Genomic DNA, 57671 nt, shown 5'->3' with positions numbered 1-57671 from the left:
TCGAGAACGTTGAACGCAACATCACGGTGCACAAGCTCTCGCCGAAAGAGGCCTCGAAACGGGCGATGGACGAAGTCGCCGGGCCAGTCGTGGCGATCGTGCTGGTGTTGTGCGCGGTGTTCGTGCCGGTCGCGTTTCTCGGCGGCATCACCGGCCAGATGTACAAGCAGTTCGCGATCACGATTGCGATTTCGGTGGTGCTGTCCGGCATCGTTGCACTGACCTTGTCACCGGCGCTCGCCGCGTTGCTGCTGAAAAGCGCGCACCACGAGAAGAAGGGCTTTTTCCGCTGGTTCGACAATCAGTTCGGCCGCATGACGTCGGGCTATACGCGCGCGGTCAAGCTCATCATCAAGCGCTTTGTCATGGGGCTCGTGTTCTTCGCGGCGATGATCGTGCTGGCGGTGCTGATGATGCGCTCGATTCCGTCGGCGTTCCTGCCGCCTGAAGACCAGGGTTATCTGCTCGGCGCGGTCATCATGCCGGACGCGGCTAGCCTCGACCGCACCGGCCAGGTGTCGCAAGTCATCACTGACTATTTCATGAAACAGGAGGCGGTCGGCAGCATCACCACGGTCGATGGTTTCAGCCTGCTCGACAGCCAGAACAAGAACAATGCCGGCACCTTCTTCGTCGGTCTGAAGAGCTTCGACGAACGCTATACGCGCGCCAACCGCGCGACGCAGAACGCGCGCCAGGTGCTGCTCGACGCGTATCGCCATTTCGCGAACGTCCAGGAGGGCATTATTGTGCCGGTCAACCCGCCGTCGATTCCGGGGCTCGGCACGACAGGCGGCACGGAGGTGTGGATTCAGAGCAAGGGGGACGCTTCCATCGCACAGCTCGCGGGCGTGGCCGACCAGTTCGTGCAGAAAGCGCGGGCGCGCAAGGAGCTGACCGGCGTCACGATGACCTTCAATGCGGCGTCGCGGCAACTGCTGGTCGACGTGGATCGCGACAAGTCGGAGACGCTCGGCGTGCCGGTCGAAGACGTCTATAGCTCGATGCAGACGATGTTCGGCTCGCTGTACGTATCGCAGTTCAACCGCTCGAGCCGGCTGTGGCAGGTGATCCTGCAGGCGGACCCGCGGTATCGCCTGAAGCCTACTGATCTCGATCAGATCTTCGTGCGCAGCACGAACGGCACGATGGTGCCAATCAAGTCGGTGGCAAGCTACCGCTTTACGACGGGCCCGGACCTCGTCACGCGATTCAATAATTTCCCGGCCATCAAGGTCACGGCGAATGCCGCGCCGGGCTACAGCTCCGGACAGGTGATCTCGACGCTGGAACAGATCGCCGCGCAGATGCCGGAAGGCTACGACGTGGCATGGAGTGGCGAGGCATTCGAGGAACGGCAGTCGGGCGGCACGTCCGGGCTCGTCTTCGTATTCGGTCTCGTGATGGTGTTCCTGATCCTCGCCGCGCAGTACGAGAAGTGGACGCTGCCGTTCGGCGTGCTGATGGCTGTGCCGTTCGCGCTGTTCGGCGCGTTGCTCGCGATCATGCTGCGCGGCCTGTCCAACGACGTCTACTTCCAGATCGGGCTGACGATGCTGGTCGCGCTCGCCGCGAAGAACGCGATCCTGATCTTCGAATTCGCGGTGCTCAATCGCGAGACCGGCGCCTCGGTGTTCGACGCGACGATGACCGCGGCGGAAGAACGGCTGCGCCCGATCGTGATGACCTCGCTCGCGTTCATTCTCGGCTGCGTGCCGCTCGCGATCGCGACGGGCGCGTCGGCCAACAGCCGTCATTCGATCGGCACCGGTGTGATCGGCGGCATGTTGGGCGCGACGGCGATCGCCGTATTCTTCATCCCGATGTTCTATTACCTGCTCGAAACCATGTCGTCGCGCTCGAAAGGAGGCAAAAAGCCGACGCCGGGCGTGGAGCCCAGCGGCGGCGCAGGACGCGAACCCTCGGCGGTGCCGGGGCCCGGTGCGTCGAGCGAGGCGCCGTCCGCGCCGCGGGCAGGTGAATGACATGCACGGCACGGCACCGGCGCGTTTGCTCGCATCCGTCATGCTGCTCGCGCTGAGCGGATGCCTGCTAGGCCCCAACTACGAGCGCCCGGCGGTCGACGTGCCGGCCACTTATCGTTTCGCCCAGGGCGAGGCCGCGGGCATCGCCAACGCCGTGTGGTGGGAGCAGTTTCAGGACCCGGTGCTCGATCAGCTGATCGCCGCCGCGCTGCAGGACAATCGCGACGTGAAGATCGCGGCCGCGCGGGTCGACGAGTTTCGCGGGCAGTTCGTGACCACGCGCTCCGGGCTGTTCCCGCAGCTTTCGGCAGGCGCCGACGCGTCGCGTCAACGGGTCTCGCAGGACCAAGGCGTGCCGGTGCCGAAGGGCGTGAGCCCCGTCTACAACCAGTTCGACGCGACGCTGGCGGTGTCCTGGGAACTCGATCTGTTCGGCAAGGTGCGCCGGGAAACCGAGGCGGCACGCGCGAATCTGCTCGCAAGCGAAGAGGGTCGCCACGCCACGATTCTGACGCTGGTGAGCTCGGTCGCGTCGGCCTACATCAATCTGCGCAGTCTGGACCGGCAGCTAGTGATCGCGAAGGAGACCGTGCAAAGCCGCGCGGAATCGGTGCGCGTATTCGAGGCGCGCTTCCGCTACGGCGAGGTCTCGCAGATGGAACTCGCGCAAAGCCAGTCGGAGTATCAAGCCGCGCAAGTCACGATTCCGCAGCTCGAAGCGCAGATCGCCCAGCAGGAAGACGCGTTGTCGGTGTTGATCGGCAGGAATCCCGGCGCGATACTGCGCGGCCGTGAGCTATCGCAGATGGGCACGCCGCCGATTCCCGAGGGGCTGCCGTCCGATCTGCTCGAACGCCGTCCCGACCTGCTGGAGGCCGAGCAGACGCTGGTCGCGCAAAACGCGCTGATCGGGGCGGCGCGCGCGCTGTACTTCCCGTCGATTTCGCTGACCGGGCTGTTCGGTTCGGTCAGCGCGCAGTTCTCGAATCTGTTCACCGGTCCGGCGCGCGTGTGGTCGTTTGCCGGCAGCGTCACGCAGCCGATCTTCACGGCGGGCAACATCACCGGCCAGGTGCACCAGGCCGAAGCGCGCCAGCAGGAATCGCTGTACTCGTACGAAAAGGCGATCCAGGTAGCGTTCCAGGAGGTCGAGGACGCGCTCATCTCCGTGCAGAAGACGCATCAGGCACTCGATGCGCAAAACCTCCAGGTCGAGGCGCTGCACACCTATGCGCACCTCGCGCGGCAGCGCTACGAAGGCGGCTATACGAGCTACATCGAAGTGCTCGATGCGGAGCGCAGCCTGTTCAACGCGCAACTGAGCTATGCGCAAACTCAAGGCGCGGTGCTGACCTCGTACGTCACGCTCTACAAGGCGACGGGCGGTGGCTGGGTGGCCGAGGCGGAAAAACTGACGGCGCCGCCGCCCGCGCCGCAAAACTCGCCGGCGATGGCGCCGGTCTCGCAGAACGCGCCGGCGCCGGCTGGAACGTCGGGTGCAGAGGAGGCGAGATGACGGGTAACGAGCTGATTGCGTGCGAAGAGTGCGACCTGCTTCAGCTCGGCGCGCCGCCCGCCGCCGGTAATGCGTTGCGCTGCCGGCGTTGCCGCGCGGAGCTCAGGCGCGGACGCTCGAACGGGCCGGAGTATGCGCTCGCATTCTCGTGCGCGTCCGCGGTGCTGCTCGTGATCTCGAACGTGTTTCCGATCGTCGGTCTGTCGCTGAACGGCCATGTCGTGCAGACGACGCTCGCGGGTTCGGTGCGCATGCTGTACAGCCACGGCTCGTGGCCGCTCGCCTTGCTGGTCGCCCTCACGACGATCGTCACGCCGGTGCTGCAAACCGCGGCGATGCTGTGGCTGCTGCTGCCGCTGCGCTTCGGGCGCGTGCCGTGGCGGCCGGCCGAGTGCTTTCGTCTGTTTCAGCTCGCGCGGCCGTGGGGCATGACCGAGGTGCTGATCCTCGGCTTGCTGGTCGCGCTGGTCAAGCTCGCGCACATCGCCAGGGTGGTGCCGGGCACTGCGCTGTGGTCGTTCATCGCGCTGATGCTGCTGCTCGCGGCCGCGGCGGCGACCTTCGATCCGCATGAGGTGTGGGCGCGCATCACGGCAGCGCGTGGCGCGCGGGCGTGGCAGTTGCCGCCGATCCGCGTGCGCGGCAACGCCATCACGGCGTCTGCCTACGGGCTCGTGCTGTGCGAAGAATGCGGCCTGCTGCTCAAGCAGCCCAGCGGCGCGCTCAAGCACGTCTGTCCGCGCTGCAAGGCGCCGGTGCACCAGCGCAAGCCCGCGAGCCTGTCGCGAACGTGGGCGTATCTGGTGGCCGCGATGGTGCTCTACATTCCGGCCAACGTGCTGCCCGTGATGGACACGAGTTCGCTGTTCGGCACGCAGAAGGACACGATCCTGAGCGGCGTGGTCTATCTGTGGGTATCGGGCTCGTGGCCGCTTGCGCTGCTCGTGTTCATCGCGAGCATCGTCGTGCCGATGCTGAAGATTCTCGGCATCGGGTATCTCGCGCTGTCGACGCAGCTTCGTTGGCAATGGCTGCCCGCGCAGCGCACGCGGATCTATCGCCTGATCGAGCTGATCGGTCGCTGGTCGATGCTCGACATCTACGTGATCACGATGCTGGTCGCGCTGGTGCAATTCCAGGCGCTGGCGACGATCAAGGCGGGGCCGGCGGCGATCGCGTTCGGCGCGGTCGTCGTGCTGACCTTGCTCGCCGCGATGGCGTTCGATCCACGCTTGATGTGGGACGCTTTGGAGACCGAACGTGTCCACTCCGACTGAAGAGCCCGAACTGCCCGCCGCTGAGCCGGTGCCGCGCTCGCGCTGGCGGATGCAACTGGTCTGGCTCGTGCCGATCGTGGCGATACTGATCGGCGGTTGGCTGGCGGTGAAGGCGGTGATGGAGCGCGGCGAGCAGATCAGCATCAGCTTCAAGACCGGCGATGGTCTCGAAGCGGGCAAGACGAAGCTCAAGTTCAAGGACGTCGATATCGGCGTGGTCGAAACGGTCTCGCTGACGCCGGACCACAAGCGCGTGGTGGCCAAGGCCGAGGTGACGCGCGACGTGTCGGACCTGCTCGTCGACAACACGCGCTTCTGGGTCGTGCGTCCGCGCATTTCGGGCGGTACGGTGTCGGGGCTCGGCACGCTGCTGTCGGGCTCGTATATCGACGTCGACGTCGGCAATTCGCCAAAAGCGCGCCGCAGTTTCGTCGGCCTCGAGGAGCCCCCCGTGTTCGCGAGCGACGTGCCGGGGCACGAGTATACGTTGCACGGCACGGAACTCGGCTCGCTCGACGTGGGTACGCCCGTGTTTTTCCGCAGAATTCAGGTGGGCCAGGTCGCGTCGTACCAGTTGGACCCAGACGGCCACGGCGTCACGGTGAAGGTCTTCGTCAACGCGCCGTATGACCGCTTCGTCAGAACCGACACGCGCTTCTGGCACGCCAGCGGCGTCGACATGTCGTTCGACAGCAGCGGCTTGCGCGTCGAAACGCAGTCGATCGTATCGATCATCATCGGCGGGATCGCGTTCGAATCGCCGCCCGATTCGCAGGTAGAGACGAGCGCCGATAGCGGCACCCGGTTCGACCTGTACACCACGCGCGCCGACGCGATGAAGATGCACGATCGCATCGTCGTCAAATACGTGGTGAACTTCACGGATTCGGTGCGCGGTCTGACAGTTGGCGCGCCGGTCGATTTCCGCGGCGTCGAAATCGGCGAAGTGACGGCGATCTACACGCGCTTCGATCCGGACACCCGCCGCTTCAGCAGTCCGGTCGAGATCAATCTCTATCCGGAGCGGTTCACGTCGCGCTATCAGAACGACGGCGCCGGCGGACGCCTCACCAACGACCCGCGCGGTCTCGCGAACTATCTGGTCGAGCACGGCTTCCGCTTCCAGTTGAGAACCGGCAATCTGCTGACCGGCCAGCAGTATCTCGCGCTCGACTATTTCCCCGACGCGCCGAAGGCGTCGATCGACTGGAGCAAGACGCCGCCCGAAATGCCCGCGATTGCGCGCACGCTGGAATCGCTGCAGGAATCGGTCACGCGACTGCTCGCCAAGATCAACAACATACCGTTCGACGATATCGGCAAGGACGCGCGCTCGACGCTGCGCACCACCAACGCGATGCTCGGGCAGCTCCACACGCAGGTCGTGCCGAAAGCGTTCGACACGCTGCTGTCCGCGCAATCCACGCTCGATTCCGCGAATGCCGCGCTGCAGCCGGACTCGTCGCTGCAGCAATCGACGGAGGACGCAATGCGTGAACTGACCCGCACCGCTGCCTCGCTGCGCACGCTGGCCGACTATCTGGCGCAGCATCCGGAATCGCTCGTGCGCGGCAAGTCCGAGGACAAGAAGCCATGACAGATGCGATGCGCCGCTTCGCGGCCGGCCTGATGCTCGCGCTCGCCGGCGCTCTGCTCGGCGCCTGCAAGTCGCCGGCGACGAACTTCTACACGCTGAGCCCCGACGAGTCGTTGAGCAGCAGCGGCGCGAGCCGGCCGATCGCGGCGGTGATCGGTCCGGTCACGATACCCGAGATCGTAGACCGGCCGCAGATCGTCACGAGGATCGCTAACAACGAGGTCGCGGTCAACGAATTCGACCGCTGGGCGCAGCCGCTCGGTGGCGACATCGGGCGCGTGATCGCGGCCGATCTCGGCGCGCTGCTGAACTCGCAGCAGATTTCGGTATTCGATGCGGTACGCGATCCGTCCGTCGTCTGGCGCGTGCGGATCGACGTGATGCGCTTCGAGTCCGTGCCGGGGCGCGACGTCACCGTCGATGTGCTGTGGGCCGTGCGGCCGCCCGGCAAGATCCGCGCCGTCACCGGCCGCTCGGTCGCGCGCGAGAGCGTGTCCGGTCCCGGATTCGAGCCGATCATCGCCGCCCACGATCGCGCGCTCGCCTCGGTGAGCCGCGATATCGCCGCGGCGGTGCAGGCAAATCCTGCTCAATGAGACGTCGCGCTGCGTCACGTCGACACGCGCCGCGCCCGAACCCGTGCGCTGCACCGGGTCGCGCGCATAATAAGACCTTGGTCCGATTGCTAGAGCTCTGGGCCAACTCCACGATTCAATCAATGCACGGCGCGTGCCTCGGCACCGATCGTGACACGCACCTTTCAGGAGTCTCCCGATGGACGCTGAAACGCTATTGTCACAAAGCCAGGACATTGCCTCGAAAATCACCCACGTGCTGCAGAAGCGCACGCAAATCGCCCAGCGGCATCTCAGTGAACGGGTCACCGAAACGCTAGGGCTCGATCACGATGGCGCCCCGACCGCAAGCGCGATGCCCGCGCCATTCGATCCGCTCAGTGCGTGGCAATACACGGTGGACGCCGCGCAGCGCTCGCTGCTGTTCTGGGACACGCTGTACCGGCGCGGCAACGAGTTCGTCGAACGCAGCGTCAGCGGTCCCACGCCGGTGCTGCATTTCGAGTACGACATGGTGCTGGACGGCCGCACGTTCGAACGGCCGGTCAACTATGCGCTGCTGCAACTTCGTCCGCTCGAAGGCGTGGGCGTGGACGTGCGCAAACGCCCGTATCTGATCATCGATCCGCGCGCGGGGCACGGCCCCGGCATTGGCGGCTTCAAGGACGATTCGCAGGCGGGCATCGCGCTGCGCGCGGCCTATCCCGTCTACTTCGTGGTGTTCTTTCGCGACCCCGAGCCCGGTCAGACCCTGCTCGACGTCTGCAACGCCGAGCAGCTATTCGTGCGCAAGGTGCGCGCGCTGCATCCCGACAGTCCGAAGCCCGCGATCATCGGCAATTGCCAGGGCGGCTGGGCGGCGATGATGCTCGCCAGCTCCGACCCCGAGGAGACCGGCCCGATCGTCATCAACGGTGCGCCGATGTCGTACTGGAGCGCGGCCTGGAGCGAAGGCGAGGGCGACAACCCGATGCGTTACGCGGGCGGCATGCTGGGCGGCGCGTGGCTCGCGTCGTACGCGGCGGATCTTGGCAACGGCAAGTTCGACGGCGCGTATCTGGTGGAGAACTTCGAGAACCTGAATCCCGCCAACACGTTCTGGGACAAGTACTACCACCTGTTCTCGAACGTCGATACCGAGCCGCCACGCTTTCTGGAATTCGAGCGCTGGTGGGGCAGCTACTACCTGATGAATCGCGAGGAGATCGAATGGATCACGCGCAACCTGTTCGTCGGCAACAAGCTGTGGTCGGGCGGAGTGACGAACAGCAGCGGCCAGGCTTTCGATCTGCGTGAAATCCGCTCGCCGATCATCCTGTTCGCGTCGATGGGGGACAACATCACGCCGCCTCAACAGGCGTTCAACTGGGTGGCGGACCTGTACGGCAGCACCGAGGAGATCAAGTCGCGCGGCCAGGTGATCGTCGGTCTGACGCACCAGAACATCGGGCATCTGGGCATTTTCGTGTCAGGGAAAGTCGCGAAGAAGGAGCACAAGCAGATCATGTCCGTGCTCGAGACCATCGAAACCTTCCCGCCGGGACTCTACGGCATGACCATCAACGAGACCAGCAACGCGGCCGGGGAGATCGAATACGAAGTCGAATTTCATGAGCGGCGGCTCGAGGAGATTTCCGCGCATCTCAACCGCTTCGGCCGCATCGACGAAAAGCCGTTCGAAGCAGTCGCCGCGGTGTCCAATCTGAATCAGCGCATGTATGAACTGCTCGCGCAGCCGTTCGTGCAGGCGATGTCGAACGAAACGAGCGCCCGCCTGCTGCGCCAGTTTCATCCGCTGCGCTGGCAGCGCTGGGCCGTGTCCGCGATGAACCCGTGGCTTGGCTGGCTGCCGGCGGCCGCGCAGTCGGTTCGTGAGAATCGCCAGCGGGCCGCCGCCGATAACCCGTGGAGCAAGCTCGAACACAACGGCTCGCAAATGATCAGCGCGTCGCTGGACTATTACCGCGCGATGCGCGACGCGGGGACCGAGGCCAGCTTCTTCAGCGTGTACGCGAATCTGTACGCGACGTATCTGAGCAAGCCGGCCGCCGATGGCGTGGCCGCGCAAGCCGGCGCGATCGATCCGCGCGAGCTGCCGTTCGTGCGCACGGCGTTGCAGGCGATCGGCGACGGCGGCTACACGGAGGCGCTCGCGCGCGCGGCCTATCTGTTGTCGCGCAAGGGCGGGTCGTTGCCGCTCGCGCGCCTGGAGATGCGCAAGGAGATCGCCGAGAGTTACGCGGAGTACCTGCCCGAAATCAGCCCCGATCACTGGCGGCGGATCCGGGGCGAGCAGGAAATCATCGTCAGCTTCGAACCGGACGAGGCGATAGCCACGCTGCCGAAGCTGCTTTCCCACAGCGAGGACCGCGAGCGCTTTCTACAACTGCTCGACAAGCTGGCGAGCGACGAGCGCGTGTTGAACACCGCGCCCGACGCCGCGCAAAAGGAGGCGTTCGAACGCATCCACGCGGTGCTGGGTTCGCGCGTGAGCCGCAAGCGCAACGCACGTTTGCCTGACTCCGCTCGCACGTGAGCAACCGGCGCGATGCACGGCAGGACGCAAGCGTGGCGGGACCGTGTGCAGGGCGCCCGTATGCACGGCGCTCGTCAGCATGGCGTGCCACGCGTCACGAATCCAACGCACCGTACACACGAGGAATACGCCGATGGAAAAGCACGCGAAGTATCAACGTCTGATCGATTTCTGCCGGACGCTGCCGGCGATGCCGACAGCGGTCGCGCATCCGTGCGACCAGAGTTCGCTGAATGGCGCGGTCGAAGCAGCCGGATTGGGACTGATCGCGCCGCTGCTGGTCGGGCCGCGCGCGCGCATCGAAGCGATTGCCGCCGAACACGGCATCGACATTTCGAACTTCACGATCGTCGATGCGCCGCATAGCCATGCCGCCGCGGCAGCAGCCGTGCAACTGGTGCGCGAAGGCAAGGCAGAGGCCCTGATGAAAGGCAGCCTGCATACGGACGAGCTGATGGCCGAGGTGATTCGCCGTGACACCGGCCTGCGCACCGAGCGGCGCATCAGCCATTGCTTCGTGATGGACGTGCCCGGGTACGAGAACGCGCTGATCATCACCGACGCCGCGATCAACATCTTGCCGACGCTCGAAGAGAAGGTCGACATCCTGCAGAACGCGATCGATCTCGGGCACGCGCTGAAACTTGACGAAGTCCGCGTGGCGATCCTGTCCGCGACCGAGAGCGTCAATCCGAAAATTCCATCGACGGTGGAAGCGGCGGCGCTGTGCAAGATGGTGGACCGCGGGCAGATCACCGGCGGGCTCGTCGACGGTCCGCTCGCACTCGACAACGCGATCAGCATTGAAGCCATGCGCATCAAGCAGATCGAGTCGCGGGTGGCCGGTCGCGCCAATGTATTGATGGTGCCGGACCTCGAAGCGGGCAACATGCTCGCGAAAAGCCTGTCGTTTCTCGCCGGCGCGGACGCGGCGGGCATCGTGCTCGGCGCGCGCGTGCCGATCATTCTGACGAGCCGCGCGGATTCGCTGTCGACGCGTCTCGCGTCGTGCGCGGTCGCCGCGTTGGTGGCCAAGGCACGGCGCGAGGCCGGCAAAGTGGTCGGGTGACGTCATGGCGGATGTGATTCTCGTATTGAACGCAGGTTCGTCGAGCCTCAAGTTCAGCGCCTTCGACGCGCAACAAGCGCAACTCGAACTCATTTTGCGCGGTCAGATCGAAGCGCTCTACACGAGCCCGCGTTTTCGCGTGACGGACCGCGACGGTAATGCCAGCTCGCACGAATGGGGCGATGGCCATCGGCTCGGCCATCAGGGCGCGATCGAATATCTGGGCGGTTTTTTGCACGACCACGGCGGCGGCAATCAACTGAAGGCGGTCGGACATCGCGTCGTGCACGGCGGGCAGCGCTTTGCCGGCCCCGTCCTCGCGACCTCCGAGGTGATCGACCAGCTGGACAGCCTGAGCCCGCTCGCGCCGCTGCATCAGCCGCATAACCTGACCCCGATCCGCATCCTCGCGCAGCTGCGTCCCGACCTTCCACAGGTCGCGTGCTTCGACACCACGTTTCATCGCACGCAGACCGAGACCGCGCAGGCCTATGCGCTGCCCCCCTCGATTACCGACCACGGCGTGCGGCGCTACGGTTTTCACGGGCTCTCGTACGAATACATCGCGAGCGTGCTGCCGGAGATCGCGCCGGCCGCGGCGGCGGGGCGCACCGTCGTCGCGCATCTGGGCAATGGCGCGAGCATGTGCGCGATGGTCGCGGGCAAGAGCGTGGCGAGCACGATGGGCTTCACGGCGGTGGAAGGCCTGCCGATGGGCACGCGTTGCGGCAGCCTCGACCCCGGCGTGATGCTCTATCTGCTCGACGAGCTGAAGATGGATACGCAGTCGATCGCGGACCTCATTTACAAGGGCTCGGGGCTGCTCGGCATGTCGGGCATCTCGGGCGACATGCGCGTGCTGCTCGACAGCGACGAGCCGCGTGCCCGCTTTGCCATCGACGTCTACGCCTACCGCATCGGGCGCGAACTCGGCAGTCTCGCCGCGGCGATGCAAGGTCTCGACGCACTGGTGCTGACGGCCGGCATCGGCGAGCACGCCGTCGCGATCCGCGAGCGCATCGTGCGCGATGCCGCGTGGCTCGGCGCCGAACTCGACGAAGCGGCCAATCGGGCGGGTGGCCCGCTGATCACCCGCGCCTCGAGCAGGCTACCGGTCTGGGTCGTGCCCACCAACGAGGAACTGATGATCGCCCGCCATACGCGCGCTATCGCCCCATAGAGGAGTTTCACCATGTCTGTCGCTGTCGAGCAACCGAGTTTGATTCTGCGAGGAGCGAAGGCCCTCGTGACCGGCGTCGCCAACGAGCATTCGATCGCGTACGGATGCGCGAAGGCGTTTCACGACCTCGGCGCGAGCGTTGCGCTCACCTATGCGAACGCCAAGGCGGCTCCTTATGTGGAACCGATCGCCAAAGCACTCGATGCCGAGATCTTCATGCCGCTCGACGTAACGGGCGAGGACGAAATGGAGGCCGTGTTCGACCGCATCGAGAAGACATGGGGAAGCCTCGATATTCTCGTTCACGCCGTTGCATGGGCGCCGAAAGCGGATCTGCAGGGCGGCTTGCTGCAATCGTCGCGCGAGGGCTTCCTGAGCGCGATGGACATCTCCTGCCATTCGTTCGTGCGGATGGCGCGCCTCGCCGCGCCGCTGATGAAAGACGGCGGCACCATGCTGACGATGAGCTACTACGGCGCGAACAAGGTCGTGCCGAACTACAACCTGATGGGCCCCGTCAAGGCGGCGCTCGAAGCCTGCGCGCGCTATCTGGCGTTCGAGCTGGGACCGAGGGGCATCCGCGTGCACGCGATTTCTCCCGGGCCGCTGCAGACCCGCGCCGCTTCGGGCCTGAAGGATTTCGAGCTGCTGCTCAACGAAGCGGTGCAGCGCGCGCCGCTCGGCGAACTCGTCGACATCATGGACGTCGGCTATACCTGTGCGTTTCTGGCCACGCCGTATGCGCGGCGGGTGTCCGGTTCTACGTTGTACATCGACGGCGGATTGAACATCGTGGCCTAGGGTCTGGAGGAGTAAGCATCATGGCTGAACTGTTTCTTGGAAACGTCGAGGAAAGCGTCTCCGACGAAGAGATCGGCGAGTTCCTGATTCGCTACGGGTTCCCGCGCTTCAGCTCGATCCAGCGGGTGCACGGCACGGGCTCGCGGCCAGGCGCGGTGGTCGTCTTCGACGACGTGCCCACGGACGGGCTGCGCATACTGCAAAACCGCGTCCATAACCTGTTCTGGAAGAACCACACGATCGTCGCGCAGCTGTTGCCGGAGCGCGACGAATCGTGACGGGCGACGGGAGCCGGACATGGGTCTGCTGTCGCGGTGGCTGAGCAGGCGCACCGCTTCCGAAGAGAGCGACGATCAGCAGACGAAGGAAATCGTCGAGCGGATCGTCAGGCTCTGTCCGTCGTTGCGGCTCGCGCGCAATTATGCGTCGCGCCTGCGGCCCGCCGTGCAACACACGACCGCCTATCTGCTCCGGCTCGCCGATGAAGTGCCGCCGGCGCGCGAAGCGAGCGCGGCGGCATGGGCGACGGACCCGTATATCCACGCCTTTTTCGCCACACCCGACGACGTCTGCCCGGTCTTCAACCGCTCACACGAGCTGAACACGTTCTTCAGCGACCATCCCGCTGCCGACCAGGTATTCGCGGTGCTCGGCATGGCCATGGATGAGCGGCGTATTTTCGGCGTCGGGCAATACGGCGAGACGACGCAAACCGATCTCGCGCAGACGACCATCAACTTCAGCGATCACCAGGTGCGCGTGTGCGGAGAATCCGAAGCCGCGTTGCGGCGCCAGATCATGTTGCGGATCGTCGATCAGCTCGTGCTCGAAGCCCTCGGCAAGATCGAGGCCGACACCTCGCGGCAGGACGAATTGCAACGCGAAAGGGCGCTGCTGAAAACGCGCCTGACGATTCTCGAACGGCAAGGGGCGGGCGTGCGCTCGCTGCTTGGTAGCGACGCGACGTCGAACTACGCGGAAGTGGCGAAGCTGCAGGCGCAGATCGAAGAGAACGATCAGGCTCTGGCGCAGTTGGGCCTGAAGACAGAGGCGCTGGAGCGGCATCTCGACGTGATGTGCGGTGTACTGGGGGCGCCGGATGCGCATTTCTACGTGCGCAGGAGCACGTACCGGCTCGACCGGATGAACGTCGTTCTGGAAGAGGGGGATACGCGGCCCGCGCACGAAATCGAGTTTCGCCTTGCGCGTCTGCCGGCGAGTCCCAATGCGATACGGGTTTTCTCGACGGTGCGTTTTCGACGCGCGGACTTTACGCCTCCCCTCAGCGGCCTCGCGCAAGCGCACCGCCTGATCTGACGCGAGCCGTGCTCGCTATTTGCCGGCGACCGGCTCCACGGAGATGGCCACGGCCTCGGTATAGACCGCTTGCATCTGGTCGCCTTTTTTGATCCGCTTGAGCTGTTCGGGATCCTGCACGATCAGATCCACCGTATTGCCTTGCGGGCCTTTAAGCGTGACCATGCCGCTCTGGTGATCGACCGCGATGACGTTAGCCATGATCGTGACTTCGCGCGAGGCCGAGCCGCCGGGTTTCGCGCCCGCCGGTGTGCGAGCGAGCGTTTGCGTTTCGTTGGCGGTCAACGGCGCGTTGCCTTTTTTCAGCATGATGGTCAGAGCCTGCGAATACTCGGCCTTGACCACGTCGCCGACCTTGATCTGATCGAAGTTGCGCGCTTCCTCTCCGACCACGACCTGCACGACCCTGCCCTTCGGGTCCTTGAGCAAGACGGTGCGCGTTGCCGGCTCGATGCCGACGACCGTCGCGGTCGTTTTGACCGTGCCCGACACGGTGACTTTGCCGGGCTCGCTCTTAACCGTGACTGGTGCCTCCGTCTGAGCGAACCCCGTATTCGCGAGACACACGAGCGCCGCCGCGATGATCAGTTTGCGGTTAATCATGCTGCTCTCCTTGCGCGATCAATTGACTGTGTAACCCCGCCCTGACATGCATGCGGCGAAAGCGCGATTGAACGTGTCCATCGAGCCCTGCGTTTGCGACTGCGATTGTGCCGCGGCAGCGCGCCGGTTCTGCCGCGCGCGCGACCCGCCTACCATCGTGCCGGTCGCCGCGCCGATCGCCGCGCCCTTGCCCGCGTCGCCCGCAATCGCGCCGATGACCGCGCCGCCGGCCGCGCCGCGCGCGGCGCCCTGCACGCGCTCGCCGCCGCCCACCGCGGGCCCGGAAGGTGGGGGCGGGGCATTGGCGACCATGGTCGGGTCGATGCCGGTATTGCTCTTCGCCCACGAATAGCAGGCGCCTTCGTCCTGCTGCTGTTGCTGCGGGCTTTGCCCTTTGGCCGGATAGGCAATCGGCCTCGATTGCGCCAGGCCTTCCAGCGATAGCGACGCGCTCAACGCGGCGATAACGGCATATTTCGTCGACTTATTCACGACAGCTCCTTGCGTGGGCACACGCGGGTGCGAGTCGCCGGCTGCCTGTTTGCTCAGGCGTGAGGGCGCAACCGGCACCCGTGAATGGGAATTCTGGGGGGACCGGTTGCCGCGCGGTGGATGCGCAGCAATGACAGGTTCGCTTTCATCATGGTCTCGCGGGCCTGTCGCGCGCAATCGGACCAAGGTCGTATTTGCAATATCGTCCATGGTTTCCAAACTGTATTCATGCAACAGGTGCAGGTCGTTTCCATTGCTTCGGACAACTGTCTGTCAAAGATCATGGCCATTCAGCCCGGGGCCGCTGACGAAGCGCAAGGGGAAGCATTGATGGACCGCGATTCGCGTGCTCGTACACGCATCATCCCGTTTGCAACGGCGCTCGACAGGCGCTGGCGCGTGCCGACGCTCGACGGCGAGGCGAAGCGCGCGCGACGCGTCAGCCATGTGCTGGGCGCCGCGCTTCTGGCGTGCTGCGGCGCGTTCTCCACTGCGGTGTCGCTGGCGCAGGCGCCGGCCGCGAACGCTCCGGCGAACTCGGCCCCGAACGCACCCGTTTCCGCGGCGACGCTTGACCAGCTCGTCGGACCGATCGCGCTATATCCGGACGACCTGATCGCGATCATTCTTCCTGCCTCCACCTATCCCGTCGAAATCGTGCAGGCCGATCGCTTTCTCGACCAGTACAAAAACAACAAGTCGCTCAAGCTCAACGACGCGTGGCACGATCCGGTGAAGGCGCTGCTGAATTACCCCAGCATCGTCAAGAACATGAGCACCGATCTCGACTGGACGATCAATCTCGGCGAGGCCGTCGTTGCCGATCAGGGCTCGGTGCTCGAAGCGATTCAGCGCTTCCGGCGGCAAACGCAGTCGGCGGGGCATCTGAAATCCGACGACAAGCAGGTCGTGGTCGTCGAGAAGGAAGTGATCAAGATCCAGCCGGCCGATCCGCAGGTGATCTACGTGCCGCAGTACAACCCGCAGACCATCGTGGTGGCCAGTGCGCCCGTGACCTACGCCTACGCGCCCACGCCATATCCAGCCTACTACTATCCGTACGCGCCCGGCGCCGCGCTCGCGACGGGGCTGATCTGGGGCGCGGCGATTACCGCCGCCTGGAACGGCGGGCACTATCAAACGCATTACGGCGGCGGCGGCAACAACAACATCAACATCAACCGCGAAAGAAACGTCGAGCGCGGCGATAGAACCGTCGAGCGCGGAGATAGGAACGTCGAGCGCGGCAATATCAACACGGACGACATCAACCGCGGCGGTGGTCGCGGGCAGGGAGGGGGCACCTCCGCGTGGACCTCGGACAAGAAGCCGGGCCAGGTCAGCGGTATCTCGGATCGCTCGGCGCGCACGCAACGGGTCGGCGATCCGCCGTCGCGCGGCGGCGGCGCGGGTGCAGGCGCGGGCGCGGGCGGTGGGTTGGCGGGCGGCAACCGGGGCGGCGCGGGCGGCGGCGCAAACTATGCAGGTGGCGGCGCGGGTGGCGGCGCCGGCGCAAACTTCGCAGGCGGCGGTGCTGGCGCGCAAGGGCGGCCGCAGCCGTCCCAGCGTCCGACGGCGTCGGCGGGCACACGCGACGTGAATCAGCGCGCGGCGCCTGCGGGCGGCGGCGATGCGTTCAGCGGCTACGGCTCGGCGCGCGACGCGCAAGCCAACAGCGCGCGCGGCGCGGCGAGCCGTCAATCGACGCGTGGCGGCGGAAATTCCGGTGGCGGTGGGTTCTCCGGCGGTGGCGGCCGTGGCGGTGGCGGTGGTGGATTCTCGCCGCGGCCCGGCGGTGGCGGTGGCGGTGGCGGTGGCGGCCGCGGCGGCGGACGGCGATAAGGAGCAGCCATGAGCGGTCAAAGCATCACCGGAAAGCGCGCACGCGACGATTCGCGGCGACGTGCGGCCACATCTCGCCGGCTGTGCGCGATGGTGCTCGCGCTGTCGGTTCCGTTCGCCGCGCTCGCCGCGGGGCAGCGCACTTTCGCCACCCCGGAAGACGCGGTCGCCGCGCTGTCCAGCGCACTGAAGACCGACGACGAAGCGTCGCTCGTCGCGATCTTCGGCGAAGCGCACAAGAGCCTCGTGGTATCGCCGGACCAGGCGGAGAACGAGGCGAACTGGGCCAAGGCGAGCAAGGAGCTCGACGCCTATCACGTGCTGGACGACAGGGGACCGAACCGGCGGATTCTGCTGGTCGGCGACGAGGCGTGGCCGATGCCGATACCGATCGTCAAAGAGGACGGCACCTGGCGCTTCGCCACCGCGCAGGGCGAAGAAGAACTGATCAATCGACGGATCGGCGCCAACGAACTCGAAGCGATCAAGGTGCTGCACGCTTATATCGACGCGCAGCGTCAATACGCGTCGCGCGACCGGAACCACGACGGCCTGCTCGAATACGCGCAGAAGCTGGCCAGCACACCCGGCAAGCAGGACGGTCTCTACTGGCGCTCCGACGAAAACAGCGACGAAGAAGAGAGTCCGTTCGGCCCGCTCGTCGCCGCGAGTTCCGAATATCTGAAAGGCCACGCGGCGGGCGATCCTTACCGGGGCTACCACTTCAACATCCTGACGCGGCAGGGCAAGAACGCGCCGGGCGGCGCGTTCAGCTACGTGATCAACGGCCACATGATCGCGGGTTTCGCGATGGTCGCTTATCCGGCGCAGTACGGCACGAGCGGCGTGATGACCTTCGTGGTCAGCAACAACGGCGTCATCTACCAGAAGGACCGTGGCGCGCACGCGCCGCCTGTGACCGAGTTCAATCCGGATCACACGTGGCAGCGCATCAAGGATTCGCTCTGAGCCGCTCCGGCTTGGCTGAGGCGATGGCCGTACAGTGCGCCCGTGCTTCCGTCAGGTCCGCTTCCGTACTCGAGGCGCTACGTTGAACCATCCACCCAGCGTCACCGACCGCGCGTCTTCCACGCCACCCGCGCGCGGGTGGCGCTCCGCGTTTCCTCCCGCGCAGTGGCTGCGAAGCTATCAGCCTCAATGGCTCGCGAAGGACGCGGTCGCCGGCGTGACGCTCGCGGCTTATGGCATTCCGGTATCGCTCGCCTATGCGTCGCTGGCCGGCTTGCCGCCGCAATACGGCATCTACGGCTATCTGGTCGGCGGCCTCTGTTATGCGCTGTTCGGCTCGTCGCGCCAGCTCGCGATCGGCCCGACCTCGGCGATCTCGATGCTCGTCGGCGTGACGCTCGTGCCGATGGCCGGGGGCGACCCGTCGCGCTGGGCTTCGATCGCGGCGCTCACGTCCGTGCTGATCGCGTGCATGTGCGTGATCGGCTGGCTGCTGCGCTTGAGTTCGCTCGTCAGCTTCATCAGCGAGACGATCCTGCTCGGCTTCAAGGCGGGCGCCGCGCTGACGATCGCGATGACCCAGCTGCCGAAGCTGTTCGGGGTGAAAGGCGGCGGCGAATTCTTCTTCGAACGGATCGCCGTGCTGTGGGGGCAGCTTCCGTTGACCAACCTCGGCGTGCTCGGTTTCGGCCTCGTTTGCATCGCGTTGCTGCTGCTCGGCGAAAAGTTTTTGCCGGGGCGTCCGGTGGCGCTCGCCGTCGTCGCTGCTTCGATTGTCGTGTTGTCGGTCACGCCGCTGGCCAGCCGCGGCTTCACGCTGGTGGGCGCGCTGCCGCAGGGCTTGCCTGAATTTCGTCTGCCAGGGCTGCGGCTGCGCGATGTCGACGGCATCGTTCCGCTGGCGTTCGCGTGCCTGTTGCTGGCATACGTCGAGAGCGTTTCGGCCGCGCGCGCGCTCGCGCAGGCACATGGTTACGAGATCGACGCCCGCCAGGAATTGCTGGGTCTCGGAGCGGCCAATCTGGCCGCGGGATTGTTCCAGGCCTTCCCGGTTGCGGGAGGGCTTTCGCAATCGTCGGTGAACGACAAGGCCGGCGCGAAAAGCGCGCTTGCGCTGGTATTCGCGTCGCTCGCGATCGGCTTCTGTCTGATGTTCCTCACCGGACTGCTCGCGAATCTGCCCAACGTCGTGCTGGCGGCGATCGTGCTCGTGGCCGTGAAGGGCCTCGTCGACGTCGGCGAACTGCGTCATGTATGGCGCGTGAGCCGCTTCGAATTCGCGATTTCGATGGTGGCGTTCGCGGCGGTGCTGTTGTTGGGCATCCTGAAGGGCGTCATCGTCGCGGTGCTCGTGTCGATGCTACTGATCATCCACCGCGCCGCGCATCCGCACATCGCGATGCTCGGGCGTATTCCCGGCACGCGCTATTTCTCGGATCTCGAACGTCATGCCGAAAACGAGACGATTGCGCATGTGCTGGCGGTGCGTGTCGAAGCGTCGTTGCTGTACTTCAACGTCGAGCACGTGCGCGAGACGATCTGGCGCATGATCCACGCCGCACCCGAACCGGTCCGGCTCGTGATTTGCGATCTGTCCGCATCGGCGGTCGTCGATCTGGCGGGCGCGCGCATGCTCGAAGCGATGCACGGCGCGCTGAAGGCCGCGGGCGCGGCGATGAGGGTCGTCGGCGCGCATGCGGACGTGCGCGACATGCTGCGCGCCGAGGGGCTCGAAGTTCGTGTCGGCCACATCGGCCGACGCGGCTCGGTGGCCGACGTCGTCGACGCATTCCAGCAAAACGGCGATTTCGCGGACGACGCGGATCGCGGATGAACTCGAGGAGAAACCCATGTCACGTCAATTTCGTCCTGGCGCGGGCGCGCCCGCACTCGACGCCGCGTACGCCCACACGATCACCCAGTGGCTTGCGGCAGCGGCGTTGCTCGCCAGCCCCATGTTGTGTTACGCAGCGAACCTGAACTTTCTGAAAGACACGCCCGTTACTTACATGCGCGAGGCCGACCGTAAAGCGCTCAACGACGCGGCGCAAAAGGCGCTCGATACAAAAAAGGATGGCGAATCGTACGAGTGGAGCAATGCGGGCACGGGCAATTCCGTGTCGATCAAGGGCACGGTGACGCCGCGAGACACGACGAAGGACGGCGATCGAACCTGCCGGACCGCGACGCTGACCGCGGTCGCGAAAGGACAGACCCAAACGTGGACGCCGATCGTCTGCAAAACCGGCAATGGGCCGTGGAAGATTCTGAAGCAATAAGCGCATGCGTGTCGCTTCGTACGCCTCTCGACATGGCGGCGCCGCCACGCCGTCCGAGTTGCGCGAGCACGTACCACTTGCCCTGTTGATGCATAATTTGTCCTGCGTTTCGCGGCTCATGCACAAGGCAAACACATGGAACACTCTTACGCTAACGACGATACCGGCAATCTGATCCTGCTCGAACACGTCAACCTGAAAACCCCCAACCAGATTCTCGCGACCGCCTTCTACGTCACCGGCCTTGGGCTCACGCGCGATCCGTTCGTGATGACCGGGGTCGAGAATATGTGGATCAACATCGGCCGGTCGCAGATTCACTTGCCGCACGGGGCGGCGCAACGTCTGCGCGGCAGTGTCGGTCTCGTGGTCGGCGAGCTCGAAGCGCTGGTGAGGCGGCTGCGCTTGGTCGAACCGCTGCTCGCCGGCACCGCGTTCGGCTGGACGGAACGCGCAGGCAGTGTCGAAGTGACGTGTCCGTGGGGCAACCGCTACGAGTGCCTCGATCCTTTCAATCGATCCGCGTCGGCTCCGTGGTCGGAAATCGATCTGGGCATCGCGTTCGTGAAGATGGATGTGCCGGTCGGCAGCGCGTTGCCTATCGCGCGCTTCTACCGCGATATGTTCGATGCGACCGTCGACATCGAAGAGAAGCATGGATTGCACCGTGCGGTGATCGATATCGGCACGCATCAGCAACTGCTGTACGCGGAAACCACCAAGCCCATTCCTGAATACGACGGACACCACATCGCGATTTACGCCGCTGCTTTTTCGGGGCCGTTCACGCGGCTCGCCGAAAAAGGTCTGGTATATGGAGAAGAGCCGCATCAATACCGGTTTGCCGACCTGCTCGATCTGTCATCCGGAGAGCGTTGCTTCCGGCTCGAACACGAAGTACGGAGCCTGCATCACCCACTTTACGCGCGCCCGCTGGTGAACCGGAATCCGGAACAGACCAACCGGAACTATCAGCAGGGGGCCGATTCGCGCGGCGGCCGGTTCTGATCAGCTCGACGAGCGATGATCGCTCGCCACTCCTTAACGATTTAATCTAGAAAATCCACAACACATCGCCTACCCTTAAACGAGCCGGTTTTCCGCGGACCCGTGCATCACTTCTCCCCACTCTGCGAAGCCGACCCGTCCTGACAAAGCTAACAACGATTCGAAGTCGTACGCTTTTGTTGTCTGCGAGGGTTGCGCCATCGTGCTCTTTCACGCTGTCGTCCGCGTGGATCCATGTCGCACTCCTGCGCTGCAATTCATAGGAACAATAAAAAGCTAGGAGACGCTCATGCCATTCAACCGTATTCAGGGAATTGTCGGCCTGCCACTGCTCGCCATCGCGTTCGGCTTGCCTGCGGCTCATGCCGCCGACGAAGTACAGAACAGCTCGACCACCACCGCCGCGCCGGTGCCATCGACGCTTCAGCCCGTGACCCAGGATCAGCTCGATCGCGCCGGCAGCATGACGGCGGTCTGGCTCCATTCGAACGGCTCGTACGCGCAGACGCGCTATTACCCCGGCGCGCAGATCAACCGGACGAACGTCGCGAAGCTCAGGCCGGCGTTCATCTTCCAGACGGCCGTCAACGAGTCGATGGAAACGGCGCCGATCGTGAAGGACGGCGTGATGTTCCTGACCACGTCGTTCAATCACGTATACGCGATCGATGCGACGACGGGCAAAGAGTTCTGGCATTACAAGCACAAGATGGGTCCGGTCACGACGTTCTGTTGCGGGCCGAACAATCGTGGCGTCGCGATTTCGGGTGACCGGCTCTATATGGGCACGCTCGACTCCAAGCTCGTCGCGCTCGACGCCAAAACCGGCAACGTGCTGTGGCAAAGCCAGATCGCCAATCCCGACGAGGGCTACTCGGAAACGATGGCGCCGACGGTCGTCGACGGCAAGGTGCTGATCGGCACGAACGGCGGCGAGTACGGCATTCGCGGCTTCGTGAAGGCGTACGACGCGAATTCCGGCCAGTTGCTGTGGACCTTCTACACGATTCCGGAAACCGGCCAGGAAGGCGTGTGGGCCACCAAAGACGCGACCGGCCGCGACGTGAAGCGCGACATCGACGCGGAGAAGAAGCAGTTGGCCGACAAGGGCGGCGACTTCTACAAGATGCTCGGCGGCGGTGTGTGGATGACGCCGGCGGTCGACCGGAAAACGCACACGGTGTATTTCGTGGTCGGCAACCCGTCGCCGGACCTGTATGGCGCGATCCGGCCGGGAGACAACCTCTATACGGATTCGCTCGTCGCGATCGATCTCGACACCGGCAAGTACAAATGGCACTACCAGTACGTGCCGCACGACGTCTGGGACCTCGACGCAGTGAGCCCGCCGGTGCTGATCGACGTGCGCGACAACGACGGCAAGATGATCCCCGGCATCGTGCATGCGGGCAAGACCGGTCACGTGTACGTGCATGATCGTGCGACCGGCCGTCTGATCCGCTTCTCGCAGGCGATGATTCCGCAGGAAAACATGTGGACCCTGCCGACAGCGGCCGGCGCGCGCATGCTGCCGGGCGCGAACGGCGGCGTCGAGTGGTCGCCGATCGCGTTCGATCCGCAAACGCGCCTCGTCTACGCGGCCAACCTGCATCAGCCGATGACGTACCAGGTCGAGGACGCCGCCTATCCGGGCGGCAGCAAGCTGTGGCTCGGCGGCGCCTTCAAGGTGATTCCGTCCGAGGCGCAATGGGGCAAGCTGTCGGCCGTCAACGTCGACACCGGCAAGATCGCGTGGGACTACAAGACCGACCAGCCGCTGATCGGCGGCGTACTTGCAACGGCGGGCGGGCTCGTGTTCAACGGCGAGGGCAACGGCCTGTTCCGCGCGTTCGATGCCGCCAGCGGCAAGAAGCTGTGGGAGTTCCAGTGCGGCGCGGGCGTCAACGCGCCGGCCGTGTCGTACACGGTCAACGGCAAGCAGTACATCGCGGTCGCGGCGGGCGGGAATACGCAGATCGACTTCAAGCGCGGCAACAGCGTCGTCGTGTTCGCGGTGCCATGAGGCGGCCGGCGCTGCGGGGAGCGCCGGGTGGGGCGCGCGCTGCATGGATGGCGCTGCTGTGCGGCGGATTGATCGCCGCATGGCTGCCGTCGGGCGCGCGCGCCGACGCCGAGGCGGGCAAGGCGAAAGCGCAGGTGTGCGTGGCCTGTCATGGACCGATGGGCAATTCGACCAGTCCGGACTATCCGATTCTGGCCGGGCAAACCGCGCGCTATCTGTATCTGGAGCTGAAGGACTTCAAGCAGGGACGGCGCAGCGATCCGCGCATGTCGCCGATGGCGGCGAACCTGTCGAGCGAGGACATGCAGGACCTCGCCGACTACTTCGCCGCGCAGAAGCCCGTCTCGGTGCCGTTCAACGCGGATGGCGCGAGCATCGAGGCGGGCAGCAAGAAGGCGGCCGAGGTGCTGTGCACGATGTGCCACCTGGGCGGTTTTTCGGGGCAGAACGAGATTCCGCGCGTCGCGGGCCAGCACTATCAGTACATCGTCAAGCAGTTGCAGGACTTCCGCTCGCACACACGCACCAACGATGCGGGCAACATGACCAGCGTGACGCGTAATCTGTCCGACGACGACATTCATCATCTGGCCGCTTATATCAACAATCTGCAGTAGCACGGGGAAGACACCATGACAGACATGCTCGCTCGGCCGCTTGCGGCCGCCGTTCTGCTCGCCACCGCATTCGGCGCATGGGTGCCGGCGCTCGCGCAGGACCAGGGGGAAATCAACCGCCAACTGCTTGCGGCCGCGAAGGACGACGATCGGCAGTCGGTCGTCGCGGCGCTGCAGCGCGGCGCGTCGGTCGATGCGATGAACCGGATCGGCGACACCGCGCTCGTCACCGCGTGCAAGAAGGGCGATACGGCGATGGCGCGCACGCTGATCGAGCGCGGCGCGAACGTGCAGCATGCGAACGCGCCGGGCGATACACCGTTGATGGCCGCCGCCTACGGTGGCTTCGACGAGATCGTCGCGCTGCTGCTCGCGCATGGCGCCGATCCGCTCGCGACCGATCGCGTCGGCAAGACCGCGATGGAATACGCAGCCGGCCAGGGGCAAACGAAGGTCGTCGGTCAATTGCTCGATGCGGGCGTCGACGTGAACCGGACCTACAAGAACGATCTGACCGCCCTGATGTGGGCGGCGGGATACGATCGCGCGGAGACCGCCCAGCTATTGCTCGCGCGCGGCGCGAACCGGTCGTTGAAGGACAACCGGGGGATGACGGCGAAAGATATCGCGGTGCAGACGAAGTCGGAGCGGGTCGCGGGGTTGTTGTCGGCGGGTTAGCGGCTCGAATCACGCGCGCAATGCCGGCCGCGCTTGCGCCAGAATCGCCGGCAATGCCTCGAACGAATCGATCAGCGCGTCGCAGCGCGGCAGGTCGGCGCCGCTCGCGCTGCCATAGCCGTAGCTGACGATGAACACCGGCAGACCGGCCGCGCGCGCCGCCGCGACATCGACCGATGAATCGCCGACCAGCACGCAACGTTCGGGCTCGACATCGAGGAGCCGGCACGCGTGCCAAAGCGGCTCGGGCGACGGCTTCATGCTCGCCACGGTGTCGCCCGCGACCAGCCCGTCCAGATAAGCGGCAAGACCAGTTTTGTCGAGCAGCGCCGCCGCCAGCGCCTGCGGCTTGTTGGTCACGCATGCGCGACGGTAGCCGTGCTGCTGCAACGCGCGCAGCCCGGCCATCACGCCAGGAAAAACCCGACCCAGCGCCGCGTTGGTCACCGCGTAGTGCCGCTCGAACACGGCCTGCGCGTGGTCCAGTTCGACGCGCTCGCCGAGGCCCGCAGCATCGAGCGAGCGTTGCACGAGCTTGCGCACGCCGTTGCCGATGAAGCCGGTCACCGTGTCGTACGGCAGCGGCGTGGCGCCGAAGTCCGTCAGCATCAGGCCGGCAGCCGCGACGATGTCCGGCGCGGTATCGACCATCGTACCGTCGAGATCGATCAGGACAGCGTGGTAGTCGCGGTTCATTGCCATGACGCGCTCGCGTTCGCCTGGTCCGGGTTCAGCGCGCCGTGCGCGGCCGAATCGGGACGACGCGTGGCGTCTCGATGCCAGCGGCGCAGTGTCGCCAGATCCACCCAGCGATGCCATTCGCCGCGCACCATCGGAACGATCGGCGCGTGCGGATCGCCGAGATGAGGCAGCACGGCCAGCGCGCCATCGAAGTCCTCATGCGCGGTAAAAGCGCTCGGCGTGACGATGACGGGCACGCGCGCGGCGCGCGCTGCCAGCAGGCCGTTGCGCGAGTCCTCGAAGGCGAGACAGGCCGCGGGCTGCAAGCCGAGCTGTTCGAGCACGTGGCGATAGACGTCGGGGGCGGGCTTTTTCGCCGGCGTGGTGCCGGCGTCGCCGATCGCCGCGAAGCGATGGCGCCAACTGGCGCCGAAATGCGCTTGCAGCAGCGCGTCAAGGTTGGCGGGAGTGGTGGTCGTCGCGATCGCCACGCGTAGACCGGCCTCGTTCGCCTCGTCGATCAGACGCGCGATGCCGGGTCGTAGCGGCACGCCGCGCTCGCGCATGCGCTCGGTGTAGTGGCGCGTCTTCAGCGCGTGCAGCGCGTCGACGGCCTCTCGCGCTCGCGGGCCCCCGGCTTCCTCGCACTCGACCGTGCGCCAGTAATGCAGCAGACGCTCCTTGCCGCCCGCCACTTTCAGCAAGCTGGAATAGAGCGCTTCGTCCCAGAACCAGTCGAGGCCCGCTTCCGCGAACGCGGCGTTGAATGCGTGCAGATGAGCAGTCTCGGTGTCGGCGAGCGTGCCGTCGACGTCGAAGATGAGGGCTTGCATCGTGCGGTCCTCGCGAGGGTGGGGTGCCGTTCAGACACGCACCACGATAGCCGAGCCGTCCGCCGATTCAAATTCAGAGATTCTTTCGCCGCCGATAAGCGGGACTTTATGTGCCGGCACGCACCGAACACGCACGCCGCGCCGCGTCATTTGCCCAACCGCGGGTCGGTCACGAAGCCCAGCTTCGTCAGCCCGCCGCGCTGCGCCGCCGACATCACGATCGCGACACGCTCGTACGGCACCTTGCGATCGGCGCGCAAATGCAGCTCCGGCTGCGGCGTCGCGAGGGCGGCTTGCGCGATGCGCGCGCGTAAGCCGTCGTCGCTCACGGGCTGACCGTCCCACAGCACCGTACCGTCCGCCTGCACCACCACGTCCACGTGCGCGGGCTTGACCGCTTCCGGCTGGCTGCTCGCGTGCGGCAGATCGATCCTGACCGCGTGTTGCAGCGCCGGAATGGTGACGAGAAAAATGATCAGCAGTACCAGCATCACGTCGACGAGCGGCGTCATGTTGATCTCGTTCATCAGACCTTGATCGTCGTCGTCGGAGAAAGGGCTCATTGCCATTCGAGGTCTCCGTCGCGGTTTGCGTTCGTCGCGTTGGTGCCGCGCGGCACCACACGCATCTGCGGCCCGGCGCTCGACGGCAACTGCGAGCCGGTCACGAAGTACGCGTGCAAGCCGTGCGCGAAGCGCTTCAGGCGCGCGACGATCGAGCGGTTCGCGCGCGTCAGACCGTTGTAGCCGAGCACGGCGGGAATGGCGACGAAGAGCCCGAACGCCGTCATGATCAGCGACTCGCCGACCGGGCCAGCGACATGGTCGATCGAGGTCTGACCGGTCTCGCCGATCACGATCAGCGCATGGTAGATGCCCCATACGGTGCCGAACAGCCCGACGAAAGGCGCGGTGCTGCCGATCGACGCGAGAATCGCGAGGCCGCTTTGCAGGCGCGCGATCGTCTCGTCCATCGTGTCTTGCAGACGCCGGGTGATCCAGTCGGACACGTCGATGCGGTCGTGCAGATGCTGCTGCGTCTGCCGATGGTGCGTCGCGGCTTCATGGCCCGCCAGCGCGAGCGCGAGCAGCGGGTTGTCGTGCGTGCCCGATTCCTGATGGCCGAGGCTGCGCAGCCCGTCGTCGAAGCGGTCCGCGCTCCAGAAGCGCGCGTCGCTCCGGGTTGCGCGCCTGAGGCGGATCAGCTGCCACAGCTTCACGATGATCACCGTCCACGACAGCACCGACATGATCACGAGCACGCTCAGAATGCCGCGCGTGACGATATCACCTGAATCCCAAACGTTTGCGAGTCCGTAGTGTTGCATGGCGAGTTCCTTCGTTTGGTGTCCCTGGTCTGTTTGGCGGTGCGCTCACCCTGTTGCGTCACTCGGTCAGTCCGAACACGAACGACTGCGAGTACGCGGCGCGCACCGGCGTGCCGTTTTCGGTGTACGGCTGGCAGGCGCCCGCATGGACGGCGGCGAGCGCCGCGTCGTCGAGCCGCGTGGAGCCGCTGCTGGCTTGCAACTGCGCCGTTTCGATATGCCCGCTCAGCCCGACGACGAAACGCACGATCGCCGTGCCATGCTCGCCGCGCCGCTTCGCGATGTCGGGATAGTCGGGCTTCGGAATCGAGCAGTCGACATGCGATACGTTGCGCGGCTCGGTCGACGCGGGCACCGCCGGATGGGCGGCGGGAGCCGATGCCGTCGACGGCGCGGCGGTCGTTGGCACGGCGGGCATGGCGGTTTGTGCGGTGCTTTCACGCGACGCGGACGGCGTGGGTAGCGGCGTTTCCACCCTGCGCGGCACCTGCGCGCGCGGCTGCGGCGCAGGTTTGACGCGCACGGTGGGATGCGTGACGGGCGGCGTGGGCGCTGTCGGAACGACAGCGGCGGGTGGGGGCGGCACGGGAGGTGAAACAACCGGAGCGGGAGGCTCGGGGCTCAGCAGCGACGCGGTGATCGTGCGCGGCTCGACCGGACGCTCGACGATCCGGTTACGCGCGCTCAACGCGATGGCGAGCAGCACCAGATGCGCGACGATCACGGCGCCCAGCACGATGGCCGCGCGACGGTAAGCGGCCGTGGCATTCGTAGGACGTCCTGGGTTCACCATGGCAACTTGCAGCATCATCGCCACCTCCGCGCTCATTGTCCCCCGCCGACCCTGCTTTTCAAACCCGCAACGGCCGGCGCGAAGCAATTCGGGAAAATCTCCCGCCGATCCGCGTTGTCAAACAATCGCCCGGTGGGCTACCTTGAAACGATGACGCGAATCATCGCGGCGCCGCCATATCAACCCGGAGTACAACGATGCTGGAGACACGGATTTCCCCCCGACCACCACGCCGTTCCCTCGCGCTGGCCTGCGCGCTCGTGCTGGCCGCGAGCGCCGCGCATGCCGCGGCCGCGCCGCTCGCCTACGTGACGAGCGAGAAGGCCGGCGTCGGCGTGATAGATCTCGACCAGATGACGCTCACGCAGACCTTTCCGGTCGGCGCCGATGGCCCGCGGGGCCTGAGCCTGAACGCCGACGGCACGCGTCTGCTGGTTGCCAACAAGAACACGAACGATCTCGCGGTGATCGACACCGCCACGGGCAAGGTCGTCCAGCGCGTGAAGATCGGCAAAAATCCTGAATATGTGCGGGTGCGCAACGGCTACGCGTACGTGACCTACGAGCCCGGCGAGGACGGCGGGCCGCCGGGAGCCAAACCCGACGCGAAGGGAGACAATCAGCCCGAAGCGAACGCGGGCAACAAGCCCGGCGCGGACGACGACGACGCGAACAAGCCGCCCGCCGAAATCGCGATCATCGATATGAAAAACTGGCACGTGATCCGTTCGGTCACGAGCGGCCATGAAACCGAAGGCATCGAATTCTCGCGCGACGGCCAGATGATGCTGGTCACCAACGAAGGCGACGATACGGTGTCGATCTATCACGCTCGAACCGGCGCGCCGATCCGAACCGTGAAGCTCGCGGCGGGCGGGCGGCCGCGCGGCATTCGGCTGTCGCCTGACGGCAAGCATTATGTTGTCACGCTGGAGTCGCTCAGCAAGTTCGTCGTGATCGACGCGCGCACGTTCGAGGTAGTCAAGACCGTCGACACCAAGCTTGGTCCCTATGGCGTCGCGTTCGGCCCGAATGGTCAGCGGCTTTTCGTGGCCGCCGCGCGCGACAAGGTGGTGCAGGTGTTCGACGGCCACACCTTCGAACATGTCGCCGATGTGCCGGTCGGCCAGCGCTGCTGGCATTTCAGCTTCACGCCGGACGGCTCGAAGCTGATGGTCGCGTGCGGTCGCTCCGACGCGGTCTACGTGCTCGACGCGAAGAGCTATCAGCCGCTCAAGCAGATCGGCGAGCTGCCGCTCGCGTGGGGCATCGTCACGTATCCGCACAGCGACGGCTCGATCGAATCGCATTGAGCGAAGCGGGCGAATGAGCTGTTGCAGATGCGGGGTCCGTTAGCTTTGCTGAGTTGCTACTAACTTCCTGTCTTGTACCGCTGTACGAGAATGGGCACAAAGAAGCCGCCCTGGAAGGGCGGCTTTCTCACGAATGCCGAGCATGCTCAACAGCTACTTCTCCACGACGCCCAGCAACGTCTGTCTGCCTCCAACATATTTGTACAGCGAAATTACGCCGTGCCGCAGATCGCCTTTCGAATCGAATTGCGTTTCACCGAGCACACCGTGGTAGTCGGTGGCCGGCATCGCGGCGAGAATCTTCGCGGAGTCGGCCGATTGCGCGCGCTTCATCGCAGCGACGATAACGCCCACCGCGTCGTATGCGAACGGTGAGTTCAAGACCGGTGCATAGCCAAAACGCTTCTTGTAACGTTCGACGAAAGCTGGTCCTTCGGCCATTTTCAGCAGCGGCGCACCGGCAATCGAGCAGATCACGTTATCGGATGCGTCGCCGGCAAGTTTCGCGAGATCGTCGGCACATAAGCCGTCGCCGGCCAGTACTTTCACCGTAATGCCGAGTTGCTTCGCCTGCTTCGCGAACGGGCCGCCCGTGCCGTCAAGTCCACCGTACATGATCGCGTCGGGCTTTTCGCCTTTGATTTTCGTGAGAATCGCGCGAAAATCGACCGCCTTGTCGGTGCTCGCGTCATGTGACAACACCGTGATGCCGTCCGCCTTCGCCTGCTTCTCGAATTCGACGGCAAGTCCCTGACCGTAGGCGGTCGAGTCGTCGACGATCGCAACCGTTTTCACCTTCAGCGTTTTTGCCGCGTAGTCGGCAAGCGTCGGACCTTGCTGAGCGTCCGTCGCGACGACACGATATGCAGTCTTGAATCCCTGCAGCGTGTACGCAGGATTCGTCGCAGATGGCGAGACCTGCACGATACCCGCATCGTTGTAGATCTTTGAAGCGGGAATGGTCGAGCCCGACTGCATGTGCCCGACCACCGCGACAACCTTGTCGTCCGCCAGTTTCTGGGCAACCTGAGTCGCCTGACGCGGGTCGCCGGCATCATCCTGTGCGTCGAACACCAGCGTCACCTTGCGTCCGCCGATCATGAGGCCGCTCTGGTTGATTTCCTCGATCGCGAGGCGCGCGCCGTTTTCGGTGTCCTTGCCCAGGTACGAAGCCGGTCCGGTCACGGGCGCGGCTTCGCCGATCTTCACCATCTCGTCGGCACGGGCGACGCCCATTGCAGCGGCCGCCAACGTCCCCAGAATGCCGACAGTCGCCATGCCGCGACCCAAGGCTGTGCTTTTGCTCATGCTTCACCCGAAAAAGTAGTTGTGGTTGGCCGGGACGAGCGGCCAGCGCCGTCCGTCGACCGGACGCACAAGCCGCATGCGTCTCAATGCGGCCGGTATGCCTGCCTTCGCTGGAGCGAGCCGCACCTCGGGGCGCGGCGTCGTTCGTTAGCGGTTACAAATTTATGCAGCCAGAATGCCGCGGCATTGAATCGATCTGCCGGAAAATAGAAGAATTGCGGCAAGCGCCAGCCACACCGATTCGCAACCCGTCACCGTATAATCAGAACGAACCGCCCACGAGTTCGCGCATGCCGACTGCTGACCCTCCTCCTAGCGTTTCCCAGCCCCATACGCAGGCGGCTCACGAACTGGTCGAGCAGTTGGACGCGTTACCGCGTACGCTCCAGAAACGCGCAAGCCGCTCCGAAGCGGAATTGAGCGTTGGCATCCTCTTATGGCCGCGCTTTCCCATGCTGTCGCTCGCCGGCCTGTGCGATGCGCTGCGCCATGCCGCGGATCGCGGCGACCAGAGCCGTCAGTTGCGCTGCCTGTGGACGATCGTCGGCGTGCAAGGCGAATCGGTGGAGGCGAGCTGCGGTATTCCGGTGCAGGTGCAGTCCGTGTTTCCAGACGTCACGCAATTCGACTATCTGGTCGTGATAGGCGGCCTGCTGCCGCATCTCGATCACGTCGACCGTCGCTACTGGGACTATCTGAAACAGGCCGTCCACGCGGGCATTCCGCTAGTCGGCATGTGCACCGGCAGCTTCGTGCTGGCGCGTGCGGGCCTGCTCGAAGATCGCGTCGCCTGCGTGCACAGCTTCCATCTCGACGACTACCGGCGCATGTTTCCGGCCTTGCGTGTCATCACGCACGCCGACTATCTGATTGACGGCGACCGCATCACCTGTGCGGGCGGGATTTCCGTGGTCGAACTGGCCGCGCGCCTGATCAGCCTGCATTGCGGACCGGATCGCGCGTCGAAGGTGATCCATCAGATGACAGTGAGCCGTCAGGGCGGCTCCTCGTTTGTCGAGCGGCGCGCGGCGCTCGGCTACCTTTCCGTCGACGATGCCACGGTGCGTCACGCGGTGCTGCTGATGGAAGAGAACCTCGAAGCACCGCTGAACATTGCCGTCATCGCGAAGATGATCGGCACCAGCGTGCGCAATCTCGAACGCGCGTTCATGGCGGAGATGGACACATCGCCGAACGAGTTCTATCGGCGCATGCGCCTGCGCTACGCGCGCTGGATGCTCGTCAACACGGCACGCAAGATTACTGACATTGCGTACGAGTGCGGCTTCGCGGACTCCGCACATTTCATCCGCGTGTTCCGCGAGGCTTATGGCGTGACGCCGGGCAAGCTACGCGCCTCGCGGAGCGCCGCCACGGCCTGACCCTCGCGGGCCGCGCGCGGCGCATTTCGTCTCGTCCCGCAGGCATCTGTCGCGTTTCTTCTATTTTCCGGCAGATCGGTGCAATTCCTCTGCATCGATGCCACCGTACAGTTTAGTTATCGGGCAAGCCATGCATCGCGTGGCACACGCCCAACGCAAATCACCCCAGAGAGCGAGTACGACAGCATGCGGATATTGATCGTCGGTGCAGGCGTCATCGGCTTGTCGAGCGCGTATTACCTGAGTCGCGCGGGCCACGACGTGACGGTCGCCGACCGGCACGCGGACGTCGCGGGCGAGACCAGTTCCGGCAACGGCGGCCAACTGTCGTACAGCTATGTCGCGCCGCTCGCCGGCCCTGGCGTCGTCTCGAAGCTGCCGCGCTGGCTGACGCAGCGCGATTCGCCTGTGCGTCTGCGGCCCAAGCTGAGCCTCGAGCAATGGCGCTGGTGCTTCGAATTTCTCTCAGCATGTACTCGCGAACGCAGCGAACTGACGACACGCAGTCTGCTGTCGCTCTCGTTCCTGAGTCGAACGCTCATGCACGAGCTGATCGGCACAGAACCCACGCTCGACTTCGACTTCGTTCGCTCGGGCAAGCTCGTGGTGCACCGTGACGCGAACGCCATGCAAAATGCCCTGAGACTGCTCGAATTCCAGCGCGCGCTCGGTTGTGAACAGCAGGCGCTGAACGCTGACGCCTGCGTCGAACTCGAACCGGCGCTGTCACACGTCAAGCCGCTTCTCGCGGGCGGCATTCATACACCGAGCGAGGAAACCGCCGATTGTTTGCGCTTCTGCGAAGGCCTCGCGGCCGTGCTGCGCGAACGCGGCGTTCGCTTGCTGATGAATACGCCGATCGACACTTTGAGACTCAACGCGAACGGCGACGTGGAAGCTCTCCAGAAAGGCGCGCCGCTCGCAACGGATCATATCGTCGTCGCATCGGGCGCCGGGGCGGCCCACCTTCTGAAGGCGCTGCATATCCGTGTGCCGGTCTATCCGCTCAAGGGCTACAGCCTCACGTTCGATCTGCAACCGGAGACGGTCGCGCCGCGCCTCAGCGTCACGGATTTCAGCCGCAAAGTCGTTTATGCGCGACTTGGTGATCGATTACGCGTTGCGGGCATTGCCGACATTGAAGGCTATTCGCTCGAAGCCGATCCCATCCGGCTGGGGACACTGCATACCGAGACAGCCGCCTTGCTCCCTGACTTGACCGGGTCCATCACTGCCCGCGAATGGACTGGCCTACGCCCGGCCACCCCGCGCGGCACGCCGATTGTCGGACCGACACGTTACCGCAACTTGTGGCTCAACGTCGGCCACGGCGCGCTCGGATTCACGCTCGCGACGGGTTCCGCCGCGCTGCTCGCTGACTGGCTGGCAAGCAGTGCCGGCCACGAACTGCGCCGCACGTTCGCCCTTTCAAATTAATGCCGCGATGCGATGCGTTTCGCGAGCGCGTTCCCCTTACCCGATCCAATCCGCATGACAGCCAAGCCCAACATCCTGGTAATCGGCACCGGCGGCACCATTGCCGGCCAGGGCAAAGCCGCCGTCAACACGTCTGCCTACCTGTGCTCGGTGCTTGGCATCGACGAGGTTCTCGATACCATCCCTCATGCCTTGGCGCTGGCCAATCTGCGCTCGGAGCAGTTGCTGCAAACGGGCTCCGAGAACTTCAATAACGAACATCTGCTGGCAATCGGCAAGCGCGTTGCCAATGTGCTTGCCCAGCAGGATGTGGACGGTGTGGTAATCACCCACGGCACCGACACGATCGAAGAAACCGCCTATTTTCTGCATCTGACGCTCAAAAGCGTAAAACCGGTCGTCGTAGTGGGATCGATGCGCCCGCCGTCGGCGATGAGTTCCGATGCGGCGCTTAATCTTTACGATGCAATCGCGGTCGCGGCGCACCCGTCGTCGCACGGCATCGGCACGCTGGTCGTCGCCAATAGCGAAATACACACTGCGCGCGATGTCGTCAAGAGCAACAGCTTCAAGCTCGAAGCGTTTCGTTCGCCCTATGGTGCGCTTGGATATGTGATCGAAGGCGTGCCGCACTACTATCGCCGCCCATCGCGCGCGCATACGCTCGACACGCCGTGGTCGCTCGACAGGCTTGCCTGCCTGCCCAAAGTCGACATCGCCTACGGATACGGCGCACTCGAGTCCGATGCGCTCGCGTCAATCGCCGCGAACGCGCGCGGGCTGATCTTTGTAGGCACCGGCAACGGCAACGTCGCCAGTCATCTGCTCACGACACTTCGGGCAGCAGCACGGCGCGGCGTGCACGTGGTTCGGGCATCGCGCACCGGCAACGGCATCGTGCTGCGCAACGGCGCGCAACCCGACGACGAGTATGGCTGGCTGACCGTAGACGACCAGGTTCCGCAGAAAGCCCGACTGCTTCTCACGTTGGCACTCACGCAAGACTGCGACACGAATACGTTGCAGGCCGCGTTCGAACGCTATTGAAACCGCCGTTCCTGACGACCAACTCTCATCTGAGCCGACACAACATCATGCATTTCATTACCGACGACCATGTGCGCCGTCTGATCACCATGCGCGACGCAATTGCCGAACTACGCCTTGCGCTGATCGAACACGGCGCGGGCCGCGCATCGGTTCAGCCGCGCGTCAGAACGAAGGGCGAGCATGTATCGATCAGTGCGATGGGTGCAATCCTGCCGAGTGCGGGTGTGTGCGGCGCGAAGATCTATTCGACGCATCGCGGCCGGTTCGATTTCGTCGTTCAGCTCTTCTCGAGCGACGACGGACAATTGACGTCGATCGTCCACGGCGATGCATTAACCGAATTCCGCACCGCCGCAGTCACGCGTATCGCCAGCGATGCGCTCGCACGGCCCGATGCACGCGTGCTCGCGGTGTTCGGCACCGGCCGGCAGGCCAGAGCCCATATCCGGGCGCTCGCCGACAATTCCAGCATCGAGCGCGTGCTGATCGTCGGAATCGACCATGTCGCGCAGACGGTTGCGGAAATGCAGGCGTATTTCCCCGACAAACTGATCGAAGGCAGCCACGCGCACGCAGCCGCTCAGGCCGCCGATGTGATCGTCACCGCGACGCGAAGCGCGACGCCCCTCTTTGACGGCACGTGTGTGAAGCCGGGCGCATTCGTCGCGGCGATCGGTTCGAGCAAACCCGATGCGCGCGAACTCGACGACGCGCTGTTGGTGCGCGCGAGCACGCTTGTCGTCGAGTCGCTGGAGCAGGCGCGTACCGAAGCGGGCGATCTGCTGATGGCCGCGCCGGGTGTTGTCGACTGGGACCGCGTCGTCGAACTGGGCGTGGTACTCACGAATCCCCAGATTGCGGATCGCGCACGAGGCGACGTGACAATTTTTAAGTCGCTCGGCTTCGGTCTTGCGGACGTTGCGCTAGCCGGCCTGGTCACACGCCGTATGACCCGCGAAGAGTAGTGGCACGCCTTCCAGATCATGTATTAAATCGACAACCCAGTACCGTACGAGCCATCTTCCGCCACAGCCAGTCCCTGCTGATCGAGGATTGCTCAATCAGTGCCGTATTGAGGTGACCGTGGCCCGTACAGCAGCCCGTTCGGCGGCCCGGCGTGCAGAAGCCGATAGCTCGTCACTCCGGCAATATCGTGCCCCCTGTCCGTCAGCGAATTCGCAACCTGCTTGATCGCTGCCATGACCAGCATGCCGATCAGGCCACCGCCAGCATTGTTGTTGCCCTCGTTGCTGTTGGCGCTCGCACTACCCTGCCATAGCACGTCACCGGTCTTGAGATCGACCAGCCTGGCGGACGCCGTTACTACTGTTGCACTGTCGACGATGTGGTACACGGAGCCGTACTGTGTGATCTTCGAATACAGGGCCGTGTCGGCACCGAAGATTTCGCGCAGCTTCGCGGGCGAGGTCGCCTCGATCTCGGCCGCCATCGTCAGGCCGTTCTGTTTGAACGTTTCGTCCATCACCGCTACCGGTACCACGTAGTAGCCGGATTCGGCGAGCGGCATCGTCATCTGCGAGAGCATGCTGTTGGTCGCCTGAACGTCCGCCGTTTCATTGGTCGGCGGCAGCACCAGGATCGAGCGCGGCCGGCTGTTCTTGAATGCCGTGTAGTCGGCGTGCTTCACAGGTTGCGCGCACGCGGACAGCAGTGCAACAGTCGATAGCGCAAACCAGAGTTTGAAGGATCTTGGACATGTCGGCTCGCTCAGGGCTGTTTCGGTTTCTTCATCAGGAAGTCCATGTAGGTCGAGGACTCCGGAAACAGCTGTTTCTCGGACTCGAACTCCTGCATGGCCCGGGTGTCGTTCCCGACACTCGCGTACAGCATGCCCAGTTGCGCATGAAATCCCGGCGGCGGCGTGTGCCCCTTGCCGCTGATGTCCTGGAGGGCCTTTTCCAGCGCATCGATCTGCTCCTGCGGAGCCTTTTCCCCCTTGAGATAGTCGTACACGGCCGGCTGGTAGCCGGTCCACTGGTAAAGAGGCTGGGGGCGGTTCGCCGCGCATCCCGTGAGGAGCATGGCTGTCGCCATTGCTGGCAGACAGATTCCCCGCATCATGCGGCTATGTTTCATCGTGAATCGCGTCATTATGTTTATTGCAGCTGGGGTTGAAAGTGGATGGACGCAATGGCCCGGCGCACTTACTGTGCGGCCTTGAGCGTGCCTGCATCGACCTGCTCGACCAGATGATTGACGGCCTCCTGGATCGCCAGATCGAGCACCTTGCCGTTCAGCGTCGAGTCGTAACCGGCGGTGCCGCCGAAGCCGATGACTTCGCGGTTCGAAAGGCTGAATTCACCCGCCCCCTGGCTCGACACCACGACTTCCGATGTTGTCGTGTCGACGACGTTCAGGCTGACCTTTGCGTAGGCCACCTGACTCTTGCCACGGCCGAGGATGCCAAACAGCTGCTGGTCGCCAACCTCCTTGCGACCGAACTCCGTTACGTCCCCGGTGATGACGAAGCGCGCCCCCTTGATCGATTGTGCTTTTTTGAGGAAGCCTGCTTCCTGGCGGATCTCGTCGAGGTTGTCGCGATCGAGCACATTGAAGCGCCCAGTCTGCTGGAGCGCCGTGATCAGGATGGTTTTGGACTGCCCACCGAGACGGTCAACGCCGTCCGAGAAGATGCCGCGCATATAGCTCGACCGGTTGTCGAACCTGCCGACTGAAATGCCGATGGGTTGGCCCACTGCTGGCTTCTGCGCACTGGCGACGGGGGGCACCGGCAGCGAGCGCGACGACTCGGTTGCACATCCGCCCAGCGCCACGGCAACTGCAACAGCAACGGCTCCAAGCCCATTCGTTTTCGATAACTTCATTTTGTTTTCCTCTTGGTTGAAACGCCGAAAACCGGGATAGCGTCGGCAGGGTGAATTTCAGAATTGAGCGGTCAACTGGAAACCGATCGTCACGCGCGCAGTGGGAAAATCTGACGGCTTGTAGATCGGCGTCCCGGCGAACAGGTCGTAGGCGAGCGCGCCAGCCTTTGCTGATGCACTACCGCGCACACCGATCACCGCACCTGCCAGCTGTGTCCCGGCGAGATATGCGGCGTTCGGTCCGAACACGTGCCCGTAGTCGATGCCTGCGTAAAGTGACTGTCCGGTCGATCCAACCGGTAGCTGCAACTCGTTGCGCCAGAAGAAACCACGTTCGGCCGCGAGCATCGTTTCGCCGTCGAAGCCGCGCACCGTGTAGCGGCTGCCGATGGTCAGGTCATCGATATAGTTCAGCGTGTTGTTCGTGAACTGCCCATGCACGCTCGTCACGTAACGCAATGGCTGGCTTGCTATCCTGAACGGCATTGACAGGTTCGCGTCGAGGACGGCCATGCGGAAGCGGTAAGTCGGGCCATTCTCGTAGAAGTCTGGTGTCGCCCCTAGTCCACCCACGCCCTGACGGTACGCGAGGCTGCCGTCGAACTGCGAACTGCCGAAGTAGTGGCGATCGGTAAGGCCCGCCTCGATGAACGTGTTGTTGCGCCGCTGCTGCGGGATAGCGGTGTCTTCAATGAAGCTTTCACCGAAGCGCTTCGTCAGGCGGAACTGCGCGCCAAGTACGTTGTTCTGGCTGCGCATCAATACCCGCTGAAGTTTGAAGTCAACGGTCTGCGCGTTGCCGCTCGATACGAACGTCTGGTTGGCGCCCGCAATCTGCTGGTAGTACGTGTTCGTGTAGGCCGATAGCGTGCCGGTCCAGTAGCCCCACGGAACCGAATAGAAGCCGTTCCAGCCGTGCGAGCCGAGACCTTTGTCACCGAATTCGAGGTCCTGGCTCACACCGACGTTGAAAATGTCGTTCAGACCAAGCGGGTTGTCGATGCCGAGGCTCAGATTGCCTTGCAGCTTGCCGGTGGCGCGGGTGCCAGAGTTGTCCACCGACGCGACCACCGTCCAGGGCTTCGCGCGCTTTACCGTCACGACGACATCGCTTTCGCCCGGTACGTCGGTAGGTTCGATTTTCATGTCAACGTCCTGGCTGCTGACGCGCTTCATCTGTTCGAGTCCCTGTTCGAGGTCGCGCAGGTTCAGCATGTCGCCCTCGCGGGTTGGGAAGGCCGTTTTCCATACGCCGCGCGTGGCGGGGTTGGCGAAGCGGATCGTTCGCACGACACCCGGCACCAGCGCAAACTTAAGCGTGCCGGTAGCGAGGTCCTGTTCGGGCAGCAGCACGCGTGTCGTGATATAGCCACGACTGAGGATAGCCTGCTGCAATCCTTTGGTGAGCGTGTCGAGTCCCGCCTTGCCGACGCATTGCCCACGGTAATGGTCGAGCCATTCGCGGGCGAACGCGAAGCGGTCGAGCGGCAACGCAGATGCGCCATGTTTGCGTACTGCATCCGGCAGCGTCGCAGGCACGTCGAGCACGAACGAGTCGATGGAAAAGCACGGTGTTTCGGTCGGCAGTTCAGGCCAGCCTGAAGCGCGCTCAACCGTCGAACGCACCGAAGGCGCGTTGATGGTCGCGTCGCGTTCCTGCGCATTGCGTTGCTGCTCAACCTGCTGGTTCTGTTCGGCGCTGGCGCGTGCCGCCGCTGCCTTGTCCTCTGGTGTGGGCGTCGGGGTTTGTTGCGCGAAGGCGAGCGATGCCAAAGCTGTGAGCGGCAAAGCCACCAGCCTCTTTCTAATCTTCATTGTTGTTTCAGAAATTTTTATTCGTCGATGCTGACAACATTGCTACTCAGCAGCAGCTCACAGTTTTTTGTGAATCAAGGGTCTGCTTTCATCCACGTCGAAATTCATTAGATGTCACGCCGCAATGCGCGCCAGTATCGTGGGACTCCCCACGGCTACAAGTCCAACTTGAGGATCATCGAAAAAACCCACTCGCTGGAATACGATACCGCCGTGATCTACGATGCTAGCAACTAGTCGGCTGTCTTCGTTCAATTGGCCTGACCATCCGAGTGAAAGCGGAAACCGAAAGTCACTGGGATTCGGCAGTGCGACGATGTAGGTACATGACCGTGGCGTCGTTGTCAGTGGCACAAGATGGATTACGGACGCTTCCAGTCGAACAGCACCAAAAAACTTTAGTTTCCCGTCATGTTCGACCATTGATTCGTAGCGCTCTGGTATCGCTTCGAAATCGATGCCCTGTACCTTGAGTGCATTAAACCGCTTCCGGTAGCGCACAATCCTCGTATCTGGTTGCCAAGCTGTGTCTCCAGTGAGCAACCATATTTCATAGCCTTTCAACCGCTCTAGAATCTGCGCGAATACGAAGTTCAGGACCTCCAGAAACGAGCTTGACGCGTGGTGTCTCTGCACCGTCCATTCGGTGGCTGAGAGAGAAAGATTGTCCGGGAATGCTGTACGCTGAAGTCGAACGACCTTGTTATCTGAAAATGCATCTGCGCTCGAAAGGACCGTAATCTCAATAGTCATAGTGATTCCCTGCAGGGTCGTTGAAGTGAGGGCCTCGATTTTGTAAGTCGTTGTCACCATAATAGTGACCAGCAGCATCGTCGCGAATGATAACCGTCTGTGTTCCGCCACCGGGCGCCGGGACAGTAAACTCGTACTGATAGCCCGGCTGCGGGTCCCCACGCCTATCCGTGTTTGGATAAACAGCACTCGGTTGTTGGCTAACAGGGATGCCAGCGGCGCGCTTTGCTTCGTTGAAAGCCCCGCTACGCCCCGCACCGTCCGGCGTCAAATTAGGCGGTGCTCCCCCGGTTGCCTTGTCACCGCTGACCGACGTAATAACATAGTCAACCAGCCCCTTAGCCACATCTACAACTGGCGGGGTTTTGAAAATGTCGTCGATCACGCCCGATCCCGAAGGCGTCGTCGTGGGCGTACCCGCCTTGATCGTCGGATCAAGCTCGGTGGCCGGATCGGCGATCACTCCATCGCCCTTGCTGGCCGTTTCCCCCTTGAAGCCAGGCAGCTTGCCAAGTTCCACCAGCCACCCCGGCAATGCCGAACTCGCCGCAGGTACCGCAACGGAAAACTGGTTGTTCTCCCCTTCGATCTGTCCCGCGCCAGTCGCTGTCGCCGCGTTCACACCGGACGCCGTGGCGATGCCCGCGACGAGACTCGTCACCAGATTCTCCCGCGCCTGGCGATCTTCCGCCGACATTCCATCTGTCGGTGCCAGCAGACTACCAATCACCGAACTCGCAGACGCGCCCAACGCACCCGCGCCGCAGCTCTGGCTGCTGGCCGCCGCGCCCGCGCATCCCACGATCGCATGCAGCGCCGCGCGTGCCGTGTCACTGTCCAGGCTGTCCGCGATCTGCTTGACTTCAGCCGCGCCGAGTTGCTGGATATATGCAATCGTCGCACTCTGCGCGAACTGGCCTGCGCTTCCCGTCACGTTGCCGCCCGCCGCCACCGTCAGCGCGGTCAGCACCTGCCGGTAGTTGCCGCCCGGCCCCCATTCGGCGGTGAGCTGGTCGGCCTGCTGCTGCGCCACCGCGCGCTGTTCCGGCGTCAGGTTAGGATCGTTGGCCGCTGCCTTCGCGGCATCCGCTTCCTTCGCCCGGTTGTTCACGAACGTGCCAACCTGATTGATGAACTGGCTGGTGATATCGAAGCCAGCCTCGATCTTGTCCTTGTCGAAGATCGGCGCGACCGACCCCAGCGTATCCGACGTATCCCGGCTGATGCCCGCAACCGCTTCCTCAGCCGTTTGCCCGGTCAGCTGCTGCTGTTTCGCGCCATCGGTGACCGTGAGGGTGCCGCCGCTGATCGCGCTTTTCGTCGTCCCGCTCGCGTCACCCGACGCGCTCATGACAATCGGGGGCGCCATCGAAAGACCGCCACTCTTTGGCAACGTTGTGCCGGGCACCGGATTGGTGTTATCCGCCTTGCCGGCCTGGCTCTTGCCGATGTCGCCGCCATAGCCTCCGCTGATGCCAACCGACTGCGCACTGTATTCAGCCGTGTTCTCGATGTCGCTGTGCGTGAGCGTCGCCGTCGTCAGGCTATTGACGCCGCTCTGAACGGCCGCATCGCTGCTGGCAATCACGGCACCCTTGAGATCCGTATTGCCCTTCACATCGATCTGGAAACCGCCGTCGCCTGCGCTGATGCCTGACTGTTCAGTCACGCTCGCATAGTCGCTGTTCATCTTCTGCTGGCTGATGTTGCCGGCCACGCTCGATGCGCCGTAGCAGAGCGGCGGCACGCACACGCTCACCGACACTCCGCCGCTCTGCTGCTTCGAATCGTAGGTGCTGGTGTCCTGAAGGCTCTCGATATTCAGGTTCCCGCCCACATTGGCAATCACCTGCTGGCCGTCAGCCACCGCGCCCTTCAGGTTCGTATCGCCACCCGATTGCAGCGTGAGCGTGTTGCCCGCGTTGACGTGTGTGTTGGTCCACGTCGTATCGCTGCCGTTACCGTTGCCCTTCGTACCCGAGACACCTGCCTGGAACGAGATACCGTTCGATTTGCCGACGCCGAACGTCACGCCGATACTCGCGCTCGATCCGCTGTTCGTACTCTGCTGGCTATCGGTGTTCTGTGCGGCCTGAAGGTTGATGGCGCCTTCGGCATTGAGCGTCGCGTTATTGCCTGCGGTGAGGTTGCTGCCGGTGACATTGATGTTGCTATCGGCTCCTGCACCAGCGGCCGCGATATTCAGGTTGTGTCCTGCCGATATGGTGCTGCCCACCGCCGTAGTGGACGATGCCGCCGAGTTGCTGTTGCTGTGGCTGGTGCCGAGCGACACATTGATACCCACACCGCCGACCGCTGTCGGATCGCTCATGACGGCGTCATAGGCGTTCTTCGCTGCAAGCCCTGTCGTCGCAGCGGCGAGGGCATCGAGCCGCGCGTCGCCGTTCGTCTGCTTCACATCCTTGCGCATCTGGTTCGCGGTCTGCACCGCCGCAATGACCGGGTTGCTCACGCCCGCAGATATCACCGTCTGTTTAAATGACTGCTGCTCGTTCTGCGTCGCGGTATCCTGCGCGGCATCGATCGTCACGGTCTTGCCCGCGAGATTCAGGTCGTTGCCTGCGTGCAGCGTACTGCCCGTCACATGCAGGTCATTGCCGGACGTGACGGTGACGTTGCCGTTCAGCGAGCCGATCATGCTGCCATTGTTCGCGACCTGCGTCGCCTGCTGCGCATTGGTGGTGGTGCGCGTGCCAATGGTGTAGCCCTGCAAGCCGCCGTCAAGCTGGTTCAGCGGATTCAGGCCCGACAGGAAACCGTATTCCCGCTTGCTATAGTCGCTCTGCGATTGCTGCGTGTCCTGCGATGCCGTGATATTGACATTGCCCGCCGCGCCAAGCTTCACATCGTTTGTCCCGACCACGTTGCTACCCTGAATGGTCAGGTCACGCCCCGCCTGCACCGTCACCGTATCGCCCGACACGGTGCTCGCGATGCCGATATTGGCCTGCGTGGCCTGCATCGTGTCGGTGGTCGAACCGCTGACGATACTGCCGCGCTTCGACTGGACCGCCTGATAGCTGTCGTGTTCTTCGCGGGCCTCATTGAGCGTCAGGTTACCGGTGGCCGCGATGGTCGCCGCACCTGTGCCGTTATCCATGCCGTTCGTTACGCCCGCCGTGAGCGTCGAGCCGGTCAGCGTCACGTTGCCCTTGCCCGCGTCGGTGCTGACTGCGCCAAGCGTCGCATTGCCGCCTGCGGTAAAGGTCGTGCCGACCGACCGCTCGTCGTACGCATGGTCAACCTCCTTGCGGGAGGGGCCGTCCGTTGCAACGTTGTTGAAAGTGGCGGTGTCCGTCACCGTGGTAGCCGTCAGGTTGCCGCCCGCCACCACCGCCATGTCGGCGCCCGCCGCAACGGTCGCGCCCCTGAGCGTCGTGTCGTTGCCGCTCTGCATCGCAAGACTGCCGCCTGCCGTGATTGCACCCGTCTCGTTGACCGTGCTGCTGGCCTCCCAATGGTGCTGCGCGTTCTGCATCCCGGACTGCGACGTTGTGGACTGCACCGCGTCAACCGTGATGTCATGTCCTGCCGTGATCTGCGCGTCACCGCCTGCGGTGATATTCGCGCCGTGCATGGTCAGGTCATTGCCCGCTGCAATCACCATGTCGCCGGTCGAGGCAATCGTGCCCTGTGCGCCAAGCAGGGTGGTGTTCATCCTGCTGTCGCTGGCCGCGTTGCTGACGCCCACCGTGTCGACCAGCATCGTATTGATGATGTTGTTGCCCGCCAGCACCGCAACGCGGTTGCCGCTGATCATCCCGGACGCATTGACCACATCGTTCGTCGCGGCCACGACCGTGGTGCCGTTCGTCCCGCTGCTGCCGATGGTGCCGCCACGGTTCAGGATATCGGTGGCGCTGACGACCGTCTGCGTACCGCCTTTGATCACGCCGCTGTTCGTGGCGCTGCCGGTCGCATGAATCTCGACGTCATCGGCGGAAATCAGCGCGCCGGTCGGTTGCAGGTCGTTCGCATGGGTCTGCGCGAGATAGACAACGGGCGCGAGGACCTGCTGCGTGCTGCCATCGGGCAGCGTGACGGTCTGACTGACCAGCCACACGATATCGCTGGTCAGTGCATCCATCTGCGCGGCCGTCAGCGCGATACCGGGCTCAAGCCCGAACTGTTGCGCAACGTTCACGCCGTTCGTCATCAGCGCCTGATACTCGTCGAGGTTGTTCGTATAGCCCTGGAGGTACACGCGGCCCGTCAGTTGGGTGATCTGCTCGCGCACAAGCTGCTCTTCGTACATGCCGTCGCCCAGGCGCTTCTCCACGGTCTGCGGGTTCAGGCCGAGCTGCTGCAGCATGTAGTCGCTGGAAATGAAGCTGGTGTAGCTGGTCAGGCGGGGGTCGGTCACCACCAGATACGACGCGCCGGGCGCGGTCTGATACGTGTAAAGACCACTCTTTGGCAACGTGACGTTCAGCGCGCCGGTGCTGCTCGCGACCGTCTGCGGGGCCTTGACCTGCTGGCCCGTCAGCGCCTGATTCGCGCCGAGCGTGCCGCCCGTCGCGCCCGTGGCCGAGTTCGCCGCTGCAACATTCGTATTGTTGATGTCGGTCCCGCTGATCTGGACCGCGTTATTCGCGATGATCGTGCCGCCCGTGCCACCGATCGCCACAGGCGTCAGGACGATAGACGGTTCCGTCACCGTCTGCCGGTCCTGGCTGGTGTCCACGTTCCACGCATAGGTGGAAACGATGTCCTGACGCTGGTACTGGTACAGCGTCTGTCCGGTATTGTTCACCAGCGTGCCGCCGTAATTGCCGCTCCCGTTGACAATCTCGCCGTCCTGCTGGCTGGAACCGATCTGGATCAAGCCGCCCGCTGCGATCGCACTATAGCTGTTGTTGAGCGTACCGACGTTCGCCAGCGTCAGGTTGCCGCCCGCCAGCAGTTGCGCCTGCTGGCCCTGCGGACCGGTTACCTGGTCCCGCTGCGTGGTGGTCGTCGTGTCTCTCGCGACCTCGACGACCTGATAACCATTATGTCCACCGCTGAACGTCGGGTATTCGGTCGATGGCAGGTAGTTGATGTTCGGGTCGTAGTCGTCCCAGTAGTTGACGGTGACCGAACCGTCAGCGTTCTTCGTCAGTGTGTTGTACCAGATCGTCTGCTGCTGACCGTTGACGTTGACGACCAGCACGTTGTCGGTCGCATTCGGCCCCGAGGTCTGCGACACGATCTGCGAGGCGCTGAACGTTGCGTCGAGCGGATTCTTGTAGCCATCGCTCCAGGTGGGATTGGAACAGGCCGGAATCGGACCACCGGTCGGACAGATGATGTACTTGCCGCGCTTGGTCTGGTGTTCAGTCTCAACATCGGTGGTCACTGTCTCAACCGTGGGCGCGGGCCGCGAATTCGTCAATGCCTGCGTCGCGACTTCGATATTGCCCTGCGCCTCGATGGTGGACTGGTCGTTGGTGACTGAATTACTACGGTTCGCGAGCAGACCGTTACCGTCGCGCGTCGCATCGGCGGCGATGTTGATATCGCCCAGGCTGAACAGGTTTGCGCCGCCCGTGTTCGAGATATCGCCGGGCGAGTGCAGGTTCAGTTGCGAAGCGGCGGCCATGATGGCGGCGGGGCCGGTGTTCACAATGGACTGGCTGGCGTTCGCCGTGACGATATTGCCGATGATGGTGGCGGTGTTGGTCAGAGTGGCGCTATTCGTCGTAACGGTGTCGCCCTCGATGCGGCCTTCATTGGTGATCGCGTTCGCCGCGTTGACGGTGGTGCTGGCCGAATTGAGGTCCGCGCCCGCCTGGTTGTCCACGTTCGCCGCATTGACCGTCAGCGCGTTGACCGCGCCGAGCGTCCCCTGGTTCGTGAAGCTGCCTGCTGTGGTGAAGCTCAGATCGTGATTCGCCTGGATCAGGTTGGCGGTGTCGAGCGTGTAGTCGCCATTGATGGTTACTGCGCCGTCGCGGCCCGCCACGATGCGGCCGTCACCGGTCAGTTGGTTCGTCGCGACGCTCAGGTCCTGGTCGCTGCCGATTGCGCCGCCCTGATTTGCCAGCGTGCCAGCCGTGATGGCAACGCTGCCACCGCTACCGTTGTCATTGCCGATCCGTCCCGACGTGTTGTCGAGCGTCGCCACGTTCAGACCGAGCGCACCGTTGGCGTGGATCGAACCATTCTGGTTCACGACCGTCGCGCCCGCCTGGTCGAGCGTGAGGTTATTCGCACCCGAGAGTGTGCCGCCCGTGTTACTCACCGACTGCGTCGCGTTCAGCGTCAGGTCGTGACCTGACACGATCTGTGCGCCGTCCGTGTTCGACAGCGTCTGCGCGTTCACAGTCACGTCACCGTTGCCGCCGATCGTGCCGGCACCGCTCAAGCCGCCCGTGTTGGCGTTCGTGATGGTTGCCGCGCTGATGGTCGTCGCGCCTGTGCCGACATTGGCGATACGGCCATTGGTGTTGTCCACCGATGCGCCCGACACCTGCAATGTCGTACCCGCGCCGTCCGATTCGATCTGGCCACCGGCATTGACGAGCGCGCCCGATGCCGAGGCCGATACGCTGCCGTTGCCCTGGATCAGACCCGCTGAATTGTCGAGCGTGCTGCCGGACTGCACGGTTGTCGCCCCGGATGCGGTGACCGTACCGCCCGCATTGTTGACGCTGCCTCCCGCGACGGACACGTCACCGTTGCCGCCGATCAGTCCGTTGCCGGTGTTCGTGAGTGCGCCGCTGGCGCTCACCGTCGTGGCTCCGGTGCCGCCGTTCACAATCGTGCCGCCATCGTTCGCGACGCTCTGCGCTGACACGTCGAGCACGTCGTTGGCCTGCACCGTGCCGCCCGCATTGTTCAGCGTGCCCGTGCCGCTTATCGATACGTCGCGTGCGCCGACATAGCCGCCTGCGCTGTTATCGAGCGAGGCCACCTGAAACGTCGCGGACGATTGCCCCGCCAGCGTCCCGCCCCGGTTCGATACCACGCCCCCGTGGACGTCCAGCGAGCCATTCGTGGCGATGGTGCCCGCGTTGTTCGACAGCGAACCGGCGGCAATGGACAGGGTGCCGGTCCCGGAATCCGTAATCCTGCCGCCGTCGTTGATGAGCGCAGCGGGCGCGAGCGTGAGGCTGGAACTGTTCGTCGCCAGCGATCCGTTCGTGTTGTCGAACGTACCGGATACATTGACGGTTGTCGGCCCGGTGCCGGTCTGCGTGAGCGTGCCGCCGTGGTTGGTGAGGTTCGCTGCCGCCAGCGATAGCTGCGTCGCGTTGAGCGTCGCCGCACTGGTGTCAAGCGTCTGTGCGGCGGAAACATTGAGCGCGCCGTTAGCAGCGCTCTGGCTGCCCGTAAGCGTTACGTTGTTGCCCTGAAGCGTGGCATTGCCACCCGCGATGTTCTGGCCTGTCGCGGAAAGGGTATCTGCCGCGCTCAGGGTCAGGTCGCCGCTCTGGCCAACGCTGCCATCCGCATTGATGCCCGCGCCGAGGGTGGCGGTTGACGTGACGTTCCCCGCACTGATGGTCAGGTTCTGCAGCGCGTAGGTCGACCCGCTGTTGTCCACATCGCCCGCCGCTGACACCGCAAGATTGCCGCTCGCCGTTGTCTTGCCGGTGAGAACCACCTTCCCCTGCGTCGTGAGCGTCAGGTCACCCGCCTGGGCGGCGATAACGCCCGCATTCGACACGCCGACACCGTTCTCGGTGCCCACCAGCAGGATACGGTTGGCGTACATGCCGCCAAGCTGGCTCACGTCGATAGACACGCCCGGCGCGGGACCATCGCCCGCAATAGGGGTGGCCGCAAGCGTGTCGTGACTGACCTGATTCGCGCCGGTGATGACATTCAGGTCGTTGGCGCGGATGGCCGCGTTAGCCTGCACCGCGCGGGAGATCAGGTCCACCTGATCAATATTGGTCGCGTCCAGGCCCGCGCCCTGGACGGTAATCATGCCGCCAGTTACGTTGAAACCGCTCAGGTTGCCGCCCGCATCGAGCATCGGCGTACCGGTGGTGAGAATGCCGCGCGTGGTATTGATGAAGCCGCCGCCATCGACCACGATCCCCGAACCGTTTGCCACGACGACTTCGGCCCTGTTGCCCGCCACTTCGAGATAGCCGCGCAACTGGCTGGGCGAATTGCTGTTGACCTGGTTGAGAATGATCCGCGCGGACTGGCCTGGCGAAAGATTCGGGTTACCGCTCACCTGTCCTGCGAGCTGCGTGTTCGTGATAACGGGCGAGTTGTTCAGGATCGCGCCGTTTTTCTGCACATCGAACTGCGAATACGTATTAACCGAAACACCCGCATTCGACGCCTTGTTGATATCGACCTGCGGCAGACCATTGCGCGTCTGGATGACATTCGGCGCGTGCGCGCCCGAGGGCACGATCTGCGCATCCGCGAGAACAGGTGCGAGTCCGCACAGCACCAGCGCGGCGAAAGCTGCGTGACGCATGGCGAACAGTGTGATCGGGCGCCGTGAGGCCGATGAATGGGTCTCGCCCTGACTTGCGTTGCCGTGGGCAATGGCGGTTTCCGCAACAGCGACGAGCATACTCCGGCACTGGCTGAAAACCAGCCTGAACATGTTCTTGTTCATTCTGCATAGCGTATTTTTTTAACCTGCCGAAAAATACCTCATACCACCGCTCGGGTAAGTTAAATATTGTCAATGCAGTGCGAAGCAACAACAGAAATCAGAAACGGGAATTGTCTGATCGACGCAAAGCGCCAATATGCGCAGAAGGGATATGCAAACGAATAAACGTCTGTTTCTCGCCGTGTAATTGAAAAAGGCGACATCAAGCCGCCTTCATTGGAATGCCGAGAGAACCGATTAGTGTTTTGTCGTGGTAAAGACAGGAGTCACAAGCCTGCCATTTTTTTAACGTTTATTGTCAATGTTTATCAAAACGGATCTGTCTTAAATTAAAAATGTTGACCGTGACCCGGCACCACCACGACTGAGCATAGGCCACGTCGCTCATGAACTCGATTTGGCGAGCACGAAGTCGTTAGGCATCGAACGCCGGGCTTACGGGTGCCGCGACGAGGCGTACTTATTCCTCAAAAACCGAGCCGTGTTCCCGGGCATTGCGCTCGTGATAAAGCCTCAGGTGGCGGAAAGACTGAAGCCATGCGATCCGCCGCGCCAGACGTCACTACTTCCACGCATACCTCATCCCCACCCAGAACCCCCTCGGCGCACCGGGCCCAACAAACTGCTCGTTGACCGGCGCCGCGCCGTTGAACGTATTGCCCGGCCCGGTAAAAAAGTTCTCCCCGAGCGCGCCGAAGCTCGCATAGCGCTTGTCGAGCAGGTTCGACACCGACGCGAACACCTGCAACTGCTTCGTCACCTGATACGAGGTGTCCATATCGATCAACAGGTAGCCGGAGATCTTGCCGTTCACGTCCTGGTTGTTTTCGTCGCCCTGCGCGTAGATGCTGCCGCGCCACGTCAGGTTCGTGCCGATTCGCCATTTCGCGGTGGCCGCGTAATCGAGCCGCAGCTTGACGGTCGTCGCCGGAATGCTCGGGATGTGGTCGCCGGGATGCACGGTGATGTTGCCGTTCGCGTCGGCGCTCGAGTTGCTGGGGCTGCTTTCGACCCATGTCGACTGGTAGGTCGCGTTGACGTAGCTATAGCTGCCGGTCACTGTGAACGGCCCATATTTCGTCTGCCCAGCCAGTTCGACGCCTTGCCGGCGCGTGCGCCCGACGTTCTGGAAAAAGCCCCGCGAACTACCCGCACCGTTGCTGCTGATGAACTCGATGTCGTTGTCGAGCGTCGTGCTGTAGGCAGCCGCGCTCCATGTCGTGTTGCCGCCGATCCTGCCGCGCGCGCCGACTTCATAGGTCTTCGAAATGACCGGCTGCAACGACGGATCGGAGATGAAGTCGTTAGGCAGCGAACACGGCGCGTTCGGATCGGCGCAGGCCAGCTCGATTGCGGTCGGCGAGCGCATGCCCTCGTTGTAGGTCGCGTAGGCGGTGAGCGCCGGCGTCGGATTCCAGTTGATGCCGACCGCCGGATTGAAGCGCGAGAACGTATGGTGGCCGTCGAGCTGCGGCTGCGTGCCGGATTCGTCGCCGATCGTCGCATCGGCCCAGTTGTAGCGGCCCGACAGCGTCAGCGACCACTGCGGCGTCAGGGAGAGCGTGTCCGTCAGGTAGATGCCGTAGTTCGTGTTGTGCGTGTTCGCGTTGGTCTGCTGTGCGAAATTCCCGATGCCGACCGTCGCGCGCGAATCGGTAAACGCCGCGTCCTGCGACGACTGCGTGAAGCGCGAGTCGGCGGCGTCGACGGCCATGCCCGCGATGAACTGGTTCCGCATGCCGCCGAGCTTGCCGAGCAGCGTCAGTTGCAGGCTCGCGCCGTAGCTGTCGGTCGTCACGGTGGACTGTACGTTGGTCGCCTGCAACGTATCGACGGTGCCGTCGGGATTGATCGTGCCGTAGTCGTTGTTGACGTTGCTGCTGGTGTTGGCATTGCGAAAGTGCCGGTAGTACGCGTTGCCGCTCAGCTCGACGTTGTCGTTGAAGTAATGATCTCCCGACAGCGTCAGGTAGCCGGCGCTGTTCTGATTCCGATCGGGATACGTGTACGGTTGCCTCGGGTTACCGAGGAACGAGCGCGGAATGGTTTGCGCGCCGTGCAGATCGTTGTCCGCGCCGCCGGCCGATAAGGACAGCGTCGTGTCGGCGTCGGTATAGCGCAGCTTGCCGAACGCCTGGCGGATGCGGCTCTCGTTCTGCTCGGCCCAGCCGTTGTCGTTCGCGGCGTTGGCGGTGAAGTAGTAGTCGAGGTTCTGGCCGATCGTGCCGCCCTGTTCGATCTGCGCGGCCTTGCGTCCCCACGAGCCGCCCTGTATTTCGGCCTCGCCGACCGGATTGTCCTTGCCGTTTTTCGTCGTGATCGACAGCGCGCCGCCGAGCGTATTGAAGCCGAAAGTCGGATTGGAGCCGGGGATCAGCTGCATCGTGTCGATCGCCTGTTGCGGCAGCAGGTCCCAGTTCACGACGTCACCGAACGGTTCGTTCACGCGCACGCCGTCGACGAATACCGACAAACCTTGCGGCGTGCCCAGCAGCGGCGACGCGGTGAAGCCGCGATAGAACAGGTTCATCTGATACGGGTTGCCCTGCGCGTCGGAGATCGTGACGCTAGGCAGATTCGCCGCGAGGTAGTCGCTGAGTGTCTGGCGGCCCTGCCGTTGGATATCGGCCGCGTGGACCGTCTGCACGTTGGCCGGCACCAGCGTGAGCGGCGTGCCGATGCCGAGCAGCGGCGTGGTGCCTACGACGACGATCGGCGCGAGGGTCGTGGTAGGTGTCGTGTTGCTGCTGGCGTTGTCGTCGGCTGCCTTGGAAGAGGCAGCGGAAGACGCCGAGGCCGGCGCCGACGCCGCGACTGGCGGCTCCGCCTGCGCCCATACGCTCGTGGACAGACCGGCGAGCGCGCCGCCGACGCAGAAGGTGATGCCGGCACGCCGCTGAAGCCGGCGTTTGCGGCGTGCTTGTGATCGCATGCTCATCGTTATTGACTCCTGCCGGCTTGATATATGCGCGTGTCGCGCGTTGTTTGACGTTGGTGTAAAGCTTCGCATACGCGTCTGTAAGACGTGCGGGAGCTTTTCCCGATCTGCCGGGGAAGCGTTCCCAAACTCGCGCAAAACCCGCTGCGCGTGCCGGCGCTGAGTAGAATGCAAGCGTCATGTCAAGCGAACCGATCCATTCCTCTTCCGCTGACCGAGCGCCGCCATCGTCGCCGATATGGCGCGACCTCGGCTGGGTCGTCGCCGTGACCGTGCTCGCGGCGGTGCTCGGCGCCGCCTTCGATCTCAGCGAAAAGGTCTACCGGTTCACGCGTGGCATGGAGCGCTTCCAGCTCGACGAGTTGCCGGGCACGCTGTTCGCGCTGTCGATCGCGCTCGCGTGGTTCGCGTGGCGCCGCTATCGCGATGCGCGCCGCGAAGCGCGCCATCGCCGCATGCTCGAGGAACAGGCCGAACGGCTGCTCGCCGACAACCGGCGCCTTGCCAGTCAGGCGCTGCAGGCGCAGGAACTGGAGCGCCGCCATCTGGCGCGCGAGCTGCACGACGAGCTGGGTCAATACCTGAACGCGATCTCGCTCGACGCGGCGCGCATCCGCGATCTATCGGGCGAGCGCGAGCCGGAAATTCATCGCATCGCGCTTGGGCTGATGCAGAGCGCGACGCATGTGTACCGCGAGATCGGCGGCATGATCCGCCGCCTGCGGCCGATCGGTCTCGACGAATTCGGCTTGCCGACCGCGCTCGAACATTGCGTCGACGGCTGGCGCGAGCGTTTGCCCGAGGCGTCGTTCTCGATGACGATCGAAGGGGATTTCAGCGGCCTCAGCGATGCGCTGACGATCACGCTGTACCGGCTCGTGCAGGAAGGACTGACGAATGTGTCGAAGTTCGCGCGCCGCTCGCGCGTCGAACTGTTCATGGTGCGCGCGCCGCGCGAACGCAACGGCACGCAGATCGACGAGATCGTCGTCACGATGGCCGACGACGGCCCCGGCACCGATCTGTCGAAGCCGCGCAGCGGGCTCGGGCTGATTGGCATGCGCGAACGCGTCGAGGCGCTCGGCGGCGAATTTCACATCGCGAGCAAGCCGCAGAGCGGTTTTCTGTTCTGCGCGCGCGTGCCCGCTCACGCGGGGCTGGCCGAGCCCGTGAACTGAAGCCCGAGGCGGCTTGCCATCTGCGCGAGCTGTACACCGTTGTCGGCGCCGAACTTCTGCCGGATCACCGATTGGTGGTTGGCCACCGTCTTCTGACTCAGGCCCAGCCTTTCGGCGATGCTCGGAAGCGTATAGCCCTGCACGAGCAGCCGCAGCACCTCGAACTCGCGCGCCGACAACTGACGCCCCGGCGGCCCTTCGTTGAACGCGGTGCGCAGCGCGAGCGCCTGCGAGATGTCCGGGCTCAGGTAGCCGGCACGCCGCGCAATCGAGCGCACCGCTTCGACCAGCACGTCGGGCGCGCTTGCCTTGGTCACGTAGCCGAGCGCGCCCGCGTCGAGCGCGCGCCGCACGAAGATCGATTCCTCGTGCACGCTGAAGATCAGCACGCGCGCGTCCGGTTCGCGCGCGAGCATGCGCCGCATCGCTTCGATGCCGCTTGCGCCCGGCAGCGACACATCCATCACGACCACGTCGGGCCGCAGCGCGCAAAAACGCTGGTAGGCCTGCGCGGCGTCGCCCGCTTCGCCGCAGACCTCGACGTCGGCATTCAGTTCGAGCAGACGCCGGTAGCCTTCGCGCACCACTGCATGGTCGTCGACGAGCAGAACGGAGATGGTGTCGGCACTCATGATTGGACTCCGGGTGACGCCCGGTTATCGCCGCCGGCGTCGGGATCGCGGGCAGCGGCCGCGAACCTGCGTGAGTTGGCGTCGTTGCGGAACAGGATCGGCTGTTCGCGGGCCGCTGCTGTCGCCCCGGTTTCCGATGCAGATCCCGATGCTGCACGCCGCACGATCTTGACCACGGTGTCGTGAAACGGCGACTTGTCGCAGACCGGGTCGGCGTTGGCCGCGTCGCCGGTCAGCAGGAAGGCCTGGCAGCGGCAGCCGCCGAGGTCATGTTCCTTTTCATCGCAGCTGCGGCACGGCTCCTTCATCCACTGCAAACCCCGAAAGCGGTTGAATGCGTCGCTGTCGTACCAGATCTCGCGCAACGGCATGTCCTTCACGTTCGGCAGCGTCAGGCCGGGCAGGCCGCGCGCCGCGTGACACGGCAGCGCCGCGCCGTCGGGAGCGACGCCGAGGAACACCGCGCCCCAGCCGTTCATGCAGCGCTTCGGACGCCGCTCGAAGTAGTCGGGCACGACGAAGAAGATCTTGCAGCGCTCGCCATGCGTGCGGCGATAGCGCGCGACCACCGCTTCGGCTTCTTCGAGCTGCTGTTGCGTCGGCATCAGTTGCGCCTGGTTCTCGCGCGCCCAGCCGTAGAACTGCGTGTTCGCCAGCTCCAGATATTCGGCGCCGAGAGCCAATGCCATCTCGATGATCTTGTCGACATGCGGCAGGTTGTAGCGATGCAGCACGCAGTTCATCACCATCGGAAAGCCGTGCCGTTTGAGTGCGACGGCGACGCGCTGCTTCAGCTCGAAGGTGCGCGTGCTGCTCAGGAAGTCGTTCAACTGCTGCGTCGAATCCTGGAAGGACAGCTGGATGTGATCGAGCCCGGCGGCCTTCAGATCGCCGAGGCGCTGATCGGTGAGACCGACGCCCGACGTGATCAGGTTCGTGTAGAAGCCGAGCCTGTGCGCTTCTTCGACGAGGACTTCGACGTCGTCGCGCACCAGCGGCTCGCCGCCCGAAAAGCCGAGCTGCACCGCGCCGAGCGCGCGCGCCTCGCGCAGCACGTCGAGCCATTGCACGGTGGTCAGTTCGCGGTTGTGATCGGTGTAGTCGAGCGGGTTGTAGCAGAACGCGCAATGCAGCGGACAGCGATAGGTCAGCTCCGCGAGCAGCCACAGCGGCGGCGGCACGACGGCGGCCGCGTCGCTTTGCGCTTGCGCGCCGGGTTGAGAGCCAGCTTGAGAAAGATCGGTCATCGCGCTACTCCAGCCAGCCGCGCCCATGCGCGTCGGCGATGAAGGCCCGCACCTCGCTGCCGATGCCGGTCGTGTGGAACGCCTGTTCGAGCTCGGCGATCAGCGTATCGATGTCGCGTGTGCCGTCGCAGCGCTTGAGGATTTCTCCCGCGCTTTGATTGAGCTTCACCATGCCCTCGGGGTACAGCAGCACGTGCGCGTTCTGCGCGGGCTCCCATTGCAGGCGGAATGGCTTCGCGATCGCGAGCGGCGTGGCGGGGTCGGCGCGTGTCGAGTCGTTCATTGCGGAAACGCCTTCTCGATCGCGTCGAGCATGGTCCACAGAATGTCGAGCTTGAACTGCAGGATGTCGAGCGCCCGTTCCTGCTGATCGCGTCGCGTGAAATGGGCAAGCGTGACCTCGAGTCCGTGCCGCACATCGCGCTGCGCGAGCGAAATGCGTGAGCGGAAGTACGCGAGGCCCTCGGGTTCGATCCACGGATAGTGCTCGGGCCAGCTCGCGAGCCGGTCGCGATGCACCTGCGGCGCGAACATTTCGGTCAGCGACGAGCACACCGCTTCCTGCCACGGCGCGCGGCGCGCGAAATTCACATACGCATCGACGGCGAAGCGCACGCCCGGCGTCACGTGTTCGAGCGACCACAGTTCGTCGCGCGTGAGGCCGACCGCATCCGCGAGACGCGCCCAGGTTTCGATGCCGCCTTCCGCGCCGTCGTAGCCGTCGTGATCGAGAATGCGCAGCACCCAGCGGCGGCGCGTCTCGCGGTCCGGACAGTTCGACAGCACGGCCGCATCCTTCAGCGGAATGTTGATCTGGTAGTAGAAGCGGTTCGCGACCCAGCCGCGAATCTGCTCGCGCGAGCAGCCGCCGCTATTCATCTTCACGTTGAACGGATGGTGGATGTGATAGGCGGTGCCCTTCGCGCGCAACTGCGCCTCGAATTCTTCACGGCTCCAGGCGGGTCGGTCGATGCCTTGAGTTCCCGTCGTACTCACGTCGCGTATTGGTGTCGTGTCCTGAATGTCTTTCGCGTTCATGCCGTCTCCGTTTTATCGTCGTTCACAGCCGCGCCTCGTTACCGCATCGCTCCGTACTCTTCACTGCGCGCTTCAAAGCTCGAAGCTCATTGCGTCGTACGCGACCTCGATGCCATGCTCGACTAGCACGCGCCGCTCGGGGCCGTCTTCGATCAGGATCGGATTCGTGTTGTTGATATGGATCAGCACTTTGCGTTTCGCGCCGAGCGAATCGAGTGTCTCGATCATGCCGCCCGCACCGCTCTGCGGCAGATGGCCCATATCCGCCGAGGTCTTCTTCGACAGGCCGAGGCGGATCATTTCGTCGCCGGTCCACAGCGTGCCGTCGACGAGTAGCAGATCGGCCTCTCGCATCGCCGCGAGCACGTGCGGCTCGATCGCGCCGAGCCCCGGCGCGTAGAACACGCGCCGGCCCGATTGCAGGTTCGTCAGCACGAGTCCGATGTTGTCGCCGCGCTCCGGCGCATCGCGATGCGGCGAGTACGGCGGCGCCTTGCTCGACAGCGGCAGCGCGTCGATGCGGATGCCGGGCAGCGCGTCGACGGCGAGCGGCGCGCCGTCGAGCGCGATACGGCGGTGCTCGACTCCGCAGTAGTGCGACAGGATCGGCGCGACCGGAAAGCCGGAGCGGAGGTCTTGCCAGACCGCATCGGTTGCGTATAGCGGCAGCGCGGTGTCGCGTTCGCGCAGCATCAAGAGGCCGGTCACGTGGTCGATCTGCGCGTCGATCACGAGCACCGCGGCGATGCCGCTGTCGCGCGCGCGCCGCGCGGGTTGAAGTTCGGGATGCGCGGCGATCTGCGCGAGCAGATCGGGCGATGCATTGACGAGCAGCCAGTCCTCGCCGTTCGCGCTGACCGCGATCGACGACTGCGTGCGGCGCGTCGCCTTCACCGTGCCGCGCCGCACTCCGTCGCAATTGCGGCAATTGCAGTTCCACTGCGGAAAGCCGCCGCCCGCCGACGAGCCGAGTACCTTGATCTTCATGCCGCGCGACGCATGCTGCTGCGCCCCTCTTCGACGGTGGGAGCGAACATCGCGGTGAGCGCCTGCGCGACGCATGCATGCAGCGCGGGGTCGCTCGCCAGATGACCCGCCGCGCTGACAGACTCGACGCGCGCCGACGGAACCGCGCGCGACAGACGTCGCAGATTGCCGCGCGGACACACCGGATCGCGCCCACCATGCACGGCCGCAATCGATACCCCGGCCGCTGCCGCGCGGCGCGCGAGCGACAGCAAACGCGTCTCGCCGAGCCAGCAGCGATGCGCGAGGTAGTGCGCCTGAATCCGGTATTTGCCGATCAGCTTGCGCGCGTGGCGTTGGGATTCGCGTGGGTTTCTCAGGTTCGCACGTCGTTGTGCGGCGCCTCGCGGCGATGCGCTCGCGAGCACCGCGTTTTCATAGCCGCGCCAGGCCAGCGCGAGCGCGCGTTGCCGTGCTTCATTCGCGCCGTATTGCAAGGTGTCGCCGCAACGCGCGGCCAGTGTCGCGGGCTGCTCGCAGCGAGCAGCGGCACGCAGTCTCGACCACGCACGCGGCGCACGCTTGCGTGACCCGATGAACAAACCGCGCACTTCGCGCGCGGACGTCAGGAACAGGCCGCGCAGCACGACGCCCGTCACCGACCGCGGACACTGCCCCGCATACGCGAGCGCGAGCGCCGCGCCCCACGATCCGCCGAGTACGCCCCAGCGCGCGAAGCCGAGCCGCGCGCGAATCGCTTCGAGATCGGCGATCAGATAGTCGGTGCGGTTGTGGCGCACGCTGCCGTGCGGCGTCGAGGCACCGGTGCCTCGCTGGTCGATCAGCACGACGCGAAAGCGCCGCAGATCGAACAGCCGCAGCACGCCGGGCTGACTGCCGCTGCCCGGGCCGCCGTGCAGCACCGCGACCGGCACGCCGTCGCGCGCGCCGGCGAGCGCATACCACACGCGATGGCCATCGCGCGTGCGCAGCGTATGGACTTCGAGCGCGGCGGTCGCCTGCGTGTGGCGCGATAAGCTTCGCATCGTCATGGCAGCATCCTCGCGAGCAGGTTGTCGCGATCGATCCACTGATGCTTGAACGCGCCCGCCACGTGCAGCACGATCAGCGCGATCAGCGCGAAGCCGATGGCGTGGTGAAGGCCGAAGAACAGTGCGCGCAG

General features: G+C 64.4%; 47 protein-coding genes (2 of these 47 running past the window's edge). 25 read left to right on the top strand and 22 right to left on the bottom strand.

What is annotated here, in order from left to right; all coding sequences use genetic code 11:
• From HDG39_RS15715 to HDG39_RS15665, 11 genes are all read left to right on the top strand, one after another.
• Window positions 1-1985: the 3' portion of an efflux RND transporter permease subunit gene (locus HDG39_RS15715; protein ID WP_184006839.1), read on the top strand. The gene continues 1249 nt to the left of window position 1, outside the view; the window shows 1985 of its 3234 coding nt (coding positions 1250-3234); the start codon falls outside the window, past its left edge; the stop codon is at window positions 1983-1985.
• A 1-nt stretch (window position 1986) separates the two neighbouring features.
• The gene (locus tag HDG39_RS15710; protein WP_184006837.1) at window positions 1987-3501 is read left to right on the top strand and encodes an efflux transporter outer membrane subunit; all 1515 of its coding nucleotides are present in this window, start codon (window positions 1987-1989) and stop codon (window positions 3499-3501) included.
• A complete protein-coding gene (locus HDG39_RS15705) occupies window positions 3498-4778 on the top strand; it encodes a paraquat-inducible protein A (RefSeq protein ID WP_184006835.1) in 1281 nt (426 codons plus the stop codon). The genes HDG39_RS15710 and HDG39_RS15705 overlap by 4 nt, the downstream gene beginning before the upstream one ends.
• Window positions 4762-6375 carry a PqiB family protein gene (locus tag HDG39_RS15700; RefSeq protein WP_184006833.1) on the top strand — a complete coding sequence of 538 codons (1614 nt, stop codon included), beginning with the start codon at window positions 4762-4764 and terminating at the stop codon, window positions 6373-6375. The genes HDG39_RS15705 and HDG39_RS15700 overlap by 17 nt, the downstream gene beginning before the upstream one ends.
• On the top strand, window positions 6372-6971 hold the full coding sequence (locus tag HDG39_RS15695) for a PqiC family protein (RefSeq protein ID WP_184006831.1): 600 nt from the start codon (window positions 6372-6374) through the stop codon (window positions 6969-6971). The genes HDG39_RS15700 and HDG39_RS15695 overlap by 4 nt, the downstream gene beginning before the upstream one ends.
• 178 nt (window positions 6972-7149) lie before the next feature.
• A complete protein-coding gene (locus tag HDG39_RS15690; protein ID WP_184006829.1) occupies window positions 7150-9486 on the top strand; it encodes a DUF3141 domain-containing protein in 2337 nt (778 codons plus the stop codon).
• A 79-nt stretch (window positions 9487-9565) separates the two neighbouring features.
• Window positions 9566-10555, top strand: a complete 990-nt coding sequence (locus HDG39_RS15685; RefSeq protein ID WP_184006827.1) for a phosphate acetyltransferase — start codon at window positions 9566-9568, stop codon at window positions 10553-10555.
• Between the two features lie 4 nt (window positions 10556-10559).
• Window positions 10560-11735 carry an acetate/propionate family kinase gene (locus HDG39_RS15680; protein WP_184006826.1) on the top strand — a complete coding sequence of 392 codons (1176 nt, stop codon included), beginning with the start codon at window positions 10560-10562 and terminating at the stop codon, window positions 11733-11735.
• Window positions 11736-11747: 12 nt separating this feature from the next.
• Window positions 11748-12536 (top strand): enoyl-ACP reductase FabI, encoded by a 789-nt coding sequence (gene fabI, locus HDG39_RS15675; RefSeq protein WP_018424544.1) that lies wholly within the window; start codon window positions 11748-11750, stop codon window positions 12534-12536.
• 20 nt (window positions 12537-12556) lie between these two features.
• On the top strand, window positions 12557-12814 hold the full coding sequence (locus tag HDG39_RS15670) for an RNA-binding protein (protein ID WP_184006824.1): 258 nt from the start codon (window positions 12557-12559) through the stop codon (window positions 12812-12814).
• 19 nt (window positions 12815-12833) lie between these two features.
• Window positions 12834-13853: a hypothetical protein gene (locus HDG39_RS15665; protein WP_184006822.1), complete on the top strand. Its 1020-nt coding sequence runs from the start codon at window positions 12834-12836 to the stop codon at window positions 13851-13853.
• A 15-nt stretch (window positions 13854-13868) separates the two neighbouring features.
• On the opposite strand, the gene HDG39_RS15660 is transcribed toward HDG39_RS15665, so the two are convergent.
• Window positions 13869-14456: a hypothetical protein gene (locus HDG39_RS15660; RefSeq protein WP_184006820.1), complete on the bottom strand. Its 588-nt coding sequence runs from the start codon at window positions 14454-14456 to the stop codon at window positions 13869-13871.
• An 18-nt stretch (window positions 14457-14474) separates the two neighbouring features.
• Window positions 14475-14948: a glycine zipper family protein gene (locus tag HDG39_RS15655; protein ID WP_184006818.1), complete on the bottom strand. Its 474-nt coding sequence runs from the start codon at window positions 14946-14948 to the stop codon at window positions 14475-14477.
• 330 nt (window positions 14949-15278) lie between these two features.
• Between HDG39_RS15655 and HDG39_RS15650 the strand changes: the two genes are divergently transcribed.
• From HDG39_RS15650 to HDG39_RS15615, 8 genes are all read left to right on the top strand, one after another.
• Window positions 15279-16790 carry a DUF3300 domain-containing protein gene (locus HDG39_RS15650; protein ID WP_260327888.1) on the top strand — a complete coding sequence of 504 codons (1512 nt, stop codon included), beginning with the start codon at window positions 15279-15281 and terminating at the stop codon, window positions 16788-16790.
• Between the two features lie 9 nt (window positions 16791-16799).
• Window positions 16800-17759 carry a DUF2950 domain-containing protein gene (locus HDG39_RS15645; RefSeq protein WP_184006814.1) on the top strand — a complete coding sequence of 320 codons (960 nt, stop codon included), beginning with the start codon at window positions 16800-16802 and terminating at the stop codon, window positions 17757-17759.
• A gap of 82 nt (window positions 17760-17841) precedes the next feature.
• Entirely contained in the window at window positions 17842-19593 is a 1752-nt protein-coding gene (locus HDG39_RS15640; RefSeq protein WP_184006812.1) for a SulP family inorganic anion transporter, read from the top strand.
• Window positions 19594-19609: 16 nt separating this feature from the next.
• Window positions 19610-20038 carry an RT0821/Lpp0805 family surface protein gene (locus HDG39_RS15635; RefSeq protein ID WP_184006810.1) on the top strand — a complete coding sequence of 143 codons (429 nt, stop codon included), beginning with the start codon at window positions 19610-19612 and terminating at the stop codon, window positions 20036-20038.
• A 135-nt stretch (window positions 20039-20173) separates the two neighbouring features.
• Window positions 20174-21046: a VOC family protein gene (locus HDG39_RS15630; protein ID WP_184006808.1), complete on the top strand. Its 873-nt coding sequence runs from the start codon at window positions 20174-20176 to the stop codon at window positions 21044-21046.
• A gap of 289 nt (window positions 21047-21335) precedes the next feature.
• Window positions 21336-23069, top strand: a complete 1734-nt coding sequence (locus HDG39_RS15625) for a pyrroloquinoline quinone-dependent dehydrogenase (RefSeq protein WP_184006806.1) — start codon at window positions 21336-21338, stop codon at window positions 23067-23069.
• Window positions 23066-23686 carry a c-type cytochrome gene (locus HDG39_RS15620; protein ID WP_184006804.1) on the top strand — a complete coding sequence of 207 codons (621 nt, stop codon included), beginning with the start codon at window positions 23066-23068 and terminating at the stop codon, window positions 23684-23686. Before HDG39_RS15625 ends, HDG39_RS15620 begins: the two co-directional genes overlap by 4 nt.
• A gap of 15 nt (window positions 23687-23701) precedes the next feature.
• Window positions 23702-24364 (top strand): ankyrin repeat domain-containing protein, encoded by a 663-nt coding sequence (locus HDG39_RS15615; protein ID WP_184006802.1) that lies wholly within the window; start codon window positions 23702-23704, stop codon window positions 24362-24364.
• A 9-nt stretch (window positions 24365-24373) separates the two neighbouring features.
• On the opposite strand, the gene gph is transcribed toward HDG39_RS15615, so the two are convergent.
• From gph to HDG39_RS15590, 5 genes are all read right to left on the bottom strand, one after another.
• Window positions 24374-25066 (bottom strand): phosphoglycolate phosphatase, encoded by a 693-nt coding sequence (gph, locus tag HDG39_RS15610; protein ID WP_184006800.1) that lies wholly within the window; start codon window positions 25064-25066, stop codon window positions 24374-24376.
• Complete coding sequence (locus HDG39_RS15605) at window positions 25057-25878, bottom strand: HAD family hydrolase (protein WP_184006798.1); 822 nt, start codon at window positions 25876-25878, stop codon at window positions 25057-25059. The genes gph and HDG39_RS15605 overlap by 10 nt, the downstream gene beginning before the upstream one ends.
• A 146-nt stretch (window positions 25879-26024) precedes the next feature.
• Window positions 26025-26447, bottom strand: a complete 423-nt coding sequence (locus HDG39_RS15600) for an ExbD/TolR family protein (RefSeq protein ID WP_184006796.1) — start codon at window positions 26445-26447, stop codon at window positions 26025-26027.
• Window positions 26438-27205, bottom strand: coding sequence for a MotA/TolQ/ExbB proton channel family protein (locus HDG39_RS15595; RefSeq protein WP_184006794.1), 768 nt, complete (start codon window positions 27203-27205; stop codon window positions 26438-26440). Before HDG39_RS15595 ends, HDG39_RS15600 begins: the two co-directional genes overlap by 10 nt.
• A 58-nt stretch (window positions 27206-27263) precedes the next feature.
• Window positions 27264-28016 carry an energy transducer TonB gene (locus HDG39_RS15590; RefSeq protein ID WP_260327884.1) on the bottom strand — a complete coding sequence of 251 codons (753 nt, stop codon included), beginning with the start codon at window positions 28014-28016 and terminating at the stop codon, window positions 27264-27266.
• 179 nt (window positions 28017-28195) lie between these two features.
• On the opposite strand from HDG39_RS15590, the gene HDG39_RS15585 reads away from it, so the two are divergent.
• Window positions 28196-29311, top strand: coding sequence for a YVTN family beta-propeller repeat protein (locus HDG39_RS15585; protein WP_221305758.1), 1116 nt, complete (start codon window positions 28196-28198; stop codon window positions 29309-29311).
• A 153-nt stretch (window positions 29312-29464) separates the two neighbouring features.
• Here HDG39_RS15585 and HDG39_RS15580 read toward each other — a convergent pair whose 3' ends face one another.
• Window positions 29465-30589 carry a branched-chain amino acid ABC transporter substrate-binding protein gene (locus HDG39_RS15580; RefSeq protein WP_184007000.1) on the bottom strand — a complete coding sequence of 375 codons (1125 nt, stop codon included), beginning with the start codon at window positions 30587-30589 and terminating at the stop codon, window positions 29465-29467.
• 320 nt (window positions 30590-30909) lie between these two features.
• Here HDG39_RS15580 and HDG39_RS15575 point away from each other — a divergent pair, with 320 nt between their 5' ends.
• From HDG39_RS15575 to HDG39_RS15560, 4 genes are all read left to right on the top strand, one after another.
• Entirely contained in the window at window positions 30910-32001 is a 1092-nt protein-coding gene (locus HDG39_RS15575; RefSeq protein ID WP_184006790.1) for a GlxA family transcriptional regulator, read from the top strand.
• A 186-nt stretch (window positions 32002-32187) separates the two neighbouring features.
• Complete coding sequence (locus tag HDG39_RS15570) at window positions 32188-33438, top strand: D-amino acid dehydrogenase (RefSeq protein WP_184006788.1); 1251 nt, start codon at window positions 32188-32190, stop codon at window positions 33436-33438.
• Between the two features lie 54 nt (window positions 33439-33492).
• Window positions 33493-34485 (top strand): asparaginase, encoded by a 993-nt coding sequence (locus tag HDG39_RS15565; RefSeq protein ID WP_184006786.1) that lies wholly within the window; start codon window positions 33493-33495, stop codon window positions 34483-34485.
• A gap of 47 nt (window positions 34486-34532) precedes the next feature.
• Window positions 34533-35453: an ornithine cyclodeaminase family protein gene (locus HDG39_RS15560; RefSeq protein ID WP_184006784.1), complete on the top strand. Its 921-nt coding sequence runs from the start codon at window positions 34533-34535 to the stop codon at window positions 35451-35453.
• Between the two features lie 92 nt (window positions 35454-35545).
• On the opposite strand, the gene HDG39_RS15555 is transcribed toward HDG39_RS15560, so the two are convergent.
• From HDG39_RS15555 to HDG39_RS15525, 7 genes are all read right to left on the bottom strand, one after another.
• A complete protein-coding gene (locus HDG39_RS15555; protein WP_184006999.1) occupies window positions 35546-36220 on the bottom strand; it encodes a DUF799 domain-containing protein in 675 nt (224 codons plus the stop codon).
• Entirely contained in the window at window positions 36217-36570 is a 354-nt protein-coding gene (locus HDG39_RS15550; RefSeq protein WP_184006998.1) for a DUF4810 domain-containing protein, read from the bottom strand. Before HDG39_RS15550 ends, HDG39_RS15555 begins: the two co-directional genes overlap by 4 nt.
• A gap of 83 nt (window positions 36571-36653) precedes the next feature.
• Complete coding sequence (locus HDG39_RS15545) at window positions 36654-37334, bottom strand: CsgG/HfaB family protein (RefSeq protein ID WP_184006782.1); 681 nt, start codon at window positions 37332-37334, stop codon at window positions 36654-36656.
• 57 nt (window positions 37335-37391) lie between these two features.
• Window positions 37392-39149 carry a ShlB/FhaC/HecB family hemolysin secretion/activation protein gene (locus HDG39_RS15540; RefSeq protein WP_184006781.1) on the bottom strand — a complete coding sequence of 586 codons (1758 nt, stop codon included), beginning with the start codon at window positions 39147-39149 and terminating at the stop codon, window positions 37392-37394.
• Window positions 39150-39263: 114 nt separating this feature from the next.
• Window positions 39264-39902, bottom strand: a complete 639-nt coding sequence (locus tag HDG39_RS15535) for a hypothetical protein (protein WP_184006779.1) — start codon at window positions 39900-39902, stop codon at window positions 39264-39266.
• The gene (locus HDG39_RS15530; RefSeq protein WP_184006777.1) at window positions 39892-48489 is read right to left on the bottom strand and encodes a hemagglutinin repeat-containing protein; all 8598 of its coding nucleotides are present in this window, start codon (window positions 48487-48489) and stop codon (window positions 39892-39894) included. The genes HDG39_RS15535 and HDG39_RS15530 overlap by 11 nt, the downstream gene beginning before the upstream one ends.
• A 562-nt stretch (window positions 48490-49051) precedes the next feature.
• On the bottom strand, window positions 49052-51427 hold the full coding sequence (locus tag HDG39_RS15525) for a TonB-dependent receptor (RefSeq protein WP_184006775.1): 2376 nt from the start codon (window positions 51425-51427) through the stop codon (window positions 49052-49054).
• Window positions 51428-51606: 179 nt separating this feature from the next.
• Between HDG39_RS15525 and HDG39_RS15520 the strand changes: the two genes are divergently transcribed.
• A complete protein-coding gene (locus HDG39_RS15520) occupies window positions 51607-52605 on the top strand; it encodes a histidine kinase (RefSeq protein WP_184006773.1) in 999 nt (332 codons plus the stop codon).
• Here HDG39_RS15520 and HDG39_RS15515 read toward each other — a convergent pair.
• The 7 genes from HDG39_RS15515 to HDG39_RS15485 all read right to left on the bottom strand — a co-directional run.
• The gene (locus tag HDG39_RS15515; RefSeq protein ID WP_184006771.1) at window positions 52575-53237 is read right to left on the bottom strand and encodes a response regulator; all 663 of its coding nucleotides are present in this window, start codon (window positions 53235-53237) and stop codon (window positions 52575-52577) included. The two genes, HDG39_RS15520 and HDG39_RS15515, sit on opposite strands and share 31 nt — an antisense overlap.
• Entirely contained in the window at window positions 53234-54484 is a 1251-nt protein-coding gene (gene pqqE, locus HDG39_RS15510) for a pyrroloquinoline quinone biosynthesis protein PqqE (protein WP_184006769.1), read from the bottom strand. Before pqqE ends, HDG39_RS15515 begins: the two co-directional genes overlap by 4 nt.
• A 4-nt stretch (window positions 54485-54488) precedes the next feature.
• Window positions 54489-54767, bottom strand: coding sequence for a pyrroloquinoline quinone biosynthesis peptide chaperone PqqD (pqqD, locus tag HDG39_RS15505; protein WP_018424576.1), 279 nt, complete (start codon window positions 54765-54767; stop codon window positions 54489-54491).
• Window positions 54764-55522, bottom strand: coding sequence for a pyrroloquinoline-quinone synthase PqqC (gene pqqC / locus HDG39_RS15500; protein WP_184006767.1), 759 nt, complete (start codon window positions 55520-55522; stop codon window positions 54764-54766). Before pqqC ends, pqqD begins: the two co-directional genes overlap by 4 nt.
• A gap of 72 nt (window positions 55523-55594) precedes the next feature.
• Window positions 55595-56509 carry a pyrroloquinoline quinone biosynthesis protein PqqB gene (pqqB, locus tag HDG39_RS15495; RefSeq protein WP_184006765.1) on the bottom strand — a complete coding sequence of 305 codons (915 nt, stop codon included), beginning with the start codon at window positions 56507-56509 and terminating at the stop codon, window positions 55595-55597.
• Window positions 56506-57540: an alpha/beta fold hydrolase gene (locus tag HDG39_RS15490; RefSeq protein ID WP_184006763.1), complete on the bottom strand. Its 1035-nt coding sequence runs from the start codon at window positions 57538-57540 to the stop codon at window positions 56506-56508. The genes pqqB and HDG39_RS15490 overlap by 4 nt, the downstream gene beginning before the upstream one ends.
• A protein-coding gene (locus HDG39_RS15485) for a cytochrome b (RefSeq protein WP_409259170.1) crosses the window boundary here: on the bottom strand, window positions 57537-57671 show its final stretch. 450 nt of this gene lie beyond the right edge of the window; 135 of the gene's 585 nt are visible here — the last part of the coding sequence; its start codon lies beyond the right edge, outside the window — the gene reads right to left on this strand; the stop codon is at window positions 57537-57539. Before HDG39_RS15485 ends, HDG39_RS15490 begins: the two co-directional genes overlap by 4 nt.

Origin of the sequence: Paraburkholderia lebeckiae (assembly GCF_014201005.1) — a bacterium.
GTDB lineage: Bacteria > Pseudomonadota > Gammaproteobacteria > Burkholderiales > Burkholderiaceae > Paraburkholderia > Paraburkholderia tuberum.
Note: the sequence above shows the minus strand (reverse complement) of the source record. Positions and strands in the feature narration are given on the sequence as shown.

What these genes read in the sequence shown, in the direction of transcription:
- HDG39_RS15710 (WP_184006837.1), top strand. Translation starts at nt 1,987, where the DNA reads ATGCACGGCACGGCACCGGCGCGTTTGCTCGCATCCGTCATGCTGCTC.
- HDG39_RS15705 (WP_184006835.1), top strand. Translation starts at nt 3,498, where the DNA reads ATGACGGGTAACGAGCTGATTGCGTGCGAAGAGTGCGACCTGCTTCAG.
- HDG39_RS15695 (WP_184006831.1), top strand. Translation starts at nt 6,372, where the DNA reads ATGACAGATGCGATGCGCCGCTTCGCGGCCGGCCTGATGCTCGCGCTC.
- HDG39_RS15690 (WP_184006829.1), top strand. Translation starts at nt 7,150, where the DNA reads ATGGACGCTGAAACGCTATTGTCACAAAGCCAGGACATTGCCTCGAAA.
- HDG39_RS15685 (WP_184006827.1), top strand. Translation starts at nt 9,566, where the DNA reads ATGGCGTGCCACGCGTCACGAATCCAACGCACCGTACACACGAGGAAT.
- HDG39_RS15680 (WP_184006826.1), top strand. Translation starts at nt 10,560, where the DNA reads ATGGCGGATGTGATTCTCGTATTGAACGCAGGTTCGTCGAGCCTCAAG.
- fabI (WP_018424544.1), top strand. Translation starts at nt 11,748, where the DNA reads ATGTCTGTCGCTGTCGAGCAACCGAGTTTGATTCTGCGAGGAGCGAAG.
- HDG39_RS15670 (WP_184006824.1), top strand. Translation starts at nt 12,557, where the DNA reads ATGGCTGAACTGTTTCTTGGAAACGTCGAGGAAAGCGTCTCCGACGAA.
- HDG39_RS15665 (WP_184006822.1), top strand. Translation starts at nt 12,834, where the DNA reads ATGGGTCTGCTGTCGCGGTGGCTGAGCAGGCGCACCGCTTCCGAAGAG.
- HDG39_RS15660 (WP_184006820.1), bottom strand. Translation starts at nt 14,456, where the DNA reads ATGATTAACCGCAAACTGATCATCGCGGCGGCGCTCGTGTGTCTCGCG.
- HDG39_RS15650 (WP_260327888.1), top strand. Translation starts at nt 15,279, where the DNA reads ATGGACCGCGATTCGCGTGCTCGTACACGCATCATCCCGTTTGCAACG.
- HDG39_RS15645 (WP_184006814.1), top strand. Translation starts at nt 16,800, where the DNA reads ATGAGCGGTCAAAGCATCACCGGAAAGCGCGCACGCGACGATTCGCGG.
- HDG39_RS15635 (WP_184006810.1), top strand. Translation starts at nt 19,610, where the DNA reads ATGTCACGTCAATTTCGTCCTGGCGCGGGCGCGCCCGCACTCGACGCC.
- HDG39_RS15630 (WP_184006808.1), top strand. Translation starts at nt 20,174, where the DNA reads ATGGAACACTCTTACGCTAACGACGATACCGGCAATCTGATCCTGCTC.
- HDG39_RS15625 (WP_184006806.1), top strand. Translation starts at nt 21,336, where the DNA reads ATGCCATTCAACCGTATTCAGGGAATTGTCGGCCTGCCACTGCTCGCC.
- HDG39_RS15620 (WP_184006804.1), top strand. Translation starts at nt 23,066, where the DNA reads ATGAGGCGGCCGGCGCTGCGGGGAGCGCCGGGTGGGGCGCGCGCTGCA.
- HDG39_RS15615 (WP_184006802.1), top strand. Translation starts at nt 23,702, where the DNA reads ATGACAGACATGCTCGCTCGGCCGCTTGCGGCCGCCGTTCTGCTCGCC.
- gph (WP_184006800.1), bottom strand. Translation starts at nt 25,066, where the DNA reads ATGGCAATGAACCGCGACTACCACGCTGTCCTGATCGATCTCGACGGT.
- HDG39_RS15605 (WP_184006798.1), bottom strand. Translation starts at nt 25,878, where the DNA reads ATGCAAGCCCTCATCTTCGACGTCGACGGCACGCTCGCCGACACCGAG.
- HDG39_RS15600 (WP_184006796.1), bottom strand. Translation starts at nt 26,447, where the DNA reads ATGGCAATGAGCCCTTTCTCCGACGACGACGATCAAGGTCTGATGAAC.
- HDG39_RS15595 (WP_184006794.1), bottom strand. Translation starts at nt 27,205, where the DNA reads ATGCAACACTACGGACTCGCAAACGTTTGGGATTCAGGTGATATCGTC.
- HDG39_RS15590 (WP_260327884.1), bottom strand. Translation starts at nt 28,016, where the DNA reads ATGATGCTGCAAGTTGCCATGGTGAACCCAGGACGTCCTACGAATGCC.
- HDG39_RS15585 (WP_221305758.1), top strand. Translation starts at nt 28,196, where the DNA reads ATGCTGGAGACACGGATTTCCCCCCGACCACCACGCCGTTCCCTCGCG.
- HDG39_RS15580 (WP_184007000.1), bottom strand. Translation starts at nt 30,589, where the DNA reads ATGGCGACTGTCGGCATTCTGGGGACGTTGGCGGCCGCTGCAATGGGC.
- HDG39_RS15575 (WP_184006790.1), top strand. Translation starts at nt 30,910, where the DNA reads ATGCCGACTGCTGACCCTCCTCCTAGCGTTTCCCAGCCCCATACGCAG.
- HDG39_RS15570 (WP_184006788.1), top strand. Translation starts at nt 32,188, where the DNA reads ATGCGGATATTGATCGTCGGTGCAGGCGTCATCGGCTTGTCGAGCGCG.
- HDG39_RS15565 (WP_184006786.1), top strand. Translation starts at nt 33,493, where the DNA reads ATGACAGCCAAGCCCAACATCCTGGTAATCGGCACCGGCGGCACCATT.
- HDG39_RS15560 (WP_184006784.1), top strand. Translation starts at nt 34,533, where the DNA reads ATGCATTTCATTACCGACGACCATGTGCGCCGTCTGATCACCATGCGC.
- HDG39_RS15550 (WP_184006998.1), bottom strand. Translation starts at nt 36,570, where the DNA reads ATGATGCGGGGAATCTGTCTGCCAGCAATGGCGACAGCCATGCTCCTC.
- HDG39_RS15545 (WP_184006782.1), bottom strand. Translation starts at nt 37,334, where the DNA reads ATGAAGTTATCGAAAACGAATGGGCTTGGAGCCGTTGCTGTTGCAGTT.
- HDG39_RS15540 (WP_184006781.1), bottom strand. Translation starts at nt 39,149, where the DNA reads ATGAAGATTAGAAAGAGGCTGGTGGCTTTGCCGCTCACAGCTTTGGCA.
- HDG39_RS15535 (WP_184006779.1), bottom strand. Translation starts at nt 39,902, where the DNA reads ATGACTATTGAGATTACGGTCCTTTCGAGCGCAGATGCATTTTCAGAT.
- HDG39_RS15530 (WP_184006777.1), bottom strand. Translation starts at nt 48,489, where the DNA reads ATGAACAAGAACATGTTCAGGCTGGTTTTCAGCCAGTGCCGGAGTATG.
- HDG39_RS15525 (WP_184006775.1), bottom strand. Translation starts at nt 51,427, where the DNA reads ATGAGCATGCGATCACAAGCACGCCGCAAACGCCGGCTTCAGCGGCGT.
- HDG39_RS15520 (WP_184006773.1), top strand. Translation starts at nt 51,607, where the DNA reads ATGTCAAGCGAACCGATCCATTCCTCTTCCGCTGACCGAGCGCCGCCA.
- HDG39_RS15515 (WP_184006771.1), bottom strand. Translation starts at nt 53,237, where the DNA reads ATGAGTGCCGACACCATCTCCGTTCTGCTCGTCGACGACCATGCAGTG.
- pqqE (WP_184006769.1), bottom strand. Translation starts at nt 54,484, where the DNA reads ATGACCGATCTTTCTCAAGCTGGCTCTCAACCCGGCGCGCAAGCGCAA.
- pqqD (WP_018424576.1), bottom strand. Translation starts at nt 54,767, where the DNA reads ATGAACGACTCGACACGCGCCGACCCCGCCACGCCGCTCGCGATCGCG.
- pqqC (WP_184006767.1), bottom strand. Translation starts at nt 55,522, where the DNA reads ATGAACGCGAAAGACATTCAGGACACGACACCAATACGCGACGTGAGT.
- pqqB (WP_184006765.1), bottom strand. Translation starts at nt 56,509, where the DNA reads ATGAAGATCAAGGTACTCGGCTCGTCGGCGGGCGGCGGCTTTCCGCAG.
- HDG39_RS15490 (WP_184006763.1), bottom strand. Translation starts at nt 57,540, where the DNA reads ATGACGATGCGAAGCTTATCGCGCCACACGCAGGCGACCGCCGCGCTC.